The following is a 43,027-nucleotide window of genomic DNA, read 5'->3' as shown; positions in this document are numbered from 1 at the left end:
CCCCCCGGATCGCTGAACACACCATCAACGGAGGACTCCCAGTGGAGAAGACGGACGTCGACCGGCTGCGCAGGCTCGACCGCGAGCACATGTGGTACCCCTGGACGCCGATGGACGACTGGATGGCCAATGACCAGCTCGTCGTCGAACGCGCCGACGGATGCTGGCTGATCGACCCGGAGGGCAGGCGCTACCTCGACGGACGCTCGTCGATGGGCATGAACCTCCACGGCCACGGCCGCCCCGAGCTGGTCGAGGCCCTGGTGGCCCAGGCCCGCAAGGCCGGCGAGACCACGCTGTACCGCGTCTCGCACCCGGCCGCCGTGGAACTGGCCGCCCGGCTGGCGGACATGGCCCCGCCCGGACTGCAACGGGTCTTCTTCGCCGAGTCCGGTTCCACCGCGGTGGAGACGGCGCTGAAGGCCGCGTACGCGTACTGGGTCGCCAAGGGCGAGCCGGAGCGCTCGACCTTCGTGTCCATGGCCAACGGGTACCACGGCGAGACGTTGGGCACGATCAGCCTGCGCGGCGTGAACAACGACCAGGTCGACATGATCCGCAAGACCTACGAGCCGCTGCTCTACCCCTCCCTCTCCTTCGCCCAGCCCGACTGCTACCGGTGTCCCGTCGGCAAGTCGGGCGGGGGCTGCGAGCTCGACTGCACGGACTCGCTGGAGGAGATCCTCGTCCGCGAGAAGGGAAAGATCGCCGCCGTCATCGTGGAGCCCCGCGTGCAGGCCCTGGCCGGCGTGATCACCGCTCCGGAGGGCCACCTGGCCAAGGTCGCGGAGATCGCCCGCAGGCACGGCGTGCTGCTCATCGCCGACGAGGTCCTCACCGGCTGGGGCCGCACCGGCACCACGTTCTCCTGCGAGGCCGAGGGCGTCACCCCCGACCTGCTGACCGTGGGCAAGGCGCTGACCGGCGGATACCTCCCGCTGTCCGCCACCCTGGCCACCGAGGAGATCTTCGACGCCTTCCGCGGCGGGGCGTTCCTCAGCGGCAGCACCTACTCCGGCTACGCGCTCGGGGCGGCGGTCGCCCTGGCCAGCCTCGACCTGTACGAGAAGGAGGACGTCCTGGGCCGCGCACGGGCGCTGGCCGACGTCCTCACCGCCGAGCTCGAGCCGTTCCGCGGGCTCAGCCACGTCGGCGACGTCCGCCAGCTCGGGCTCATCGCCGGTGTCGAGCTCGTGGCCGACCGCGAGACCCGCACCCCCTTCCCGCCCCAGGACCGGATCGTCGAGCGCGTGTGCACCCTGGCCCGGGACAACGGCGTCCTGGTCAACGCCGTCCCCGGCGACGTGATCACGATGCTGCCCTCGCCGTCGATGAGCCACGACGACCTGCGCCTCCTCACCGGCACGCTGTTCCGGGCCATCCGCGAGGTGACAGGGGAGTGACACGGCTGATGCGGGCGGCGGTCATCCGCGCCTGGGGCGGCCCCGAGCGGCTCGAACTCGACGAGGTCGAGCGGCCGGTGCCGGCCCGGGGGTGGATCGGCGTGCGGGTCGAGGCCTGCGCGCTCAACCACCTCGACATCCATGTGCGCAACGGACTGCCGGGTGTGCGACTGGAACTGCCGCACGTGTCCGGCGGCGACGTCGTCGGCGTCGTCGAACAGGCCACCGACGAGGCGGGGGAGCGGCTCCTGGGCCGCCGCGTGCTGCTCGATCCGATGATCGGACGGGGCATCCTCGGCGAGCACCACTGGGGCGGGCTCGCCGAGCACGTCGTGGCGCCCGCCGGCAACGCCCTCCCGCTGCCCGCCGACGACACCGACCCGGCCCGGTACGCGGCGCTGCCCATCGCCTACGGCACCGCACAGCGCATGCTGTTCACCCGAGCGCGCCTCCAACCCGGTGAAACGTTGCTGCTGTTCGGTGCCACCGGCGGGGTCGGCGTGGCCTGCGCCCAGCTCGCCCTGCGGGCGGGCGCCCGGGTGATCGCCTGCTCCCGGTCGCCGGAGAAGCTCGCCCGGCTGCGTGCCCTGGGCGTGGCCGCGACGATCGACGTCGCCACCGAGGACGTACGCGGCAGGGTCCGCGAACTCACCGACGGCGGCGCCGACGTGGTCGTCGACTACCAGGGCAAGGAGACCTGGCCCCTCTCGCTGCGCTGCGCGCGCCGCGGCGGCCGCATCGTCACCTGCGGCGCGACCACCGGGTACGAGGCCACCACCGACCTGCGCTACGTCTGGTCGCGCCAGCTGGACATCCTCGGCTCCAACGCCTGGCGGCGCGAGGACCTCCACACGCTCCTCGACCTGGTCGTCACCGACGCCCTGGAGCCGGTGGTGCACGCGCGGTTCCCGCTGTCCCGGGCCCCCGAGGCGGTCGCCGAAATCGAGGAGCGACGGGCGTTCGGAAAGGTCGTCGTCCGTGTGGAGTGAACTCAACCGTGCTTCGGCGCGACCCTAGGGGGAGAGAGCCTTGGCTTCTGAGGAGAAGACCGCATCACACCAGTGTTTTCTCGCGAGGACACATGACGCGCTGACGCTGCAGCGCAAGATCTGCGCGCAGCCCGACGAAGCGGCCGACCGGGTCTTCGACGACATCCTGACCGGGGCGCGGGAGACCGCCTTCGGCCGCGAACACGGCCTCGCCCGGGTCCGCACGCCCCGGGAATGGAAGGACGCGGTGCCCATCCGCACCTACGACGGGCTCGCCGCCTACGTGGACCGCCAGCTCGCCGGGGAACCCCGGGTGCTGACCGCCGACGACCCCTACGCCTTCCTGCGGACCTCCGGCACCACGGGGCGCGCCAAGTTCGTCCCCACCACCCACCACTGGCGCCGCACCTACCGGGGGCCCGCGCTCTACGCCCAGTGGGGCCTGTACTTCGAGCAGCTGGGCACCGAACGGCTCGGGGGAGAGGAGGTCCTCGACCTGTCCTGGGAACCCGGCCCCGTACGCCACCGGCGGCAGGGCTTCTCCGTCTACGGCATCAGCGAGCGCCCCCTGTCCGAGGACCCGGACGACTGGAACCCGCCGTGGCGTGCGGCGGACTGGTTCGCCCGCGACCCCGACGCCCCCACGCTGGTGGACCTGCTGTACAACAAGCTCCTGCGGCTGGCCGGACGCGAACTCCAGCTGATCGTCTCGGTGAACCCCTCGAAGATCGTCCTGCTGGCCGAGACGCTGCGGGAGAACGCCGGACGCCTGGTGCGCGACCTGCACGACGGCCGCGACCGGGTCAGGGCCGCCGACCCCGCGCTGGCCCGCAGGCTGGCGACGGTCTTCGACTGGGCCGGCGGGCGCCCGCTGCTCACCGACCTGTGGCCCACCCTGCGCCTGATGGTCTCCTGGAACTCCGCCTCCGCCGCGCTCTACCGGCCGTGGCTGTCCCAGCTCGCGCCCGGCGTGGCGACCCTGCCCTTCAGCACCACCGGCACCGAGGGCATCGTCACGCTGCCCGTCGACGACCACCCGTCGGCGGGCCCGCTCGCCGTCAACCAGGGGCACTTCGAGTTCGTGCCGTGGCAGGACCTCGACGACGGCAAGCCGCTGCCCGCGGACACCCCCACCCTCGGCTACGACGCGCTGGAACCCGGCGCCGACTACCGTCTGGTCATGAGCCAGGCCAACGGCCTCTACCGCTACGACGTCGGGGACGTCTACCGGGTGGTGGACAGGATCGGCGCCACGCCCCGGCTGGAGTTCCTGGGGAGGGCCGGCTTCCAGAGCTCGTTCACCGGCGAGAAGGTCACCGAGTCCGACGTCCACGCCGCGGTGACCCGCGTGCTGGGCTGCCGGCGGGCCACCCACCCCGACTTCACCGGCATCCCCGTCTGGGGCACCCCGCCGCACTACCTGATCGCCGTCGAATGGACGGACGGGCACGACGCCCTCGACCTGAGGGAGACCGCCCGCCGCATCGACGACGCGCTCCAGGAGGTCAACGTCGAGTACGCGGACAAGCGCCGGGGCGGCCGCCTGCGCCCGCTGCGCGTCCTGCCCCTGCTGCCGGGCGCGTTCCGCACCGTCGCCGAGCGGCGGTTCCGCGACGGGGCCGCCGGAGCCCAGATCAAGCACCACTGGCTGCAGAAGGACGCGGCGTTCCTGACGACGCTGCGCGACCTCGACCTCCTCCACGGCTGTCTCGCGGGAGCATGAAGTGAAGACCGGATTCGCCGCGCCCGTCTCGGGCGCCTGGGCCACCCCCGCCAACCTCGTCCACGTCGCCCGGCTGGCCGAACAGCTGGGCTACGCCTCGCTGTGGACCTACCAGCGGCTGCTCGGAGCCCCCGACCGCTCCTGGGGCGAGGCCAACCGCGCCGTCCACGACCCGCTGGTCACGCTGTCCTTCCTGGCCGCGCACACCACCCGGATCCGGCTCGGCGTCGCCGTGCTCATCATGCCGCTGCACACACCCGCCGTCCTGGCCAAGCAACTCGCCACGCTCGACCTGCTGTCCGGCGGCCGGCTCGACGTCGGGCTGGGCAACGGCTGGGCACCCGAGGAGTACGCCGCCGCCGGCGTGACCGGGAAGGACCTGGGCCGGCGCGCCGACGACTTCGTCACCTGCCTGAAGACCCTGTGGACCGACGAACTCGTCCGGCACGACGGCCCGTACTACCACGTGCCGGCCGCCCGGTTCGAGCCCAAGCCGGCCCAGTCGCCGCACCCCCCGGTCCTGTTGGGCGGCGCGTCTCCCGCGGCGCTGCGCCGCGCCGGACGGCTCTGCGACGGCTGGGTGGCCAGCAGCAAGGCCGCCCCGGCGGCCATCCGCGACGCCATCGCCGCGGTGCGCGAGGCCGCCGAGGAGGCCGGACGGGATCCGGGGGCGCTGCGGTTCGTCTGCCGCGCCCCGGTCCGGTTGCGTCCGTCGGCGGGCGCGGACCAGCCCGCGCTGACCGGCCCCGTCGACAAGATCAGGGACGATCTCGAGGTGCTCGCGGGCACCGGACTGACCGAGGTCTTCCTCGATCCGAACTTCGATCCCGAGGTCGGTTCGCCGGACGCGGAAGCCGGCCGGGCACTCGAACGCGTCGAGCTCCTGATGGGTGAACTGGCCCCGCCATCTGGTGAATCGGCGTCAGGGGCCGCCACTACACTTGCGTGATCATTGCGGTTCCGTACCCAGCGTCGCCGGGCGGCGCTGACTCATGAGGAGAGATTGCCGTGTCTGCATCCCGTCCTGCCGAAGAGACCAAACGCACGGTAGTGGTCCCGGCCGGGACGACGTGCGCCGACGCCGTGGCCGCTGCCAAGCTGCCGATGAACGGGCCGAACGCCATCGTGGTGGTGCGGGACCCCGAGGGCACGCTGCGCGACCTGGACTGGGCCCCGGACGCCGAAGTCGAGGTCGAGGCGGTCGCGTTGTCCAGCCGGGACGGGCTGGACGTGCTGCGGCACTCCACGGCCCACGTGCTGGCCCAGGCCGTGCAGCAGGAATGGCCGGAGGCCAGGCTCGGCATCGGCCCGCCCATCGAGAACGGCTTCTACTACGACTTCGACGTCGAGCGCCCGTTCCAGCCGGAGGACCTCGAGCGCGTCGAGCAGCGCATGAAGGACATCATCAAGTCCGGCCAGCGCTTCCGGCGCCGCGAGTTCCCCTCGCTCGACGCCGCCCGCGACGAGCTCGCGCGCGAGCCGTACAAGCTCGAACTGGTCGACCTCAAGGGCGACGTGGACACGAGCGAGGTCATGGAGGTCGGCAGCGGCGACCTGACGATCTACGACAACGTCGACGCGAAGACCGGCGACGTGTGCTGGTCCGACCTGTGCCGCGGCCCGCACCTGCCCTCCACCCGGCTGATCCCGGCCTTCAAGCTGATGCGCAGCGCGGCCGCGTACTGGCGCGGCAGCGAGAAGAACCCCCAGCTGCAGCGCATCTACGGCACCGCGTGGCCGACCCGCGACGCGCTCAAGTCCCACCTCAAGGCGCTGGAGGAGGCCGCCAAGCGCGACCACCGCCGCATCGGCGAGGACCTGGACATGTTCGCGTTCAGCAAGGAGATCGGCCGCGGCCTGCCGCTGTGGCTGCCCAACGGCACGATCGTCCGCGACGAGCTCGAGGGCTGGGCCCGGCGCACCGAACGCAAGCTGGGCTACCAGCGGGTGGTCACTCCGCACATCACCCAGGAGGACCTGTACTACCTCTCGGGCCACCTGCCGTACTACGCCGAGGACCTGTACGCGCCGATCGAGATCGACGGCGAGAAGTACTACCTCAAGCCGATGAACTGCCCGCACCACCACATGGTGTACAAGGCGCGGCCGCACAGCTACCGCGACCTTCCCTACAAGATCGCCGAGTACGGCACGGTCTACCGCTTCGAGCGCAGCGGCCAGCTGCACGGGACCATGCGCACCCGCGGGTTCACCCAGAACGACGCGCACATCTACTGCACCCAGGAGCAGGCCAAGGACCAGTTCCTCGAGGTCATGCGGATGCACGCGGACTACTACCGCACGCTCGGCATCACGGACTTCTACATGGTGCTCGCGCTGCGCGACCCCGCGAACCGGGAGAAGTACCACGACGACGAGGTGATGTGGGAGACGGCCGAGCGGATCACGCGCGAGGCCATGGAGGAGTCCGACATCCCGTTCGAGATCGACAGGGGCGGCGCCGCGCACTACGGCCCGAAGGTCGACTTCATGATCCGCGCCGTGACGGGCAAGGAGTTCGCCGCGTCGACCAACCAGGTCGATCTGTACACCCCGCAGCGCTTCGGGCTGACCTACCACGACTCCGACGGCACCGAGAAGCCCGTCGTGGTCATCCACCGCGCCCCCCTGGGCTCCCAGGAGCGCTTCACCGCGTACCTCACCGAGCACTTCGCCGGCGCGTTCCCGGTGTGGATGGCGCCGGAGCAGGTCCGCGTCATCCCGATCGTGGACGAGCTGACGGACTACGCGAACGAGGTCCGCGACCTCCTCCTGGACGCGGACGTCCGCGCCGACGTCGACGCCGGTGACGGCCGCCTGAACGCCAAGGTCCGCACGGCGGTCACCCGCAAGATCCCGCTGATCGTCGTGGTCGGCCGGCGCGAGGCCGAGGAGCGTGCCGTGACCGTGCGCGACCGCTCGGGCAAGGAGACCCCCATGCCCCTGGACGCGTTCGTCGGCCATGTGACCGAGCTGATCCGCACCAAGAGCCTGGACGGGGCCGGGCACCTGCGGCGCGAGACCGACGGAGGCAATGCCTGACGCACGCGCCGGGAGCGGGGAGGAGGGGGGAGGCCGCCGGCCTCCCCCCTCCTCTCTTCGCCCTCACCGGGTCCGGAATACCCCGGCCAAAAAGACATTCGGGATGGCCGGGCAAGGGCAATCAGTTGATCGAGAACCCGGAAAAGCGGACATAGTGAAATCGCTCTGGACGCGTGATAATTCCTCGTTGTAGCGTGCAGATGGCGCCACAATGGCGTTGGCACTTCCCTCAATTGACGATTGGGAGAAAAGCATGGCTGACATCATGACGACCGCTGAGCTCGAGGCTCTTACCGGCGGGGACTTCGAGGGTCTGTTCGCGGACAAGCCGCTGATCATCGCCGACACCGAGATCCGCAACTGACGCCGTCATCAGGCGTTTGTGCTGACTGAACCACCTCACGGGGTTCGGCCGGCACGCCGATGAAAAAGGGGAAGGGCATGGCGGTTCATGTGTTCGTCGGGCCGTCGTGCCCCGAACCTCTTCTCATGGAAAAGCACCCGGAATTAGTCCGGCACGGGCCCGTTGGGCACGGTGACCTCTTCTCGGACGAAATCGCTTCCGGAGACGTCGTCGTTGTCGTCGACGGGATCTACCACCACCGCCTGGCGGTGCGGCACAAAGAAATCCTCGACGCCATGGCGCGGGGAATCACGGTGCTCGGGGCCGCCAGCATCGGCGCCCTGCGTGCGGCCGAACTCGATGAATTCGGCATGATAGGCGTCGGCAGGGTCTACGACTGGTACCGGACCGGCGTCTTCGACGGGGACGACGCGGTGAGCGTCGCCCACGGCGAGACGGGCTCGCTCGTCGGCATCAACATTCCTCTGGTCAACCTCCACACCGCCTTCCAGGCCGCGTGTGACGCCGGAATCCTGCGCCAGGAGGCGGCCCGGCCCATGATGGCCCGGCTCGAGCACGAGTACTACCCGCTGCGTACAGTTGAACGCGTCCTGGTCATCGCCCGGGAGTGCGGCCAGACCGCGTTCGCCGACTGGTACCGCGAACGGCTCGGCGCCGACCCCCACGCCTTCGACCAGAAGCGGGCCGACGCCCTCGAGGCCTTCGCACTCGCCGAGAAGCTCGACGCCCTGCCCCGCGAGGCGACCCCCCGGACGGGGAGCGGCGAACGGGACTGGCGCACCGAATACCACCGCCGCTGGCGCAACCTGTTCGCGACGGCCGCGTCGTCCCTGCACCAGCGGCTCGCCTACCAGCAGATCTTCAACCCCGGCTTCCCCGACGTCTGGTGGGACTTCCTCCACCACTCCTCCGGCCCGGCGTCCTCCGGCTCGCCCGACGGCTTCCGGGCGCACGTGCTGCGCCACCTGGGGCCCCGGGCCGCCGAGTGGCTCGACGACCCGGAGCTCAGGAGCCGCATCACCGCCGTCATCTGCCCGCTGCCCGACCTCGCGGACCCCCATGAGGCCGATCTGCTGCTGCGCGGGGAATCGGCACGGGACCGGGCCCGGGGCGCCGACTGGCTGGAGCGGACGCGACACCACCTGGACACCCACCCCGGGCGCAGCCTCGCGCACATCAAGGAAGACGTCTGCGCGACGCTGCTCGCGCGGATCTGGGGCGTCGGCACCGACGGCGGGCTGGCCACGGAGTGCGGCCGCAGGGGCTTCCCCTCTCCGGCCCACGCGACCGGCGCGCTCCGCCCCTTCGTCATCGGCTATCTGGCCGGCGCCCGGGCGGCGAAGACGAGCGGAGAGCACGGCCATGCCTAAAGTCAGACTGCCCGGCACCCACCGGGCGGTGGCACCCGAGACCACCTGGGCGCGGCTCGAACCCCGGCTGCGCCACTACGGGATCACCCGGGTCGCCGAGGTGACCCGCCTCGACACCATCGGCATCCCCGTCTTCCTCGCCGTACGGCCCGGCTCGGAGACCCTCGCCGTCTCCCAGGGCAAGGGAGCCACACCGATCCTGGCGAAACTCTCCGCGGTCATGGAGTCCGTGGAACTGTGGCACGCCGAGCGGCCGGAGCTGGAGACCTTCGTCGCGGCGGCCGCGGACCTCGACCTCCCCTACGACCTGACCGACCTGAACGTCCGCGAGCGGGGCGAGTGGATCCGGCAGCTCGAACTGCCCTGGGTCCGGGCGCGCTCACTGGCCGACGACCGCTCCGTACCCGTCCCGCTCGACCTCGTCCGGCTCTCGTACAGCGGAGAGCACTTCTGGCGCCCCCGGGTCCTCGAGTCGAGCAGCACCGGCCTCGCCTCAGGCAACACCTTCGCCGAGGCGTGCCTGCACGCCCTCTACGAAGCGGTCGAGCGCGACGTGCTGGCCGCCCACCCCTCCCGCACCGATGCCGGACGCCTGCCGGTGAACCCGGCGACGATCCGCGACGAGCACCTGCGCGCCCTCACCGGACGGCTGACGGACGCGGGCGTCGAGTTCGAGGTCTCCTGCATTCCCAACCGGTTCGGCATTCCGACGTTCGCCGCGTTCGTCTGGTCCCCCCTCTTCCCCATCGTGTGCGCCGGCGCCGGCACCCACATGGACCCGGACGTCGCCCTGTCCCGTGCGCTCACCGAAGCCGTGCAGACCCGGCTGACGGAGATCAGCGCCACCCGTGACGACATCCCCTCGGACCAGGACACCGCACGGGACGCCAGTACGGATCCCGGATTCCACCCCCACGCCGAGGGGGTGCACGTCGACGACGCCCTGCGCGGCCACGGGGACGGCTACGACGACATGGAACAGGAACTGGCGGCGGTCACGCGACGGCTCGTGGACGTCACCGGCCACGCCCCCCTCGCCGTCCGGCTCTCCGAGCCGTCCGAGCCCTTCTGCGTCGTACGGGTCGTCTGCCCGGGGCTCGCCTACGCGGAAGGACGCACGCTCTCGGCGTGACGCCCCCGCCGCCAACAGCACTGGACCAGAGTGAGGAGTACGCAGTGTCCGAAGTAGAGGTCGTCCTCTCGAGCCCCCTCGCCCGCTTCGCCGACGGCGAGACCAGGTTCCAGGTGCCGGCCGGCACCTTCCGGGAGGTCATCGACAAGGTCTACGAACGCCACCCGTCGCTGCGCCCGCGCGTGGCGGACAGCTCCGGGGCGTTCCTCCCCTTCATCAGCGTCTATGTCGGCGAGGACAACATCCGCCACTTCGACTCACTGGACATCGCCGTGGAGCCGAGGAGCACCGTGATGATCATGTCCGCGGTGGCCGGCGGCTGACCCCCCACCCCCTCGCACGCGGGCGCGCGGGATCCCATGGCGACCTATCCTGGCGGAGGGGCGTAGACCGGAGGCCGAGACCCTGCCCGGGAGGCGCCATGGCCGTCACCAGATGGTTCTTCGAGCCCGGCCACACCGGCGCGGAGTTCCGCGCCCGGCACATGATGGTCACCTACGTGCGCGGGCAGCTGAAGAACGTGCGCGGCTCGCTGGAGGTCGACCCCGACGACCCGGAGAACGCCCGCGTGGAGGCGGTGATCGACGCGACCCAGGTCTACACGGGCCAGGAACAGCGCGACGCCCACCTCCGCAGCGCGGATTTCTTCGACTGCGAGAACCACCCGGCGTGGACCTTCACCGGGACGCGCGTCCAGCAGGCGAGCACGACCGAATTCGAGGTCACCGGCGATCTCACCATCCGGGGAGTGACCCGCCCCGTGACGTTCGACGTCACCTACCTGGGGCAGTGGGACACCCCGTGGTGGGAGGACGGCCGCGACGCCGGCCCCCGCCGCAGGGCCGGCTTCACCGCGGTGGCCCGCCTCAACCGCCAGGACTTCGGGGTGAGCTGGAACGACGTGGTCGACCGGGGAGGTGTGGTCGTCAGCGACATGATCGACGTCACGGTTGACGTCGAGGCGGTCCTGGAGAGCGGCGAACCTCCCGTCTGACGCGGCGGTGCGGGTCGGCGGTCCTCGCCGCATTCCGGGACGTATGCACCCGACTGCTACCAGGGGGGAGTGGCACTCCAGGCAAGAGGCTCAATGGGCGCCCTCCGCCGCTGGAGTACGGCCACGGCGTCCTTGACGCGCCCCAGCTCCATGAGGTGTGCGGCGAGGACGCTCCAGTTGCTCTCGGAGGCCGGGTCCAGGGCCGCGACGGCCTCCTCCGGACGCCCGGCGGCGGAGAGCAGTTCGGCGATGAGCTGCGACCCGTACCAGCTGTCCGCGTCGGGGCGTGCCCGTGCCTCCTCGATCGCCTCCTCCACGCGACCGTGGGCGACGAGAAGACGGGTCCGCAGGTGGAAGAACTCCCACTCCTCCTGACCGGCACGGGCCCTGAGGCCGTCGAGGTACGCCAGGCCGTCCTCGGGCCGGCCCTGGCCGAGGTACAGCGTGCACAACGCGTCGGCGACGCAATCGGAATCGCCGCCCTCCGAGCGCGGCAGGGACCGCAGCACCTCGACCGCCTCGTCACCCCGCCCGTGCCGGGCCAGGAGCTCCGCGAGCCGCATCGGCGCGTACGTCGAACCGTCCGCCACGAGCGGCCGGTACACCTCGATCGCGCCCGCCACGTCCCCGCGCTCTTCCAGATGCTCGGCGAGACGGCGCGCGGCATCCCCGAGGGGCTCGGCCGCGTACTCCCGCAGCTCGTCGATCCGGCCGTGCCGGGCGAACAGCTCGGCCAACTGGTCACGGCCGTTGACCGACGTGGTCTCGCGCGTGCGGAGCAGGGCGATGGCCTCGTCGGTCCGCCCCTGCCGCTCCCGTACGGCGGCCAGCAGGCCGACGGCATTCCAGGGTGCGGGAGTCCGCCTGTCGCATGCCGGCCCGTCGCACCGGTGCCCCGCCTCGACGCGGGCGGCCAGGAGCGCGGCGACCTCCTCGTCCAGGCCCAGCCCGGCGGTCACCTCGACCAGGGCGTCGGCGAGGAACCAGTCCTCGATGTGCGGCCGGAGCAGGGCGTACGCCTCGGCGGCCCGGCCGTGCCGGGCGAGCAGCAGCGCGAAACGGTTCAGCGCCGACCGCTCCCCGGCCTCCGCGTGCGGGCGGACGAGCGCGATGGCCTCGTCCGCCCGTCCCCACCCCTCGAGCAGCTCGGCGACGGTGCGGGCCGCCTCCCACCAGCCCGTCTCGAGGTAGGGGGCGAGCACCTCCAGGGCCTCGTCCCGCCGGTCCCGGTCGACGAGGAACCGCGCCCACGCCTCCGCACAGAACCAGTCGCCGCCGCGCGCCCGGTCCCGTACCTCGTCGAGATGACCATGCTCGACGAGGTACGAGACCAGATGCGTGGGGATCCACCCGTCGCACGTACGGGCCCGTCGGTCGAGTTCGGCAGCGTCCACGAGGACGCACCCTAGCCGCCGGCGCCCGCCCCGCCGGCCGCGGGTGGAACGACCCGGACGCGCCCCTCGTACGCCCCACCGCACGGCCTTCCGACCCCTTGCCCCGATCCGCCGGACGGCCCCTGGCTAGGGTGGGTGCGACAGCACATCGTGAACAGGAACAAGGAGCAGACGTGAGCGAGCCGGCGTCCACCGCCCTGCAGCAGGAGATCGCCCGGGAACTCCAGGTCGCCGAGACCTTCGAGGCCGGGCAGGAGATCGAGCGCCGGGTGGCCTTCCTCGCCGGGCGACTGACCTCCACCGGTCTGCGCTCCCTCGTGCTCGGCATCAGCGGCGGCGTCGACTCCACCACCGCCGGCCGACTGTGCCAGCTCGCCGTCGAGCGGGCCCGCGCCGCCGGGCACGAGGCGCGCTTCTACGCGATGCGGCTGCCCTACGGAGTCCAGGCCGACGAGCACGATGCCCAGCTCGCGCTCTCCTTCATCCGGGCCGACCACGTGCTGACCGTGGACATCAAGCCCGCGAGCGACGCCGCGCTCGAGGCCTCGCTGGCCGCCGGCGTGGGCTTCCGCGACGCCGGCCACCAGGACTTCGTGCACGGCAACATCAAGGCCCGGCAGCGCATGATCGCCCAGTACGCGGTGGCCGGAGCGCACAACGGCCTGGTCGTCGGCACCGACCACGCCGCCGAGGCGGTCTCCGGCTTCTTCACCAAGTTCGGCGACGGCGCCGCCGACCTCGTCCCGCTCACCGGGCTGACCAAGCGCCGGGTGCGCGCCGTCGCGGACGCGCTGGGCGCGCCCGCCGAGCTGGTGTGGAAGACCCCGACGGCCGACCTGGAGACCCTCGACCCGGGCAAGGCCGACGAGGACGCGCTCGGCGTCACCTACGACGACATCGACGACTTCCTCGAGGGCAAGCCGGTGGACGAGCGGGCCTTCGAAACGATCGTCAACCGCTACCGCCTCACCGAGCACAAGCGCCAGCTGCCCATCGCTCCCTAAGGCCTGCCCTGCCCGAAGGCCGCCCCTGCCCCCTGCCTCCTGCCTCCGCCGGCCGGTCGGCCGCCGGCGGGGACGGCCGGGCGGCCAGGAACGGCCGGGCGGTCAGGAACGGTCGGGCGGAGGCAGCAGGCGCAGCGCCCGTAGCGCCACCGCGAGATCGGCGACGGCCCGCGGGTCGGTCAGCGACAGGCCGGTCAGTTCCTCCAGCCTGCGCAGCCGGTAGCGCACGGTGTTGCGGTGGCAGTACAGCAGGGCGGCCGCGCCGGTCGTGGAGCCGCCCGCCGTGTACCAGCCCTCCAGGGTCTCCAGCAGTCGGCTCCGCTCGTCGGCCGGGAGGTCCAGTACGCGCGCGAGGACCGCCCGCGCGATCCGGCCGGCCTCCTCCGGGGCCGCCGCCACCAGCAGGGAGACCGGACCGTCGTCGAACCGGGAGACGCCCGCCGTCTCCCCGCGCAGCCCCTCCAGCGCGAGGCGGGCGAGCCGCAGCGCCCTGGGCGTCTCGCGCAGCGTGTCGTACGGCGGGCTCAGCCCCACCCGCGCCCCGGGAAAGCGGCCCAGCGCGCGCAGCAGCGCCTCCTCCCCGCCGGGGCCGTGCGCGGCGACCACCCCGATCTGGAGGTCGGGCAGCAGTCGCCACGCCGAGCGCGTCCGCTCGGCCAGCAGCCGTGCCTCGATGCCGGGCAGCGCCTCCCGCCCCGGTGCCGGCACCCGGGCCGCCGCCACGACGTACGGCCCCTCGGCCGGCAGCCCGAGCACCCCGGCCGCCTCCCAGAGCGTGGTGCTGTCCGTCAGCAGCCCCGTGAACAGCGCCTCCACCAGGACGGAGCGCTCGCGTTCGCGCTGCAGCAGCAACGCGGACGCCGCCTCGCGGTAGGCCTCGCCGGCCGCCGCCGCGAGACCCTCGTTCATCCACCACGCGGCCAGGGCCACGAAGGTGTCGGTGGTGACGCCGGCACTGGCGCGGGCCTCGGCGGCCAGCTCGGACCACAGCAGTTCGGAGCCGACGCGGTAGGCGTGCAGCAACTCCCCCAGGGGAGCCCCTTGGAGCGCCCGCGCGCGACCCGTCTCCCGGGCCGGGGCCATGTCGCTCCCGCGGCAGTGCGCCAACTGGCCGAAGACGAGCTCGGCGTTGTGCCGGCACGACGCGCACAGTTCCTCGAAGGGCACGTGGTCGTCGCTGCCGTAGTAGCCGACCTCGGCCCGTATGCGGCGTGCCATCCGCGCGCTCAGCTCCCGCACCCGGCCCAGCAACACGGCGGCGACGGGGGCGATTTCGGCGGGCGGGGCGGTGGTCCGGCTCATGTCCGGCAGGTTACCCACGGAAAGCCGGGTGCTCCGGTTGTGCGTACGGACAACCGTGACCGCCGCGGTGTTGTGCGCCCGCACATGGCCCGAGGGGCGGGAGGCCACGACGATGTCGGGAACGTTACCGGCCGGTTTCGACACCCTGTCCGTCACCTTCCCCAGGAGAGACGCCGTGCCCAGAACCGCCCCCACCACCGCCCCCACCGCCAACACCCCGCACCGCACGCCGGCCGTGGGCCGCCGCCGGTGGCCGGCCGCCGTGGCCGGCGCCCTCGTGGCCGCCGCGCTCGGCGGCGTCACCACCCCCGCCCACGCGGCGGCCCCGGCCGCCGGGAGCGCGTCCGGCAGGTACGTGGCGCTCGGCGACTCGTACGCCGCCGGAGCGGGCGTCCCCGCGATCTCGGGCGGGCTGTGCCTGCGCTCCGACCACAACTACGGCCACGTCGTCGCCGCGACCCTCGCCCCGGCCGCGTACACCGACCGGACCTGCGCCGCGGCGAAGGTGAGCGCGCTCACCACGGCCCAGACCGACGCCGGGATCGTCGTCAACGGCCCCCAGCTCGACGCCGTCACCCCGGACACCTCGCTCGTCACGCTCACCGTCGGCGGCAACAACCTCGGCACGTCGGACCTCGGCTTCGTCGACGTCGTCGCCACCTGCTCGGCCCTGGCCATCACCAACCCCCTCGGGGCGCCGTGCCGCGCCCACTACAAGGACACGCTCAGCCGGCGGCTGGACGCGGCCGCCGCACAGCTCTCCGGCAGCCTGCAGCGCCTGCGGGCCAAGGCGCCGGCGGCCCGGGTGCTGCTCGTCGGCTATCCGGCGGTGCTGCCGGACGACGCCAAGCGGTGCCTGGGCAAGATGACCGTCACGACCGGCGACCTCACCTATCTGCGCTCGGTCCTCGGGGAGCTCAACGACAAGCTCGCCGGTGTCGCCGCGGCGAGCGGCGCCACGTACGTCGACACGACGGCCGCCACCAAGGGCCACGACAGCTGCTCGTCCAGCCCCTGGATCGAGGGACTGCTGCCGCTCAAGCCGGCCCTCCCGCTCCACCCCAACGCGGACGGCGAGCGCGCCATGGCCCGGGCGGTGCTCACCGCTCTGGCCCCCTGACGTCAAGCCCCGGCTCGATCCGGGCCGGGGCGCGGCCCGCCGCCGGGACGGCGGGCACGCCCCGCTCCTGCCTGTGGAGCCGGCGAGCGGTAGAGCGTCGCGGCGATGCGGGTGAACGAGTTGATGAGCGGAGTCGTGTCGGCGCTGTTCCAGGCGACGACCAGGTCACTGGTCGGCATGTCGGCCACGGGAACACAAGCCAGCCCCTCGGGCAGCGCATGGGTGAGAGGCGCGAGGCCGACCGAGCCGTTCCACAGCACCGCCTGCAGACACTCATGGACGGTGCGCACCACCGGGCCCTCGGCTGCCTCGCGGGAAGGCGTGACGCCGTTCCAGAACGCGCGCCAGAAGGGGTCGGCCTCCTCGGACAGCCGGAACCAGCGGCGATCGGCGAGATCGCGCAGGTGCAGGACGTCGCGGCGGGCGAGGGGGTCGTCGGTGCGCAGGACCGCCCCGACGGGGTCGGAGCGCAGGACGCGCGTGCTGATGCCGGTTTCGTCGAACGGCGCCCGGGTGAGCGCGACGGCGACGAGGCCGGACCGCAGCCCGGCGGTCGGATCGGTGAGATCGGCTTCGCGGACGCGTACCCGGACCTCGGGGTGACGCCGGCGGAAGGCGGCGACCAGACGGGGACCTGCCTGTTCGGCGCTGTCGGCGAGGATCCCCAGCGTGAGGGTGGCAGGGCCGGCCACGGCGGCCACCCGGGCGCGGACCTGCTCGGCCTGCTCCAGCAGCGAGCGAGCCCCGTCGTAGAGCGCGCTGCCCGAGGCGGTCAGGGAGACGGCCGTGGCGGAGCGGTGGAGCAGAACGGTACCGAGCTCGGTCTCGAGCTGCTTGATGGCCCGGCTCAGCGGCGGCTGGGTCATGTGAAGACGCGTGGCGGCCCGCCCGAAGTGGCGCTCTTCGGCGACGGCCACGAAATAGCGGAGCAAGCGGAGGTCCACGACCAGCGACGATACCCGCCCGGCATCCGCAGGACCGAAGCGGACATGGACACCCACAACGGGCGGGCGATGAGGTGGGGGCAGTTCACGACAGCACTCCCCAAGGAGCCGGTCCCATGACCGAATACGTACTGCCCGCGCCCGTCGTACAGACCGAAGGAGTGCGGGAACTCGCCCGCGACCTGGTCGTGATCCCGAACCGCCGCCTCCAGCTCGTGCCCAACATCGGTGTCATCGGCGGCACGCACTCGGTACTGGTCGTCGAGACCGGCATGGGCCCGCGCAACGCCGAAACCGTGCTGAGGTTCGCCATGGAGTACGCCCAAGGCCGCAGGCTGTACCTGACGACGACACATTTCCACCCCGAGCACGCCTTCGGCGCCCAGGTCTTCGCCGGGGAGGCGACGTTCCTGATCAACAAGGCGCAGGCGCAGGACCTCGCCGCCAAGGGCCCCGGCTACCTCGCCATGTTCAGAGAGCTGGGCGAGCCGGTCGCCCGTCAGCTGGAGGGCGTCGAACTGCCCACGCCGGGCGTCGTCTACGACACCGCCCACGATCTCGACCTGGGCGGCCGAACGGTGCGCCTTCGGGCCACCGGCCGGGCGCACAGCAGGGGCGACCAGGTCGTCACCGTCCCCGACGCAGAAGTGATGTTCACCGGCGACCTGGTGGAGGCCGGGCAGTTCTCGATCTTCCCGTGGTTCCCCCCGCACGACACCGACGTGTCCGCGACCCGCTGGATCACGGTCATGCGGCGGCTGGCCGCCGCACGCCCGCAGCTGGTCGTCCCCGGCCACGGCGACATCGGCGGCCCCCAACTGCTGGCCGACGTCGGCGACTACCTCCAGCTGCTGCGCGACGAGACCTGGAGGCGCCGGGACTCGGCCATGAGCCAGGAGACGATCGTCGAGGAGGTCAGCGCCCTGATGATAGAGCGGCATCCGGAATGGGAAGGGCAGGAATGGATCGCCCGGGGTGTCGGCTGCCTGTGCGCCGAGCACCCTGCCTGACCGCGACAGCGAGGCCACGCGGCGGCGGATGGATGCGGAACGGCGCCATCTTCCGTGATTATTACTATTTATCGCCGATTCATTGCGATGTATCCCTCTCGATTTCATCATGGGGCTGGAGATGAGTCGCCGCCCGTAACAGACGGTGGGTGACCGGCACGGAAGGAGTGTCGTCTCATGCCCGATGAACCTTCGGAAAGTGTTCAGGTGGACCCCACATCGAGCGTCGATCCGCAGCAACTGGCGGCCGCCGCGTCGAACACCACGGAAATCGCGGCGCAGGAGGCAACCCAGGCCGCCGGAATCTCCGGTGCCGTCCGGGTGGAGCGGTCGGGTGTACTCGGTGCGGCCGAGGAGTCGGCAGCGGGCCAGGGGAGTGGAGGCGCCGCCGTCCGGCGGAGGCCTGCCGGAGCCGGGAACTGAGGGGCGAGGCACATGCTGCGCTTCGAGAACGGATATTCCCGGAAGGTCAACGTCATGATCGAGCGGCTCGACCGGAACTGCCGGCCGGAGCCCTGGCGCAGGACCGGCTGGTGGGTCATCGAGCCGGGCGGGTCCGCCGTCGTGTACGGCGGGAATCTCGCTGCCCTCAACCGCTACTGGTACTGGTACGCCTTCGCCGTCGACAACACCCAATGGGCGGGGCCGTTCCCCGAGAACGTGCCCTTCTCGGTATTCGACTGGTGCCCGGACGTGGCCAGTGACCCTTCGATGAACATCGGCATGCGCGAGCTGGATGTCAACGGCGCGGCCGACAAGACGCTTCGCCTCGTTCTCTGACACGCCGACCCGGAGCGACGGCCGGCCGAGGGACCGATCGACCAGCGGTGCTCTCGGCCCGGCTCAGCCGGCGAGCAAGGCGCGCGCCCACTCGTCTTCGCGCTGCTCGATGTATTCGGCGTCGCTCCGCCAGGTGTTGCCGTGGCCTTCGGCCCAGAGGGTGGACCAGGGCTGGTTGCCCTGGGCGGCCTGGTCGCGCAGGAAGTCGTGCATGGAGCGGGTGCGGCGCCCCAGCAGGGGCGCCAGGTGGCGCCGTTCGGCCTCGTCGAGCCCGTAGGCATCGGCGAAGACCCGCAGGCGGTCGGCGGCGTCGGTGCGCCGCCAGTCGGTATGCGCGGACAGCGGGATGAAGCCGTGCACGGCGTAGGCGACATCCCACAGGCGGGAGCCGGGCGCTGCCGTATCCCAGTCGATGAAGGCCCACTCGTCTTCGCCGCCGACCACGAGGTTCCATGGCGCAAGGTCATGGTGGGCGATGATGTCGGTGCCTTCGCCGGGGATGAGCACCCGCCATTGGGCGTCGGCCGGCGGCGTGAAGTCCTGCACGGCGTCGTGGAAGTCCCTGATCAGACGCGCAACGCGGGCAAGCCGCAGCGCAGGCTCCACGAGAGCGAACCGGTCGGGCCAGACCACGTCGCCGGGCATGAAGGTCAGTACTTCCCGGCCCTGGTCGTCGATGCCCAGGGGGCGAGGGGCTGCCCGGAAGCCCGTCCCGTGGAGATGCGTGAGCAGCGCGTGCACTGCCGGTGTCCATGGCCCGGCCGGGCGGCGGACGGTATCACCGATACGGACGACGCCGGCGCTGACGTTCCCACCGGACAGCTGTTCCTCTTGATCACGCCGCATGGGGCCATTCTGGCCCGCGAGATGGGACCCCGCCTCCGCTTTGTGTGCCGTCTCGCCGGCGGCGGCGTCGGCGTCAGGCCGGGTTCCGGGTCATCGCGATCGAGGCGAGGAAATCGAGGCGAGGAAGCCGTCGAGCATGGCGATTTGTACGTCGCCGGGGAACCGGCCGGGGTCGAAGAGGGCCTGGACGACCAGTCCGTGGACGAACGCGACGGCGGTGGCGGCGAGTTGCTCCGGGTCGGCGGTCACGGGCAGCTCGCCGAGGTCGCGGGCGGCTTCGAGGTGCGGGCGGATCCCCGAGCGCATCCGGACGTAGCGGTCGGCCTGGTCCGCCCCGAGGGCGTCGTCGGCGAGGGCCAGGTCCCACGAACTGACCCAGATGCGGTTGCGGGCGGTGTCGTCCGAGGTCAGCGGCAGGACGTCCAGCAGCATGGCTCTCAGCGCGGCAAGGCCCTCGCTGGGGCGTTCGCGCCGGGGGCGTTCCGCGGTGCGCTTCTCCAACAGGTCCAGGGCGTGTGCGACCAGGGCCCGTTTGGTCGGGAAGTAGTGCATGAGCATGCCGGTCGAGACGCCCATGGCGGCGGCGACGGCGCGCAGCGTCAGCCCGCCGAACCCCTTGTCGGCGAGGACGTGCCACACGGCCCGGGATACGTCCTCGCGGCGGGCTTCACGGTCTCCAAGTGCGGGGGGCATGCTGCTACCTTACATACCGAACGCTCGTTACGTACCTCTCCCCGGAAGGTGTCCGTGTACGCACTGCCGCTCGGCGACAACGCGCAGCTCCGCCCCCTGGAGCCCTGGCACGCAGAGGAGTTCCTCGCTCACATCGACCGCGCCCGGCCCCATGTGGACCCCTGGATACCCTGGGCGACGCTCAGCACCGACCTCGCCTCCGCCACTGCTGTCCTCCAGCGCTACGCCGACAACCAGGCCAAGGACGCCGCCCGGATCTACGGGATCTGGCTGGACGGCACGCTGGTCGGCGGCGTCATGTTCACCAAGTTCGACGCCGCCTCGGGCGTGTGCGAGATCGGCTGCTGGCTGGAGGCGGACGGGGCCGGCCGCGGGCTGGTGACCCGGGCATGCCGGGCGCTGATCGACTGGGCCTTCAAGGAACGCGGGATGAGCCGGGTCGAATGGTGGGTCGCGGCACACAACACCCGCAGCATCGAGGCCGCGCGCAGACTCGGCATGACCCGAGACGGTGTGCTGCGGCAGCGCTATCCGTACCGGGGCGTGCGGCACGACAGCGAGGTCTGGTCGGTCCTCTCCGAAGAGTGGGGAACGCCCGCGTCCGGGGTCAAGGCCGAGCTCGACCAGCTGATGCGCGCCTTCTACGGTGCGTTCACCAACACCGGCGGCACCCTCCCGAACCTCGACATCGTCCGTGAGGTGTTCATCCCGCAGGGAACGATCATCCAGAACGTCGGGGCCGAGCCGGTGGTCCACGACCTCGACGCGTTCGTCGAGCCCCGGCGGAAAATCCTCACCGATGGGACGCTGACGGAGTTCTCCGAATGGGAAGTCGCCGAGCGGACCGAAATCTTCGGGTCGATCGCGCACCGGTTCAGCGAGTACCGCAAGTCCGGGTTCCTCGAGGGGGAGTGGTTCGAAGGCTCCGGTCACAAGACCACCCAGTTCGTCCGGACGCCTGCCGGCTGGCGAATGAGCTCGATGGCCTGGGACGACGTGTAGAGACACGTGGTCTTGGTCTTGGTCTTGGGCCTGCGGTCCGGGCAGCGGTGTCGCCTGGCGGCGTGATTGGCTACGCCGTATGAGCTTCAGGCAAGCGCTCCCCGGGTCCGGCCGTGTACCGACACCGATGGCGGCGCCCCCCTTCGACCCCGAACTGAGCGTCGTGCTGGCGGCCTTGGGTAACGAATCGAGGGAACCGGTCACCCCGGAGAACCTTGAGGCCCGGCAAGAGCGGGATGCCACGACCCGGCCCAGGCCAACGGCCGAGGACCTCCGCGCCGATGGCCGTTTCGAGGTGACGGAGTTCCGCGTGCCGGGACCGCCGGACGGACCGGACGTCACGCTCGTGAGCGTCCGTCCCTCCGGGCTCGTAGGGCCGCTGCCCCTCCTGTACTACATGCACGGAGGCGCAATGATCATGGGCAACGCGTGGTCCGTGCTTCCGCGGATTCTTCGCGAGTGGGCCCTCCCGCTGGAACTGGCCGTCATCTCGGTCGAGTACCGGCTGGCACCGGGGGCGCAGTACCCCGGACCGCTGGAGGACTGCTACGCCGGACTCGTCTGGGCAGCCGGGCACGCGGCCGAACTGGACATCGACGCGGACCGCATCATCATCGGAGGCAAGAGCGCCGGCGGCGGCCTCGCCGCGGCCCTCGCCCTGCTCACCCGTGACCGCGGCGGTCCCCGGCCACTGGGGCAACTGCTGCTGTGCCCGATGCTCGACGACCGCGGCAGCACCTTCTCCAGCCATCAGATGACGGGCCTCGGCGTGTGGGACCTCACCTCCAACGCGACCGCCTGGAAGGCACTGCTGGGGGAGCGCTACGGTGCCGCGGACCTGTCGCCCTACGCCGCCCCCGCCCGCGCCACGGACCTGTGCGGACTCCCCCCGGCCTACATCGAGGTCGGATCGGCCGAGATGTTCCGGGACGAGGACGTGGCGTACGCGAACGCGATCTGGCAGGCCGGCGGGCAGGCCGAACTGCACGTATGGCCCGGCGCCTACCACGGCTTCGACGGCCTGGCCCCGCGGGCGGCCCTCAGCCAGGACGCCCGCGACGCCCGTACGCGCTGGCTCCGGCGCCTCCTCGCGCAGTCCGGCACGAGCCACTGACCCGCTCGGCATCATCCGTGAGGTGGCCGGCCGGCGGGTGCGGGCCGGGCGGCGCTGGGCGGCCGTGCGGCCGTCTCACATGCCGGCGGGGGCCGGTCCGACTATTTGGCGGTCCAAAGGCCCAGGTCGTTCCCGCCGGCGTCCGCCGCTCGCCGCAGCGCCTCCGGTGAGCCCAGCAGACCGTGCGGCAGGTAGTCGGACCGGACGTCCAGCTCCCAACCGTGCACTTGTACCGCGAGGGCGGCCAGAGCAAGGGCGCCGAGCGGCAGCAGCGTTCTGGGGGCGGGATCGGATCCCACGCTCTCCCGGTGCTCGACGAGCCGGGCCACGAGAGCCTCCTCGAAGGCGTGCTGGTCGTCGTCGAGGAGTACGCGCAGAAGGCGCTGGTCCGGTGTCACGGAGCCGACAGCGTCCAGTCGCCGGGCGGCCTCGCCGCGCTCGTCGGCGTCCGGCTTGCACAGGGTCACGGTGGGCCAGTCGCGGGGCAAGTGCCCGTCCGCCTGGGCCAGGTAGCCGCACAGCGCGTCCATCGCCGCAAGATCGGCCGGATCCGACACCGAGGTCAGCCTCGAGTACGGCACCCCCTCCCGGATCGCGGGTGCGAAGTCGTCCCGCAGCAGCAGGCCGATCACCCGCTGCCATTCCCACACCAGGCCGCTGACCAGGCATATCTCAAACGTGTCGACCCATGTCCTGGCGGTGGGGGCCTGCTCGATGACGTCGCCGAAGGCGATGTTCTCGCTGCTGAGCATCTCGCCGATGAGCGGGAAGACGATCTCCTGGTCGCCGTCGGGGAAGCAGCCGACACTCAGCACCCCCAGGGAGCACTCCGCCGCGGTCCGCAGCGCCGTGCGCGATGACTCGTCGAGCGCGAGGTCCGCCATGGTGCGGGCGGCGATGTGGTCGAGGAGGTCGTCGCGCATCTCCTGCAGCTTCTCCGGGGACGGGTCGTCGTAGCGCATCCAGTGCCACCGCCCACGAGTCCGTCCGCTGATGTCGTCGAGCGCCTGGTGCATGCGCTGCCCACTGACCTCGTGGCGCGTCACTTCCTGCACGGCTGCCGTCCTCTCATGATCTTCCCGACCGGAAGCGGCACGCTATCAGCGGGCTCGGACATTGCCCGGGGTACGGCCGCGCCGCAGGTATCTCGCTGGTCGCGGCCGTGCCGCTTGTGGAAGGCTTCCGGCCGCGGTCCTCGTCGACGGAACCGGCCCGATCTGTGTCCCGTCCGGAAGCGGTGACGAGCGAGCGTACGGCTTTCTGGGCCGCGTGCGCAGGGCCGCGACATCGCTCTGCTCCCGCTGACCGTAGACGACTGAATACGTAAGCCCGGACAAGAGGAGGGTTGCACTGTGCCGGAGGAGACATGCGATGGCGAGCGGCGTATATCGAAGCTGCCGGCGGATGAAGAGGCCGCCAGGTGGCTGGCGGAATGGGAGTCCGCTGAGGACGGCCGGACAGTGGACGCGACGTTCCTCGATCTGAGAGGCGCCGACCTCACGAGGGTGGACTTCTCGTGCGGGCTGCTGTGCGAGGCGGACCTTCGCGGGGTAGCCCTCTCCGGAGCGTGTTTTCACCGAGCCCACCTCGAAGGAGCCGACTTCGCGCGAGCGGACCTCTCGGGCGCGTGTCTCAGCAAGGCGATCCTCGACGAAGCGTCCTTGCTCGGGACCAATGCCCAGGACGCCAACCTGGGAAGCTCCGAGCTGCACGAGGTCGACGCGACCGGCGCGAACCTGCGGGGCGCCCGGCTCAACGGCGCCTCGTTGCACGGCGTGCGGCTGCAGGGTGCGGACCTCTCCGGGGCGACCGTGAACGAGACGTCCTTCAGAGTGTTTATGGACCACGAGACAGTCGTAGAGGGCCTGACAGGAACCCTGTTCGGGCCGGCCACCGTCGCCGACCGCGATGGTGATGGCGGTGACGGTCCGCGCAGGCTCGGGGGCCCAGAGCTGGAGCGCTGGCTCAATGGGCGGGGCGCCCGTGTGCAGGTACTGCGTCCCTACCGTGAGCGGACCACAACAGTGCGGCCGCCGCAGAAGGGGGCGGAGGAGTGAGCGGAGGAATGAGCGAAGGCGCACCGGTTTTCTACATCTTCCTGGCGCCGGGCCGTGACGCGCGGACCCGGATGGCCACGGCGCTGGCGGAGACCTTCGCCCTGCCGGTCGACGACGTCGAGCTCTACGACGGTGACGACGTGACCGGCACGTACGACTGCCGCTGGGACGCCCCCGTGCTCTGCGGCTACCAGCGACGCAAGGGGGACTTGGACTGGGCGTTCGACGTCGGCCTCGCAGCGGAGGTGTCCTACCGCCCGGCCGAACGGGACCTCGCCACGCTCCTCGCCCGCACCATGGCCACGCCCTTGCTCTTCCCCGGCGATGTGCACCTGCCCTGGATCTGGCAGGTCGCGACGGCGAACGGCGAAGTGGCCTACGCGCGCCTGGACGAGCCGGAGGAGGTGGGTGAGGGGCTGAGGGTCCCGGCGGTGGAGATCGCGGTTCCGGGGTTCCCCAACGCCGACGTCCTTGCCTTTCCGGAACTCGATCGCCTGCGAGCAGAGTGAAGGGAGGACCGGTCACGGCACGGATCGGGGGCCCGGGAGTCCCCGGGGGGCTAGACACCCGCTGTCGCCACCACCCAACGCTAGGGAAGCGTTTCTTCAATCAGCACTGAGTCACCTTGTGTGAAACCTCTGCGAATCCCACTGATCAGCCGCATGTTTCTGTTTTTGATGCTCGCATGACCCTGCTCAGTTCAGTCGCACCGCTTCGCGACCCTTCCGCTGTTCGGGATACGCTGGTTCTCTATTCGAACTTCTCGGCCATTTTGGCCGGCTTCGCCTTCACCGCGGTCATTGTTGTCATCTCCCTGACCAGAGAGCGAGCAAGTGGATCGGGGGGCGATGACTTAGGAGAGACGCTGACGGTCGGCATCTCCTCGTTTTTTGCTCTCAGTGTCACCGCAGTCTCCTACGGGTCCGTTGTGGCGGCATCCGATGATGTGTACAGAACGCTCCTGGGGTCGTTGCTCTCGGGGACGTCCCTTGCGTTTTCGTCTCTCTTGCTCACGCTGTTCATCGTCCTTCTCCTCGACTCGCTTGTGCCGGGCGGCTCGGCAGCGAAGTACACACGGCGCGTTCTCACCCAGTTCCTTCCACTGCTCTGCTTTGCCGACTTGCAAGGGCCGTTGGAAGCGTACTTGTCGGCCAAGTTCCAAGACGGGGCGCCGATTTCCACGAGAATCGTCTCCGGTTGCTTCCTGGTTGTGCTTCTGGCCTGGAGTGTCGGCGGGTTTTTCATCCACCGCTGGGGTTTCTTTGTGACCCGCTTTTCCATTCCGCGGTCAGGGGCCCGCTGGATGGCCTTGGGAATCCTCTGCAGCTGTGCTGCGGCGACGACTTCTGCCGCTCTCTACGTGAACTTCACCAGCCAGGGGGCTGTTGTCGATGTTGGTTTCATGATGGCGATCACGACGCTCGGGTTCCTCGGATTCCTCAGCTTCGCGGTGTGCACGTCCTTGCTGGAGCCCGCCTGATCCCTGTCGGCCTGGTGGTACGGGGGCGGGTCGACCTGGACGCACCAGTGCGCCGCTACGTCTTTGTCCTGACCCGAGCAGGCGACTCGGCCAGTCGAGCAGCTTGACCTCAAGCGGACTTGAGCTCCTACGGTGCTCGCATCGGTGATCATCCGCCCTCAAGGAGCACGCACGTGACGACAGAACACATCTCCGATGCCGAGCTCGCCGCCCAGCCGGCCGCGTACTGGACCGGAATGGCCTACGAGGCCCTCATCGCGTTCACCCGCGCCCAGCAGGCCGAGCTCGGTTTCACCCAGCCCCAGTACTGGCTGTTGCGCAACCTGTCGAAGAATGACATCTCGCCCGATGGCCACGGCATGACCATCCCCGAACTCCACCAGGCCATGAGCTCCTACATCAGGCCCGAGGATGACCTGAAGGCGGAGTCGGAGGTCCTGCTGGAACGCGGCTGGCTGACCCTCGACACCGAGGGACGGCTGTGGATCACCGAGGCAGGAGACGAAGCCCGCGTCGGCTTCAAGCAGCATGCTCCGGCAATCCGCGACCGCATTCACCACGGCATCGACGACGCCGACTACGTCACCACCCTCAGGGTGCTCCAGCAGATGATGCGGAACACCGGCAGCACCCTGGCCTAGCCCACCGCTGCTCTCACCACATCCCACTTGGCCGCGACGCTGTCGGGGCGCACCGTCACAGCCTTTCTGCCCGTTCGCTACCGGCTCAGGCTGACCGCGCGCGTCGCCGCAAGCGGGCCGTGCCGGCGTCGAGATCGATCCCGGCCTTGCGGGGAGCTCCCTCTTGTTCGTCGTCGCGAAGGACCAGCTCGATGCGGCGTTGTTCCAGCTGGACCCGCTTGCTCGGGTAGATCAAGGCGTGCAGTTCCTCGGTGGCCGTGGCGCCCACGCCCCGGCTTCCATATGCCCGTTCCTGGAAGCGGCCGGGCAACCACCCTCGTCCCTGGGCCCGTTGAACCACCTTCCGCAACGCTGCCAGAACGAACAGAGGCACCACGACGATCAGGGCCACGAACGGGCTTGTCAGTAAGCGCACCATGCTCTGACAACGCCCTGTGTCGCACGGGCGTTCCAACTCGGCCGATCACGGAAGACCGCCACGGCAAGACGCTGAAGGGCAAGCCAAGTCGCCGGCGGCATGCCGGCCTCAGCGGCCGACCCGGGCGCCAACGTCCTCAACGGCGCTGTCGCCGGCCGGAAGGACCCGTGTTGGCGTCGTCTGGTATCTGGAAAACCTGGCAGGCTGTCGGACCGGGTCCGCCGACAGCACAAGGCAGTTCGTGATCGCGGACGCCGACGGGGCCACGGCTGCCTTCAAGAGGGGGGCGTTCGTGCGCCGTATCGCCGCAGCAGCTATCGGGGGCCTCGCGTTCCTCGGCTTCCTCGCCACGCCGGCCAATGCCGTGCCGGACCCAGTGGCGACTGTCGACTGTGCCGTTCAAGAAGTCACGGGTCTCGTGGACCTGGCCAACCCTGGACTCCCCACTGAAGTCCCAGCCACTGGCTGCCTCGCACCCTGATCTCTGCAGGGACTTGAGCAGTCGCTTGACTGAGCCAGGCAAGTGGGTGCTTGGCGTCCCTTGACGCGGAAAGTACCAGCAACGAATGCCCAGCGCTTCGGGTGGTGCTCAGCCATGTCCGCGCTTGTTCTCACCAGAAGGTCGGCGGAACGGTCAGGCGTGCTCCTCGGCGTACTTGATGAACGCCCATGCGGTTCCGGCCCACAGGTGGACCCGGGTCAATGCCGATCTCGTCAGAACGCCGGGCGACCGGCCGACTGGTGTGCAGCACCGGGCCTGCGCCGGTGTCAGTGACGCCTGGGTTGTCCCACGTGCCGCCGAGGGCCATCATCGCGAGCTGAAGCGCGCCCTGCGGGTCGTCGACGTTCAGCCCGGTCGGCCCTATGACCGCGTCCCGGCCGTTGTCGCTGATCTGGATCCGGCAGTCCGGTTCGCCGATCCCGGCCCGGATCTGCTGAGCCAGGCGCTTGACCAGGTGGGAAACAGGGGCGTCAGCCTCAACTCCCACCGATACGCTCATCCCGAACAGGTCGTGCATCTCCTCGAACAGATCTGCCGCTTGCTCTGAGGACAGACTGCCTTCGGGTACCAGTTCCTCGTATTCCGCGCACTCCATGAGCTGCACTTTCCTGCCCTTGGCTCTGGCGGTCAACTTCGTTTTCCATGATCCGCCGGTCGTCGAGCCCGTGTCTCGACAGCATCGGCGTTCCCGCGCCGGCCGGTCGTATTCGGTGTCGGTGTGCCTGCACAGGATGGGCCGGGGGAATCTGGATGCCGGGGTTGAAGCTGCCGCTGCGGCAGCTTCTACCGTCCTGGGCAGGGCCGGAGAGACCGGCCCGGTGGAGTGATCGTGGGGGAGGCGGGCATGGGGTGGCCGATCGCGGAGGTCGCGCGGATGTCGGGCGTGACGGCCCGGACGTTGCGGCACTACGACGAGGTGGGGCTGCTGCCGCCGGCGTGGATCGGTACCAATGGGCACCGCCATTACGAGGAGCGGCAGCTGCTGAAACTGCAGCAGATTCTCGTGCTGCGGGAGCTCGGGGTGGGGCTGCCCGAGATCGGGCGGATCCTGGCCGAGCAGGTCGACGAGCTGGAGGCCCTGCGCGGGCACCACGGTCGGCTGCTGGCAGAGCGGGACCGCCTCGATGCCCTGGCTGAGACCGTCTCCCGCACGATCACCGATCTGGAGCAGTCCAGGAAGGACGGTAGGCCCATGACCAGCATCAACCGACCGGAGAACCTGTTCGAGGGCGTTCGGCCCGCTGCGTACGAGGAGAGTCTGCGGGACTTTCCCGAGCTGGCCGAGGACAATCGGCGGCGCACCGCGGCGATGAGCGAGGCCGAGATCGACGCGGGGCACCGCCGGCGGACCGCACAGATGATCCGTATGGCCGAGTTCATGGTCGCCGGTCTGTCCGCCGACGCCGACCAGGTGCAGGCCGAGGTCGACGCCCAATATCAGGCGCTGGCCGAACTGCGCGCCGTCTCCGCCGAGGAGTTCCGGGCGATCGGGCGCTCATGCGTGGACAACGAGCCGTGGTGCGCTGCGTACGAGGCGATCGCCCCGGGCCTGGCCGCCTACCAGCGGGACGCCATCGAGGCGTACGCAACGGCCAGGCTGAGCTGAGTCGGACCGGGCCGCCGCCCCTGGGAGTGGACGCCCAGCGGCGGCCCTTGCCGGTTCACCTACACAGGGAGGCCCATCTTGGTTGGTGACGGTGTTGCCGGGCGGGTGCCTGGGGCCGCGTCGGCTGGATGCGTTCGGCGTGCGTCTGCGGATCCGGCCGGCTGGGTCCTACCATCGTGCAGATGACGATCCAACGGATGGACCACGTGGGCGTTGTCGTCGAGGACCTCGCGGCCGCGACGGCGTTCTTCGTCGAGCTCGGGCTGGAGCTGCAGGGCGAGGCGCCGGTCGAGGGCCGCTGGGTGGACCGCGTCGTGGGACTCGAGGGTGTCAGGGCAGAGATCGCGATGCTGCAGACCCCGGACGGCTACGGACGACTCGAGCTGGCGAAGTTCCACACGCCGGCAAGTCGGAGTGGCGACCGGAATGCCCCGGCGAACACACTGGGCATTCGCCACGTCGCATTCGTCGTCGAAGACATCGACGCCGTCGTCGCCGGTCTGCGAGCCCGCGGCGTGGAGCTCGTCGGCGAGCTGGAGCGCTACGAGGACAGCTACCGGCTCTGCTACGTCCGGGGTCCGGAGGGGATCATCGTCGAGCTGGCGGAGCAGATCAGCTGACGGCCGGCCCGCCAGACTACGGCGAGACCTACCCGCGCCCGTGACATCTGAGGCCGCCGACCCCGGCACACGCGGCACGTCCGGCCGTACGCCGACGCGCCGACGCGCGGGGACATGCGGACATGCGGACATTGCGTACGGCTGCCGGGTGCGCAAGATTGCCCTTATGGCGGTTCAGGTCATCGTCGACGCGGCCACCGCCTCGGGGAACGAGACCAGCCTGCGCGTGGCAGCCTGCGTCTATGGCGAACCACTCGTCGCATGGTTGACCGTCACCGAGTGCCTGGCAGAGCCGGGGCGCGCAGGAGGAGCTCGACATGCCCGTAGCCGACGCCGATGTGGCGGTATTGATCGTCGGTGGCGGGCCGGTCGGGCTCACCGCCCGGGCGCTGCTGGAACGCTGGGGCGTGCGGGCATTGCTGGTCGAGAAACACAGAGAGCTGTCACCCTTTCCCCGGGCCCGGCTGGTCAACGTGCGCTCGATGGAGATCTACCGCAGGCTCGGGCTCGCTGACAGGATCACGGCCGGCGCGTTCGCACCGGAGTACGGCCGCATCCGCTTCCGCGACACCCTGCACGACCGCGACTTCGCCACAGCGGCGATGGTCGGGATCAACGCGCCGGTACCCGAAAGCCCCGTGATCGGTGTGGTCACCTCGCAGGACCGGCTGGAACCCACCCTGCTCGGCGCCGCGGACGCACCGGTGCGGTTCGGGGTCGAGCTCATCGACCTGGTCGAGGAATCCGAGGGCGTCGTGGCCTTCCTCGTCGACCGCCGAAGCGGTGAAGAGACGCGCGTCCGTGCCCGTTACGTACTCGCTGCCGACGGCGCGAACTCCACCGTCCGGCAGCGGCTGGGAATCGACACGACCGGCCCCGGCGCGATGGCGGGCTTCACCACTCGTGTTCGACGCCGATCTCAGCCGCTGGTGTGCCCAACAGCCCGCCGGGGTCTACTTCACCGCGCACGGATTGTTCGCCCCGCTCTACCCCGAAGGAGGCTGGGCCTGGTTCGTTCGCACACCCGAAGACGCTGAGCACGCCGACTGGACGGAACTCGTCTCGCGCGCCCTCGGTCCGGGAGCCGACGTACGAGCCGACGTGTCGCGGGTTCAGCACTGGGTGATGAACGCGTTCGTCGCCGAACGCTTCCGTCACGGCCGGACCCTGCTGGCCGGCGATGCCGCGCACGCGATGCCCATCGTCGGCGGTCTGGGCATGAACGCCGGCATCGCCGATGTGCACAACCTGTGCTGGAAACTGGCCGGCGTTCTCCACGGGTGGGCCGGGCCAAATCTGTTGGACACCTACGAGACGGAACGGCAACCCGTCGCCCACCAGACCCTCGAGCAAGCGGTAACCAACACCCAACTCATGCTCCAAGTGCAGAACCGGCGCCGCGACCAGCTCCACGCCGGCGAAGCCGCACCGGATCGGATCGAACTGCCCTGGTCGGACCGGTTTTTCGCCCAACTCGGCCTCGTACTCGGCGTCACCTACCACTCCGACGCCGTCCTCACCGACAACAGCACCCCATACGCCCCACCCGCCCCGCCCGACACAGGCAGCACGGACTACGTCCCCACCGCGAAGCCAGGCCATCGCATGCCGCACCTCTGGCTCACACACGACCGCTCCACACTCGACGCCGTCGGCGAATGGTTCACCCTGCTCACCCCGGATCCCGCCCACTGGGAGCAGCGAACCACCACACCATGGCCGCTACGCATCGAAACCCTTCCCGACGAGCACATCGACGTCTGCGGCCTCCGCCCGCACGGAGCACTGCTCATCCGACCCGACGGCCACATCGGCGCCTGCTGGCGCGACCGCCCACCCGGCGACTTCGCCCTCCACCGCGCCCTCACCGCAATCACCGGCTCGGCATCCTCTTAAGACCGTGTCCTTCGCGGTGAGACGGACGAGCCGTTCGTGGGGGCAGCAGATGGCTGGGCGGCGTCATGGCCTACTCCCTCGACGGCGACGACCCGACGACCGGCGCGCTCTCCCAGCAGATCCGCGCCGGGCTCGAAGGCGACGGTGCCGTTGGGCCGACCGGGGGACGCCCCGACCCTCACGCACCGCCCTCACGCCTCGAGGTCCTCGCCGAACTCGGCCGCGGGCTCGTCGGGCACGATGTGCATCGCCGCCTCCTCCGCGGAGGCCGCCCCACCGTCGATACCCACGTCCCGGGCGAAGACATCGTTGCGCCGAGGGGGCAGGGCGTCGATGGTGGCGGTGAGCCGTCCGGCGCGCTGGTCGCCGACCTCCTCGTCGATCGGCTCGCCGTCCCCGCCGGGCTGATCACCGATGCCGTCCCCTTCCGGCACCGTGATGTCGGGGACCTCCTCGGCGAGCCGCTGGTCAAGGCTCTCGCGCTCACGCTGCTCACGGGCCGTCGTGCCGTGGTGCCCCACGCCCAGCGGCCTCTCCGGGGGCGAGTAGCCCTCGTCGAGCACCCGGTCGAGGAGATCGCCGTCGAGGGCGTTCTCCAGGTCCAGGTCACCAGGGTTGTCCCGGCGGTCCGACCGGGCAGGCTGATAGACCTCGTCACCCATCACGTCGTCGGACATACTCAGCCGGCCTCCTCCCGCACGCCTCTGCGGCGATGGCTTACCTCCACTCTCCCCTCTACGGCTGCCTTGCGCTCCCCGGAGCGCGACCCCAGTTGGTTGACGCTGTCAACCAACTGGGGTCGGCCGTCTGCGCTCTCGTACGACGGCCTCGACGATGACGAAATCTCCGGAGACGTCCGGCTGCACCCGTCCGTTCGGCGCGGGCCTCCAGCTGGATCGGGCATTCGGCGACGCGAGGTGGCCGCACCAGGTGGGACGGTTCGCCGGTCAGACCGGCTGCGGCGAACTTGTCCGGCTCGAAGCGCCATCCTTTGGCCTTGACCTTGGGCACCGGATTCCGGCCGGTCATCCCGAAATACAGGATGCGCACCCCGGCGCCCTCTTCTCAGTCGGCGTCCAGCCGGCGACAGGCCCTCGCTGCTGACATCCATGAAGCCCTCCTCACCCATTGGGTGAGGAGCTCTCAGGGAGGATCAGCGGAGTTCTACGGTGATGCCGACCCGTGCGAGCAGCCGGAGGACGTCGTCGACGTACGGTGTCTCGCCCGCCGTGTCCACGCTCACGGAGGCGAGCGCGCGCCGGGCCACGTCGGCGTCGTGCCAGACCAGGGTGAAGGGTGCGGGCGGCCGCTCCCCGCCGCACTGGCAGCCGCGCAACGCGCGCCAGCACTGGTGGTAGTGGCCGCCGGGGCCGGCGACCGCCTCGCCCAGCGCGCACACCAGAGCCGACACGTCGGTGACGTACCGGCCGTCGAGGTGCCGCACGGGGTCGGGCAGCGGCCGGCCGGCGCCCTGGCGGGCGGCGGCGAAGGCGGCCCACTCGGCCCGGCCCTCGGGTGGGAACGCGGCCCACGACCCGGGCTCGGTCGGCGGCCCCTCGAACCAGGCGTCCCACACCGGACGGACCGCCGGTACGGGCCGTACGGCCGGGCCCTTGCGCAGCCAGAGGTCCACGAGGGTCACGCCAAGTGCTGACGGCCGGGAGGCGACGACCTCCAGGGACATGTGCTCCTGGAAGCGCATCACACGACCGGACCGGTCCACGGCGAGCAGCGTGACCCAGTCGCCGTCGGCGCGCGGGCGCACCAGCCGTCGCAGCAGCCGCTCACCGGGCTCGCAGCCGATCAGCCGCATCGGTGGCGCGTCGGATAGGGGGCGCTTGGCGTACAGGCCCTCGACCCCACGGCACTCGCCCAGATCGGCGCCGCCGGCGCCGTTGAACAGCAGCCAACGGGCGTCCGCGGGCTCGGTGGGCTGCCGCACCGGGCCGTCGACCTCGGCCTCCACGGTCACGTCGACCAGCGACGGGTCGAGGGCGGAGGGGCGGCAGCCGAGAAGGACGGGGTCGAGCAGCTCCCAGTGGTGTGTGTCGTAGGCGTGGAAGGGGTCGGCCTCGGGGTCGGCCCCGGGCACGGGGAAGTCCACGACGATGGCGAGCTCCCCGAGGTCGACAAGGCTCGACGGGTCCGTCCGGTGCGACCGACTGGTGGCGGGCGCGCTCGGCCGCCTTGCGCAACCGGCCGGTCGGGGCGCAGCCCATGAGGGTCAGCCGTTCCCGGCGCGGGGCCGGGTCGACGAACAGGCCGTCGGCGTCGGCGCAGCGCGCCCACACAATCAGTTCGCCGTCCCATTCCTCGCTGACCAGCACGTACCTGAGCGGGAGCTCGCGCTCCCAGGTCCAGACGGCGTCCTCGGCGTCCTCCACCAGCACCGCGTCCCTGCCCCATCGCTCATGTGTCGTGCCTGCTCACGGCGCTCTCACCCTGCCATGCCGGGGTGGCGGCGATGCCGCCGGGGCTCAGGTCGGGGTTTGTCCGGCGCTCCGCTGTGGCGCAGTCGGCGTGACGACCCACCTTGCAGCAAATCAAAGCAATTCTTATGACAGCACCGAATATGCGCCACCTGCCTTATGGTGTGGCCCATAGGCGGTGACGTACGAGGAGTGGGGAGCGCAAGCGTGGACACGGGCATGAAGACGATCGGGCTGATCGGCGGGATGAGCTGGGAGTCGACGGCGGAGTACTACCGGATCCTGAACGAGCGGACGCGCGAGCGGCTCGGCGGTCTCCACTCGGCGCGCTGTGTGCTCTACTCCGTGGACTTCGCGGAGATCGAGCAGTTGCAGGTCCAGGGCCGCTGGGCGGAAGCCGGCGAGGTACTGGCCGGTGCCGCCCGGTCGTTGGAGGCGGCCGGCGCCGATCTGCTGCTCATCTGCACCAACACCATGCACAAGGTCGCGGACCGTGTCGAGGCGGCGGTCTCGGTCCCGCTGCTGCACCTCGCGGACGCCACCTCAGCCGCCGTTCGCGCTGCGGGGCTGCGCCGGGTGGGCCTGCTGGGCACCGCGTTCACCATGGAGCAGGACTTCTACCGGGGCCGCCTCGCAGCGGGCGGGCTCGACGTTCGCGTCCCGGACGCCGAGGGGCGCGCGCTCGTGCACCGGGTGATCTACGAGGAGCTCTGCCTGGGCGTCGTCCGCGACGAGTCACGTGCGGCCTACCGCCGGGTCGTCGAGGACCTCGTCGCCGAGGGCGCCGAGGGTGTCATCCTGGGGTGCACCGAGATCGAGCTCCTCATCGGCCCCGAGGACAGCCCCGTACCGGTCTTCCCCACCGCCCGCCTGCACGCCGAGGCAGCGGTCGACGCGGCCCTGGCCGAACACGCCAATTGAGCGCACCCTTCAGGCTCGTCCGCTTCACGTGATGTCGCGAGGAACGACCAACACGGACGAGTGGCTTGTCGCCACCACGCCGCTCACTGGCCGGGCCCTGCCGTGGGTGCTTGCTCCCGCCGCCCTGAGCGCTACCGAGGACCCGTAGCCGGATCACGGCGGCGGGGCCTGAGACAGGCACCGCCGCCGGTGATCAGCTGGTCAGGTAGCTGTCGATGTCGCGGGCGGAGCGGTAGCCGCTCTCGATCGCCCCGTCGATGAAACCGCGCCACGTGCTCGCCGAGTCGGCTCCCGCGAAAAACAGCCGTCCTTCGGTGGTGCGCAGGTCCGGCAGCACCTTCGCCAGCTGTCCCGGCCGGTAGATGCACCACGTGCCGAGCGCGAGCGGGTCGTTGGACCAGTCCCAGCCGACGATGCTCTCCACCTCGACACCCGGCAGGAGCGGCTGCAGCGCAGTCTGCATGCCCTGGACGTCGTCGAACTGGGTCATCTTCAGCTTCTTCGGGTTGGCGGAGAACACGATCAGCCACGAGCCATCCCGCCCGTGGTCGTAGGTCACCGCAAAGTTCACCGCCTGGGCCTCGGGGGCCACGATGCTCACGTTGCCGATGTCGCCCTTCACCCGGACGAAGCACTTCATGCCGGCACCCGCGTGCCGATCGGCCGACGCGGTCTGCTTGATCTCGGACAGGCCGGGCTCGAACTCCACGCTGTTCAACACGTTCATCGGCAGCGCGATCAGCGCGGTCGGCGCGCTGACGGCCTCGCCGCTCTCCAGCTCGACCCGCACCCCGTCATCGGTCTGGATGACACGCCGCACGGGCGAGTTGAGGCGGACATCGGCCAGGTTGGCCTGTCCGGCAATGGAGTTGATCAGTTCCCGTGTCCCCTTCACCAGCTTCGTCGCCGACAGCGCGGCCATGGCCTGTGCCGCGCTGTACCCGGCCAAGGCGTAGCACCGGAAGATCTCGGTCGCACCGGACTGATCGAGGGGACCGAACGCGACCAAGCAGCACATCCCCTCTACCCAGTCACGCAGCGCCGGCTCGGCCTTGAAGGTGTCGAGCTGCTCACGCATCGACCGCTCACCCAGGCCCTCCGGGTCCGGACCCACCGTTTCCAAGAACGGCTCCGGGAACAGAGTCATGCCCGGGGCACAGAACTCGTCGAATGCCTCCAGTGCCCGCGCGGCATCGTCGTCGGACAAGTCCACGACGCGGCCATCGGAGACGACCGACTGCCGCAGCCCTTCCAGCACCGGGAACGTCTCCGTCTCGATCGCGTAGCGGTCGATCTCGGACCACACGTGCGGCTGCAGAGGGTGGACCCACGTGCCGCCGAACTCCATCGGATGCCCGTCGTGGTCCTTCGTGTAGGCCCGGCCGCCCAGACGGTCACGCGCCTCCACCAGCACCGCCCGACGCCCGCGCACCGACAATTCACGCGCGGCCGTCACACCCGCGAACCCGCCGCCCACGATCACGACATCCACTGCAGAATCTGACGTCGCCACAATCTGCTCCCTTACGGTCGTCCGGCCTGGCTCGCGAGCCACTATCCGGGAATGGGCAGCAGCTGGTCGCGCGCCACGCTCTGTCTGAAATTCACGTTCTCCCGATTGATCTCCTGTGAGTACGCCGATGCCAGTGTCACGTTGCGTGCAGTGCCCGTTCTCAGGTGACGACGAAGAACTTCATGAACGGCGACCGGGTCCTCCACGCCCCAGGTGCACAGCGCCGCAGGGGCGCGCCCGCTACGGCTGCGCCGAGAAACAAGGCAGTCCGCGCTAGGGCTCTGTCGAGCGGGGCTGGGCCGTCGGGATGCGATGGGTGAAGAACATCGCGAGAAGGGCGGCGAGGGCGAGGATGGCGAGCGCGGCCTGGAGCCCGTCGAGTCTTGCTGCGGCGGACGAACAGCCCGAGCCCGAGCGTGGACAGCACGGCGTCGACGAGATCGCCAACAGCGTCGCGGGATGACCAGGGCTCGCGGGCTGACGCGCGGCCGAAACGCTCGCCCGCGGCGGGCATGTGGCGCGATGGACTCTTGACGCGCGTGGTCCCTTGACGCGGACCGTCCAATGGTGAACGGATCGTTTCTGCGATTTTTCGTACCTGATCGCTCGATGAGGAGACCACGATGCGATTACCGTTACCACCGCCCCGCGCCAAGGGCCGCCCCAGGCCGCGCGGATCGCGGCTGACGGCGGCCCTCACCTCCGCACTGCTGGCGGCCGGACTGCTGGTCGGTGTTGCCGCCCCCGGGTCGGGCGGCTACACGGCGCGGGCGGACGACCGGCCCGCGAGCCCGGCGTCCAACGGCAGCCTGCCGTTCGCCACGTACAACATGCAGGGCTCCGACCACGGGCTGCGCTGGGGCGGCGAGGTCGGCCCACTGACGATGCATCATCCGGTGGTCGCCCTGCAGGAGGTCGGCAGCGGGCCGCCCGCCGAACCGCACCAGTCCCGCGGCACCGGTGTGTCGATCCCCATCCCCGGTCCGTTCCCGGCGGGCCTGCCGGTCGCTGTGAACCACACGCAGTGGGAGTACCGCCACCACCGCCGCCACGTGTACTTCCTCCAGACCGACCCGCGGCGCGACCGCACCACGAGACGGGACCGTTGGCAAGGCGGCCGGGTCAACCTGGCAGTGGTCACGAGCGCACGCGCGGACGAGGTCCGCGTCATCGAGAACCCGCTGTACAACCGGGATGAGCCCCGCAGCGAATACCGCTACCGCCGCGCCCTCGGCGTACGGATCGGCAACACCGTCTACTACAACGTCCACGCGCGCGGCAGCGACGTCGCCCCCCTGCTCAGGCGGATCCGTGCCGCCGCCCGGGCCGGCGAGAACTGGGTCATGGTCGGCGACTTCAACCTCGACATCCGCAACCGCACCGACCGGCAGGCCCGGGAGCAGAGCCTCCACCTGCGGCCCGACGAGCAACTGGCCCGAACCGGCCGCTCCACCCACCAGCGGGGCGGTGAACTCGACTACGCGATCACGCGCGGCACGCCCCGGTTCAACGCGGCCATCCCCGCGGGGCGCGGCGCGGACCACTACCCCGTCCAGTTCGAACCCGCCCCCACTCCCGTGCCGGCCGCGCCGACGGCCCGGTGCACAACTTCTCCACCGCCCTCGAGAACACCGCGACCGGGCAGGTCCTGGACGCTCCGGACACCGCCGGAGGCCGGGTGACCACCGGCCAGCAGCGGTACAACCTCCGTCAGCGGTTCCGTATGGACACCGTGCAGGGACACTGGTACCGCTTCGCCCGCGGCAACAGTCCCCGAGCCGCGTCCGGCGCCCGCACCGCCAGCGCCGCCGGCGAGCTGTGCCCCGGCATCAACCCGTTCCTCCCGCTGTCCGTCATCATGCTGCCGTGCACCGCGCCCGGGGCCCAGTGGCTCCCCGAGGACCCGGGCCCGCTCGGCGGCCCGTTGCGCTGGCGCAACTCCCGCCATCCGGAGCTGTGCCTGACCGGTGGGAGGAACGGGGAGGTCGCGGCCCTCGCGTGCGGTGACAGCCCCGCCCAGCAGTGGTGGGACAACTCCCGCGCGGTGGACGAGCGTGCCTGGGAGGGCGAGGAGAAGCGGGTCCAGCTGCGCGCGTACAACGGCCTCTTCCTGGACAACTTCAGCGGGCCCGGTCACGACGGCACGCCGCTGACCACCCGCCGGCGCAACATCGGGGTCATCAGCCAGCGATGGGACACCCAGTACGCCGGCAGCGGCGACAACCTCGTCCGGCTCAAGGGAAGCGGCAGCGGAAGGTGCATCGACCTCCTGAACGAGGAGCGGCCCCGTCCCGGCGACCGTTCCGTGCTGCACGGCTGCACCGACCGCGGCAGCAAGATCGACGGCGCGGGCCACCGCTGGCAGGTGGAGACCTACGCCGACGGCAGCCTCCGCTTCCGCAACGAGGCCGCGCACATGTGCCTGGTGGCGCCACTGCGGGAGACGGGCTACGTCACGATGGACACGTGCAGCGACGAGGTCCGTCAGCGCTGGACGGTAGTGCCGTAACTCCCTAACTCCGTAGCCGAGAGGCGAACGGGACCCGGGCCCCGGATGCGTTCGGACCGCTCGCCTCATCGCCCCCGCGTTCCTACTGTGGGCAGCGGCTCGGCGTCGTACTGCCGTCGAGCCTGTGGCGGATCGCCGTGGCCGTCGCCCCGGGTGACAGCGCCCCACAGGGTGGCGGCGAGCGACCCCGTAGCCACGGTACGTCTCACTGAGCGCCCCCATGCTCCGTAACGTGCCCCTCGTGCCTGGTGTCGTGTGCCTGGAGCCTCTCGGCGGGCGGGAGTAGGTTTCCGGCTCCAGGCGGGCAGTGCGCCCCGTGCATACGGTCCGCCTGTCGGTACTGCCAGTACTGCCGGCCCCTGGAGGTGCCTGTGTGCGTCGACGTGCGGGGGCAGAAGCGGTCCCCGCGGCTGGTCTCTCGTCGCCGTGCCCGCCGCTCGTCCGTGACCGTTCCCCGCTGGAGCCGGTTAGGCACCGGGTGCCGTGAATCCGGTGCTCTTGACCACCAGGGGAGGGAGATCGTCAGTGGAGGGTGCGCAGGGGGACGAACAGCCCCGGACGCCGGGAGCCCGCCCTGGCCGCGGCAGGCCGCCGATGCCGGAGCCGGTGGAGCCGAAGCAGCGGCGGGCGGAGCTGCGGTCGGCATTCGAGGACACCTCCTTCTGGGGGCTCTGCAAGAGGATTCCGGCTCTGCTCGCGCAGATCTCGAGGATGGCGTGGGCGATCGACCGGCGGGACGTGGCGCTGCTGGTCGGCTGCCAGATCGCCTCGGGCGTCGCCGCGGCCGTGGTGCTGGCGGCCACGGCGAAGGCGATGGTGCCGATTCTGGGCGGTGGCCTGGTTCCCGACCGGGTTCGCGAGGCCCTGCCGGCGCTGGCGGTCGTCGCGGTCGCGGTGGCGGTGGGACGGGTCGCCTACGGGCTGGCGGCGTGGGCGGTGGCCCGGCTCAAGCCGCGGGTGATGACGGCGGCGGACACGGCGCTGGTGCGGGCGATGCTGTCGGTGGAGCTGGAGGCGTTCGACCGGGCCTCCTTCGCCGAGGAGCACGAGCACGCCGAGACGGGCGTGATGCGGTGCGAGCGGATGCTGTACGACGCCCAGTCCTTCATGGCCGCGCTCATCCGCCTCGTCGCGGCGTTCGGTGTGGTCACCCTGCTGCACCCGCTGATGCTGCCGGTCCTGATGCTGGCGGTGCTGCCGTCGGGGATCGGGGCGGTGGCGGAGGCGAAGATCGAGCACCGCACGCACTACGAGAACGCCGCCCACCGCAACCTCAAAGGGATGATGCGCTGGAACATCACCACCTCCAAGTTCGCTCACGAGGTGCGAGCGAACAACATGCGCCGCTACCTGATGTTCTGGTACCAGACGCTCAGCGCCCGCATCGACGGCCGCACCGTCGCCGCGGCCGGACAGCAGGTTCGCACGAACCTCATCGCGGCGGCGGCCGGTGGCGTATGCCTGACCGGCGCCTGGGCCACGCTGGTGTGGCTGACCGTTTCCGGGCAGGTGTCCCTCGCGGTCTCGGCGACCGCCGTGGTGGCCGTGCGCACCGCGCTGGGGAACCTGACGAACGTCGTCCACTACAGCGCGAGCCTGTTTCACTCGTCCCTGTTCCTGGGCGACTGGAAGCGGTTCGTGGACACCACCACCGCCCACATCGCGCTGGCCCGGGGCGGCGAGCAGGCTCCGGTCTGTCCCGAGACGATCCGGCTGGACAACGTCACCTACGGGTATCCGAACAAACCCCGCCCGGCCGTGGACGACCTGTCGCTCACCCTGCACCGGGGTGAGGTGGTGGCGGTGGTCGGGGAGAACGGGTCCGGGAAGTCCAGCCTCATCAAACTGATCACCGGCCTGTATCTCGCCGAGAAGGGCACCGTCACGTGGGACGGTGTCGATCTCGCACGAGTGGACCCCGACACGGTGTGGACGCAGACCGGGCTGGTTCCGCAGTTCTTCGCCTGCTGGCCCCTGGCGTGCCGCGAGAACATCACCCTCGGCCAGCCGGTCACGTGGGACGACGAAGCCGTGTGGGACGTCCTGGAGACGGTCGGCATGCGCGAGGCCGTCGAGGAACTGCCCGACGGCCTGGACATGCTCCTCGCCCGCGAAGTATGGGGCGGCGTGACGCTCTCCGGCGGGCAGTGGCAGCGCCTCGCCTGCGGCCGGGCGATCTACCGCAAGCCCGCCGTGCTGGTGCTGGACGAGCCCACCAGCGAGATGGACGCCCGCGGCGAGCACCTGATCTTCCAAGCCCTCAAAGGCATGGCCGCGGACAGGATCTCGCTCGTCGTCACGCACCGGCTGGAGAACACCAAGATCGCCGACAGGATCATCGTCATGGAGCGGGGCCGCATCACCGAGCAGGGCACGTTCGACCGGCTCGTCCGCGCCGGTGGGCTTTTCCAGGAGCTGTACGAACTCAGCCAGGACCGATGACCGGAATTTGTCCAGTGATCCACTTCGGGCTGCTGGTGATCAACAGAGTGCTGCACACCCCCAGCGCGACCGTCCCTCGCGCCCGACCGGACCGCCGCCTGAGGCGAGGACCTCACAGCCGATATCTGGTCGACACGCTCAGCCGGGGGATGGGGACGACGAGGTGATCGCTGCTCCGGCGCGGACCGAATGCCCCCGGCGGCCTTGCCCGCGCTGACCTTCCGGGGTCTTTTCCGCAGCTGTCGGCCGAACCACGGGCCGACACGTGCCCCTGCCTGCTCGGCCACGGAAGGGGCGGATGGTTCATGCCGGGGCGCACGTATGCCCGCCGGGCGCCGCGAGTTTAATGGTCATCCCCGAGACGCCGGACCATCGAGCGCAGGATCCAGCTGACCTTCACGCCGACCATGACCAGCCAAACCCACCCACACCACTCCGTTAACATGTTCGAACTTACGATGATCGCCTCATTGCCCGTCCTTCACTCAGGAACCGTGCTATCCGGCGCAAATAGTGACCTACTTAACTACATCTAACAAAACGGCCAAATAATTGATATCTATAGTATCGCGGGTGTTTTCGCGAATAAACGGAAGAATTACGTTCACCGCATGGCGTAAACCACGGGTGATGCTGTGGACCGCCGCGGGTGTGGTGGCCCTCGGATTCCTCATCGCGCTGGAGATCGCCGCGCGTGGTTACGGCGTACCGGGGCCGATTACCAACCAGGCGAAAGAGCTGATATTCGCCCCCAAATCGGGGCCGCTGCTGTACGGCAGTATGGCATTGGTGATGGTGGTGCTCACCTGGCGGCAACGATTCATCGCGATTGGCGCCGCGATCGGCATTGACGTCGTTTTCGTGCTGGTGCGGTGGGTGCTCGACGTCAAGGTGGCCTCAGGTCACGGCCACCCCTTCGGCAATGGCGCACTGTGGGTGATTCTGGCCATTGCGGTCATCGCTGTCACGCGCCGCACCGGCCGGGAACGCGTCCTGCTGCTGAAGGCCGTCGGCCTCGGCCTGCTGCTGGTGGCCGGCCGCAAGACGGGCGACATCTGGCTGCTCATCACGTCGAAGACGCGCCCGACGGTACTCGACCAGTACGTGGCGACCGCCGATCACGCGCTGGGCGACCCGTCGTGGCTGGCAGGCCGGATTGTCGAGGCCACCGGCCCGATCGGCGAACACGTTCTCGACTACGTCTACATTCAGCTTGCGGTGGCCGCGGTCATCGTCACGCTGTACCAGCTGCGCAACGTGGCGGCCGAGCGCCGCTTCCCGGCCCACCATCTGGTGCGCACCTTTCTGGTGATCGGCCTCCTCGGGCCGGGCATCTACATGATCTTCCCGGTGGTCGGGCCGATCTTCGCCTACGGCGCCGACGGCGGGCACTGGGCGGTGGCCAACCTGTGGCCGGACACGCCGCCGCCGATCAGTACCCCGCACCCGATGCCATTCGACGAGATCACCCCACGCAACTGCATGCCGAGCCTGCACACGGCGTGGGCCACCGCGATCTTCATTCATTCCCGCAAGGGCCCACGGCTTCTGCGATTCGGAGGCGCGTTCTGGCTGATCGCCACGCTCGGGGCGACGCTGGGATTCGGCTATCACTACGGCACGGATCTCGTTGCCGGCGTGGTGTTCACGCTCACGATCGAGGCGGCGCTGCGCTCGCAGGCGCGTGGTTGGGACCGGGCAGGAATCCAGCTGGCCGCCTACGGCGCAACGGTCTTCACCGCGCTCTTGGTGGCGTATCGCTATGTG

General features: G+C 70.5%; 39 protein-coding genes and 1 pseudogene (1 of these 40 only partly in view). 28 read left to right on the top strand and 12 right to left on the bottom strand.

The genetic code is table 11. The features are described 5' to 3' along the window. From IE295_RS26070 to IE295_RS26030, 9 genes are all read left to right on the top strand, one after another. Positions 1-1,403 (top strand): aminotransferase family protein (locus tag IE295_RS26070; protein ID WP_229923000.1); only part of this gene is annotated, 1,403 nt, incomplete at its 5' end. Next, positions 1,400-2,392, top strand: coding sequence for a zinc-binding dehydrogenase (locus IE295_RS26065; protein ID WP_190066206.1), 993 nt, complete (start codon positions 1,400-1,402; stop codon positions 2,390-2,392). The genes IE295_RS26070 and IE295_RS26065, both read left to right, overlap by 4 nt. 40 nt (positions 2,393-2,432) lie before the next feature. Further along, the gene (locus tag IE295_RS26060; RefSeq protein WP_190066205.1) at positions 2,433-4,115 is read left to right on the top strand and encodes a GH3 auxin-responsive promoter family protein; all 1,683 of its coding nucleotides are present in this window, start codon (positions 2,433-2,435) and stop codon (positions 4,113-4,115) included. Position 4,116: 1 nt separating this feature from the next. Then, positions 4,117-5,064, top strand: coding sequence for a TIGR03619 family F420-dependent LLM class oxidoreductase (locus IE295_RS26055; RefSeq protein ID WP_190066204.1), 948 nt, complete (start codon positions 4,117-4,119; stop codon positions 5,062-5,064). A 155-nt stretch (positions 5,065-5,219) separates the two neighbouring features. Next, a complete protein-coding gene (gene thrS / locus IE295_RS26050; protein WP_263453800.1) occupies positions 5,220-7,157 on the top strand; it encodes a threonine--tRNA ligase in 1,938 nt (645 codons plus the stop codon). Positions 7,158-7,646: 489 nt separating this feature from the next. Next, positions 7,647-8,891, top strand: coding sequence for a TfuA-like protein (locus tag IE295_RS26045; protein WP_190066202.1), 1,245 nt, complete (start codon positions 7,647-7,649; stop codon positions 8,889-8,891). After that, complete coding sequence (locus IE295_RS26040) at positions 8,884-10,023, top strand: YcaO-like family protein (RefSeq protein ID WP_190066201.1); 1,140 nt, start codon at positions 8,884-8,886, stop codon at positions 10,021-10,023. Before IE295_RS26045 ends, IE295_RS26040 begins: the two co-directional genes overlap by 8 nt. Before the next feature lie 44 nt (positions 10,024-10,067). After that, positions 10,068-10,346 carry a ubiquitin family protein gene (locus tag IE295_RS26035; RefSeq protein ID WP_190066200.1) on the top strand — a complete coding sequence of 93 codons (279 nt, stop codon included), beginning with the start codon at positions 10,068-10,070 and terminating at the stop codon, positions 10,344-10,346. 98 nt (positions 10,347-10,444) lie between these two features. Next, positions 10,445-11,017, top strand: a complete 573-nt coding sequence (locus IE295_RS26030; RefSeq protein ID WP_190066199.1) for a YceI family protein — start codon at positions 10,445-10,447, stop codon at positions 11,015-11,017. A gap of 56 nt (positions 11,018-11,073) precedes the next feature. Here the strand turns inward: IE295_RS26030 and IE295_RS26025 are convergent, their stop codons facing one another. Next, positions 11,074-12,411, bottom strand: coding sequence for a tetratricopeptide repeat protein (locus IE295_RS26025; RefSeq protein WP_190066198.1), 1,338 nt, complete (start codon positions 12,409-12,411; stop codon positions 11,074-11,076). 173 nt (positions 12,412-12,584) lie between these two features. Between IE295_RS26025 and nadE the strand changes: the two genes are divergently transcribed. Next, a complete protein-coding gene (nadE, locus tag IE295_RS26020; RefSeq protein WP_190066197.1) occupies positions 12,585-13,415 on the top strand; it encodes an NAD(+) synthase in 831 nt (276 codons plus the stop codon). Between the two features lie 102 nt (positions 13,416-13,517). Here nadE and IE295_RS26015 read toward each other — a convergent pair whose 3' ends face one another. Beyond that, positions 13,518-14,717, bottom strand: coding sequence for a PucR family transcriptional regulator (locus IE295_RS26015; RefSeq protein WP_190066196.1), 1,200 nt, complete (start codon positions 14,715-14,717; stop codon positions 13,518-13,520). Positions 14,718-14,892: 175 nt separating this feature from the next. Between IE295_RS26015 and IE295_RS26010 the strand changes: the two genes are divergently transcribed. Beyond that, positions 14,893-15,837, top strand: coding sequence for an SGNH/GDSL hydrolase family protein (locus tag IE295_RS26010; protein WP_224323315.1), 945 nt, complete (start codon positions 14,893-14,895; stop codon positions 15,835-15,837). Between the two features lie 2 nt (positions 15,838-15,839). Here IE295_RS26010 and IE295_RS26005 read toward each other — a convergent pair whose 3' ends face one another. After that, complete coding sequence (locus IE295_RS26005; RefSeq protein ID WP_190066194.1) at positions 15,840-16,781, bottom strand: LysR family transcriptional regulator; 942 nt, start codon at positions 16,779-16,781, stop codon at positions 15,840-15,842. 116 nt (positions 16,782-16,897) lie between these two features. On the opposite strand from IE295_RS26005, the gene IE295_RS26000 reads away from it, so the two are divergent. Both IE295_RS26000 and IE295_RS25995 read left to right on the top strand, forming a co-directional pair. After that, complete coding sequence (locus tag IE295_RS26000; protein WP_190066193.1) at positions 16,898-17,791, top strand: MBL fold metallo-hydrolase; 894 nt, start codon at positions 16,898-16,900, stop codon at positions 17,789-17,791. Positions 17,792-18,226: 435 nt separating this feature from the next. Beyond that, complete coding sequence (locus tag IE295_RS25995) at positions 18,227-18,571, top strand: DUF1036 domain-containing protein (protein WP_190066192.1); 345 nt, start codon at positions 18,227-18,229, stop codon at positions 18,569-18,571. Positions 18,572-18,634: 63 nt separating this feature from the next. Here IE295_RS25995 and IE295_RS25990 read toward each other — a convergent pair whose 3' ends face one another. Together IE295_RS25990 and IE295_RS25985 are read right to left on the bottom strand one after the other, a co-directional pair. After that, the gene (locus IE295_RS25990) at positions 18,635-19,417 is read right to left on the bottom strand and encodes a phosphotransferase enzyme family protein (protein WP_190066191.1); all 783 of its coding nucleotides are present in this window, start codon (positions 19,415-19,417) and stop codon (positions 18,635-18,637) included. A 90-nt stretch (positions 19,418-19,507) separates the two neighbouring features. Continuing rightward, positions 19,508-20,110, bottom strand: a complete 603-nt coding sequence (locus IE295_RS25985) for a TetR/AcrR family transcriptional regulator (protein WP_190066190.1) — start codon at positions 20,108-20,110, stop codon at positions 19,508-19,510. A gap of 54 nt (positions 20,111-20,164) precedes the next feature. Between IE295_RS25985 and IE295_RS25980 the strand changes: the two genes are divergently transcribed. Both IE295_RS25980 and IE295_RS25975 read left to right on the top strand, forming a co-directional pair. After that, a complete protein-coding gene (locus tag IE295_RS25980) occupies positions 20,165-21,112 on the top strand; it encodes a GNAT family N-acetyltransferase (protein WP_190066189.1) in 948 nt (315 codons plus the stop codon). Between the two features lie 127 nt (positions 21,113-21,239). Continuing rightward, complete coding sequence (locus IE295_RS25975) at positions 21,240-22,226, top strand: alpha/beta hydrolase (RefSeq protein WP_190066188.1); 987 nt, start codon at positions 21,240-21,242, stop codon at positions 22,224-22,226. 101 nt (positions 22,227-22,327) lie between these two features. Here the strand turns inward: IE295_RS25975 and IE295_RS25970 are convergent, their stop codons facing one another. Continuing rightward, on the bottom strand, positions 22,328-23,281 hold the full coding sequence (locus IE295_RS25970) for an immunity 49 family protein (protein ID WP_190066187.1): 954 nt from the start codon (positions 23,279-23,281) through the stop codon (positions 22,328-22,330). Positions 23,282-23,578: 297 nt separating this feature from the next. On the opposite strand from IE295_RS25970, the gene IE295_RS25965 reads away from it, so the two are divergent. The 4 genes from IE295_RS25965 (at position 23,579) to IE295_RS25950 (ending at position 26,404) form a co-directional block, all read left to right on the top strand. Further along, positions 23,579-24,283 (top strand): pentapeptide repeat-containing protein, encoded by a 705-nt coding sequence (locus IE295_RS25965; RefSeq protein WP_190066186.1) that lies wholly within the window; start codon positions 23,579-23,581, stop codon positions 24,281-24,283. An 8-nt stretch (positions 24,284-24,291) separates the two neighbouring features. After that, complete coding sequence (locus tag IE295_RS25960) at positions 24,292-24,792, top strand: hypothetical protein (RefSeq protein WP_190066185.1); 501 nt, start codon at positions 24,292-24,294, stop codon at positions 24,790-24,792. A gap of 176 nt (positions 24,793-24,968) precedes the next feature. Beyond that, entirely contained in the window at positions 24,969-25,763 is a 795-nt protein-coding gene (locus tag IE295_RS25955; protein ID WP_190066184.1) for a hypothetical protein, read from the top strand. 173 nt (positions 25,764-25,936) lie between these two features. Beyond that, a complete protein-coding gene (locus IE295_RS25950; protein ID WP_190066183.1) occupies positions 25,937-26,404 on the top strand; it encodes a winged helix DNA-binding protein in 468 nt (155 codons plus the stop codon). Between the two features lie 85 nt (positions 26,405-26,489). Here IE295_RS25950 and IE295_RS25945 read toward each other — a convergent pair whose 3' ends face one another. Both IE295_RS25945 and IE295_RS25940 read right to left on the bottom strand, forming a co-directional pair. Beyond that, positions 26,490-26,795, bottom strand: a complete 306-nt coding sequence (locus IE295_RS25945) for a DUF6191 domain-containing protein (RefSeq protein ID WP_190066182.1) — start codon at positions 26,793-26,795, stop codon at positions 26,490-26,492. A gap of 638 nt (positions 26,796-27,433) precedes the next feature. Further along, a complete protein-coding gene (locus IE295_RS25940) occupies positions 27,434-27,955 on the bottom strand; it encodes a hypothetical protein (protein ID WP_190066181.1) in 522 nt (173 codons plus the stop codon). 213 nt (positions 27,956-28,168) lie between these two features. Between IE295_RS25940 and IE295_RS25935 the strand changes: the two genes are divergently transcribed. The 4 genes from IE295_RS25935 (at position 28,169) to IE295_RS33800 (ending at position 31,446) form a co-directional block, all read left to right on the top strand. After that, on the top strand, positions 28,169-28,930 hold the full coding sequence (locus IE295_RS25935) for a MerR family transcriptional regulator (RefSeq protein WP_190066253.1): 762 nt from the start codon (positions 28,169-28,171) through the stop codon (positions 28,928-28,930). 182 nt (positions 28,931-29,112) lie between these two features. Next, a complete protein-coding gene (locus IE295_RS25930; RefSeq protein ID WP_224323314.1) occupies positions 29,113-29,550 on the top strand; it encodes a VOC family protein in 438 nt (145 codons plus the stop codon). 317 nt (positions 29,551-29,867) lie between these two features. After that, a complete protein-coding gene (locus IE295_RS33805) occupies positions 29,868-30,587 on the top strand; it encodes an FAD-dependent monooxygenase (RefSeq protein WP_224323313.1) in 720 nt (239 codons plus the stop codon). Continuing rightward, positions 30,523-31,446, top strand: coding sequence for an FAD-dependent monooxygenase (locus tag IE295_RS33800; protein ID WP_224323324.1), 924 nt, complete (start codon positions 30,523-30,525; stop codon positions 31,444-31,446). Before IE295_RS33805 ends, IE295_RS33800 begins: the two co-directional genes overlap by 65 nt. A gap of 191 nt (positions 31,447-31,637) precedes the next feature. On the opposite strand, the gene IE295_RS25920 is transcribed toward IE295_RS33800, so the two are convergent. The 3 genes and pseudogenes from IE295_RS25920 to IE295_RS25915 all read right to left on the bottom strand — a co-directional run bounded on the left by IE295_RS25920 (position 31,638) and on the right by IE295_RS25915 (position 33,550). Next, entirely contained in the window at positions 31,638-32,123 is a 486-nt protein-coding gene (locus IE295_RS25920) for a DUF5709 domain-containing protein (protein ID WP_190066180.1), read from the bottom strand. 141 nt (positions 32,124-32,264) lie between these two features. Continuing rightward, positions 32,265-32,475: pseudogene (locus IE295_RS33795) on the bottom strand (flavin reductase family protein); the annotation flags it as partial. A 124-nt stretch (positions 32,476-32,599) separates the two neighbouring features. Continuing rightward, the gene (locus IE295_RS25915; protein WP_190066179.1) at positions 32,600-33,550 is read right to left on the bottom strand and encodes a barstar family protein; all 951 of its coding nucleotides are present in this window, start codon (positions 33,548-33,550) and stop codon (positions 32,600-32,602) included. Between the two features lie 544 nt (positions 33,551-34,094). Here IE295_RS25915 and IE295_RS25910 point away from each other — a divergent pair. Next, entirely contained in the window at positions 34,095-34,796 is a 702-nt protein-coding gene (locus IE295_RS25910; RefSeq protein WP_190066251.1) for an aspartate/glutamate racemase family protein, read from the top strand. Positions 34,797-34,989: 193 nt separating this feature from the next. On the opposite strand, the gene IE295_RS25905 is transcribed toward IE295_RS25910, so the two are convergent. After that, positions 34,990-36,288, bottom strand: coding sequence for a flavin monoamine oxidase family protein (locus IE295_RS25905; RefSeq protein ID WP_190066178.1), 1,299 nt, complete (start codon positions 36,286-36,288; stop codon positions 34,990-34,992). 644 nt (positions 36,289-36,932) lie between these two features. Between IE295_RS25905 and IE295_RS25895 the strand changes: the two genes are divergently transcribed. From IE295_RS25895 to IE295_RS25880, 4 genes are all read left to right on the top strand, one after another. Next, the gene (locus IE295_RS25895; protein WP_190066176.1) at positions 36,933-37,991 is read left to right on the top strand and encodes an endonuclease/exonuclease/phosphatase family protein; all 1,059 of its coding nucleotides are present in this window, start codon (positions 36,933-36,935) and stop codon (positions 37,989-37,991) included. Beyond that, positions 37,988-38,818 (top strand): RICIN domain-containing protein, encoded by an 831-nt coding sequence (locus tag IE295_RS25890; protein ID WP_190066175.1) that lies wholly within the window; start codon positions 37,988-37,990, stop codon positions 38,816-38,818. Before IE295_RS25895 ends, IE295_RS25890 begins: the two co-directional genes overlap by 4 nt. Before the next feature lie 594 nt (positions 38,819-39,412). Continuing rightward, positions 39,413-41,260, top strand: coding sequence for an ABC transporter ATP-binding protein (locus tag IE295_RS25885; protein WP_190066174.1), 1,848 nt, complete (start codon positions 39,413-39,415; stop codon positions 41,258-41,260). Positions 41,261-41,890: 630 nt separating this feature from the next. After that, positions 41,891-43,027 carry the 5' portion of a phosphatase PAP2 family protein gene (locus IE295_RS25880; RefSeq protein ID WP_190066173.1) on the top strand. It continues 153 nt past the right edge of the window, so only the first 1,137 of its 1,290 coding nucleotides appear in the window; its start codon is at positions 41,891-41,893; its stop codon lies beyond the right edge, outside the window.

The sequence above is a fragment of the Streptomyces griseocarneus genome, from assembly GCF_014655595.1.
GTDB lineage: Bacteria > Actinomycetota > Actinomycetes > Streptomycetales > Streptomycetaceae > Streptomyces > Streptomyces griseocarneus.
The sequence above is the reverse complement of the archived record's forward strand: the minus strand, read 5'-3'. Positions and strand labels throughout refer to the sequence as shown.

Excerpts from the sequence above, each read along its gene's own strand:
- IE295_RS25910 (WP_190066251.1), top strand. The coding sequence starts at position 34,095 with ATGAAGACGATCGGGCTGATCGGCGGGATGAGCTGGGAGTCGACGGCG.
- IE295_RS25935 (WP_190066253.1), top strand. The coding sequence starts at position 28,169 with ATGGGGTGGCCGATCGCGGAGGTCGCGCGGATGTCGGGCGTGACGGCC.
- IE295_RS25975 (WP_190066188.1), top strand. The coding sequence starts at position 21,240 with ATGGCGGCGCCCCCCTTCGACCCCGAACTGAGCGTCGTGCTGGCGGCC.
- IE295_RS25920 (WP_190066180.1), bottom strand. The coding sequence starts at position 32,123 with ATGTCCGACGACGTGATGGGTGACGAGGTCTATCAGCCTGCCCGGTCG.
- thrS (WP_263453800.1), top strand. The coding sequence starts at position 5,220 with ATGAACGGGCCGAACGCCATCGTGGTGGTGCGGGACCCCGAGGGCACG.
- IE295_RS25960 (WP_190066185.1), top strand. The coding sequence starts at position 24,292 with ATGAGCGAAGGCGCACCGGTTTTCTACATCTTCCTGGCGCCGGGCCGT.
- IE295_RS26040 (WP_190066201.1), top strand. The coding sequence starts at position 8,884 with ATGCCTAAAGTCAGACTGCCCGGCACCCACCGGGCGGTGGCACCCGAG.
- IE295_RS26045 (WP_190066202.1), top strand. The coding sequence starts at position 7,647 with ATGGAAAAGCACCCGGAATTAGTCCGGCACGGGCCCGTTGGGCACGGT.
- IE295_RS25995 (WP_190066192.1), top strand. The coding sequence starts at position 18,227 with ATGCTGCGCTTCGAGAACGGATATTCCCGGAAGGTCAACGTCATGATC.
- IE295_RS25895 (WP_190066176.1), top strand. The coding sequence starts at position 36,933 with ATGCGATTACCGTTACCACCGCCCCGCGCCAAGGGCCGCCCCAGGCCG.
- IE295_RS26030 (WP_190066199.1), top strand. The coding sequence starts at position 10,445 with ATGGCCGTCACCAGATGGTTCTTCGAGCCCGGCCACACCGGCGCGGAG.
- IE295_RS25930 (WP_224323314.1), top strand. The coding sequence starts at position 29,113 with ATGACGATCCAACGGATGGACCACGTGGGCGTTGTCGTCGAGGACCTC.
- IE295_RS25885 (WP_190066174.1), top strand. The coding sequence starts at position 39,413 with ATGCCGGAGCCGGTGGAGCCGAAGCAGCGGCGGGCGGAGCTGCGGTCG.
- IE295_RS26000 (WP_190066193.1), top strand. The coding sequence starts at position 16,898 with ATGACCGAATACGTACTGCCCGCGCCCGTCGTACAGACCGAAGGAGTG.
- IE295_RS33805 (WP_224323313.1), top strand. The coding sequence starts at position 29,868 with ATGCCCGTAGCCGACGCCGATGTGGCGGTATTGATCGTCGGTGGCGGG.
- IE295_RS25990 (WP_190066191.1), bottom strand. The coding sequence starts at position 19,417 with ATGCGGCGTGATCAAGAGGAACAGCTGTCCGGTGGGAACGTCAGCGCC.
- IE295_RS25955 (WP_190066184.1), top strand. The coding sequence starts at position 24,969 with ATGACCCTGCTCAGTTCAGTCGCACCGCTTCGCGACCCTTCCGCTGTT.
- IE295_RS26015 (WP_190066196.1), bottom strand. The coding sequence starts at position 14,717 with ATGAGCCGGACCACCGCCCCGCCCGCCGAAATCGCCCCCGTCGCCGCC.
- IE295_RS25985 (WP_190066190.1), bottom strand. The coding sequence starts at position 20,110 with ATGCCCCCCGCACTTGGAGACCGTGAAGCCCGCCGCGAGGACGTATCC.